This window comes from Streptomyces sp. NPDC004284, from assembly GCF_042874035.1.
Classification (GTDB): domain Bacteria; phylum Actinomycetota; class Actinomycetes; order Streptomycetales; family Streptomycetaceae; genus Streptomyces.
In genome coordinates this window covers 958,136-1,014,210 of sequence record NZ_JBIAMJ010000001.1, presented here as the reverse complement: position 1 = coordinate 1,014,210, position 56,075 = coordinate 958,136, and the positions used below count along the sequence as shown (strand labels likewise).

At 71.6% G+C, this 56,075-nt stretch carries 53 protein-coding genes and 5 tRNA genes (2 of these 58 running past the window's edge); 15 read left to right on the top strand and 43 right to left on the bottom strand.

The genetic code is table 11. From position 1 onward, the window contains the following. The 5 genes from trmD to ACFYUS_RS04665 form a co-directional block, all read right to left on the bottom strand. Positions 1-146 carry the start of a tRNA (guanosine(37)-N1)-methyltransferase TrmD gene (trmD, locus tag ACFYUS_RS04685; RefSeq protein WP_388845730.1) on the bottom strand. It extends 676 nt beyond the left edge of the window, so 146 of the gene's 822 nt are visible here — the first part of the coding sequence; the start codon lies at positions 144-146; its stop codon lies off the left edge, out of view. Then, positions 143-712, bottom strand: a complete 570-nt coding sequence (rimM, locus tag ACFYUS_RS04680) for a ribosome maturation factor RimM (protein WP_388845727.1) — start codon at positions 710-712, stop codon at positions 143-145. The genes trmD and rimM overlap by 4 nt, the downstream gene beginning before the upstream one ends. Positions 713-823: 111 nt before the next feature. Further along, positions 824-1,063 carry an RNA-binding protein gene (locus tag ACFYUS_RS04675; protein ID WP_020868149.1) on the bottom strand — a complete coding sequence of 80 codons (240 nt, stop codon included), beginning with the start codon at positions 1,061-1,063 and terminating at the stop codon, positions 824-826. 2 nt (positions 1,064-1,065) lie between these two features. Next, positions 1,066-1,509 (bottom strand): 30S ribosomal protein S16, encoded by a 444-nt coding sequence (gene rpsP, locus ACFYUS_RS04670; protein ID WP_030325634.1) that lies wholly within the window; start codon positions 1,507-1,509, stop codon positions 1,066-1,068. Positions 1,510-1,663: 154 nt separating this feature from the next. Then, positions 1,664-2,257 carry a hypothetical protein gene (locus ACFYUS_RS04665; RefSeq protein ID WP_388845724.1) on the bottom strand — a complete coding sequence of 198 codons (594 nt, stop codon included), beginning with the start codon at positions 2,255-2,257 and terminating at the stop codon, positions 1,664-1,666. Positions 2,258-2,633: 376 nt separating this feature from the next. On the opposite strand from ACFYUS_RS04665, the gene ACFYUS_RS04660 reads away from it, so the two are divergent. Continuing rightward, positions 2,634-3,359: a methyltransferase domain-containing protein gene (locus ACFYUS_RS04660; RefSeq protein ID WP_388845721.1), complete on the top strand. Its 726-nt coding sequence runs from the start codon at positions 2,634-2,636 to the stop codon at positions 3,357-3,359. 307 nt (positions 3,360-3,666) lie between these two features. Here ACFYUS_RS04660 and ftsH read toward each other — a convergent pair whose 3' ends face one another. The 6 genes from ftsH to ACFYUS_RS04630 form a co-directional block, all read right to left on the bottom strand. After that, positions 3,667-5,592 (bottom strand): ATP-dependent zinc metalloprotease FtsH, encoded by a 1,926-nt coding sequence (gene ftsH / locus ACFYUS_RS04655; RefSeq protein ID WP_388845718.1) that lies wholly within the window; start codon positions 5,590-5,592, stop codon positions 3,667-3,669. A 140-nt stretch (positions 5,593-5,732) separates the two neighbouring features. Beyond that, entirely contained in the window at positions 5,733-7,286 is a 1,554-nt protein-coding gene (gene ffh / locus ACFYUS_RS04650) for a signal recognition particle protein (RefSeq protein WP_388845715.1), read from the bottom strand. 106 nt (positions 7,287-7,392) lie between these two features. Continuing rightward, positions 7,393-9,837: a [protein-PII] uridylyltransferase gene (locus ACFYUS_RS04645; RefSeq protein ID WP_388845712.1), complete on the bottom strand. Its 2,445-nt coding sequence runs from the start codon at positions 9,835-9,837 to the stop codon at positions 7,393-7,395. 20 nt (positions 9,838-9,857) lie between these two features. Beyond that, a complete protein-coding gene (locus tag ACFYUS_RS04640; RefSeq protein WP_089098508.1) occupies positions 9,858-10,196 on the bottom strand; it encodes a P-II family nitrogen regulator in 339 nt (112 codons plus the stop codon). Beyond that, the gene (locus tag ACFYUS_RS04635) at positions 10,193-11,539 is read right to left on the bottom strand and encodes an ammonium transporter (protein ID WP_388845709.1); all 1,347 of its coding nucleotides are present in this window, start codon (positions 11,537-11,539) and stop codon (positions 10,193-10,195) included. Before ACFYUS_RS04635 ends, ACFYUS_RS04640 begins: the two co-directional genes overlap by 4 nt. Positions 11,540-11,862: 323 nt before the next feature. Further along, entirely contained in the window at positions 11,863-13,338 is a 1,476-nt protein-coding gene (locus ACFYUS_RS04630; protein ID WP_388845706.1) for a hypothetical protein, read from the bottom strand. Between the two features lie 428 nt (positions 13,339-13,766). Between ACFYUS_RS04630 and ACFYUS_RS04625 the strand changes: the two genes are divergently transcribed. After that, positions 13,767-14,420: a bifunctional DNA primase/polymerase gene (locus tag ACFYUS_RS04625; RefSeq protein ID WP_388845703.1), complete on the top strand. Its 654-nt coding sequence runs from the start codon at positions 13,767-13,769 to the stop codon at positions 14,418-14,420. 63 nt (positions 14,421-14,483) lie between these two features. On the opposite strand, the gene ftsY is transcribed toward ACFYUS_RS04625, so the two are convergent. Further along, positions 14,484-15,713, bottom strand: a complete 1,230-nt coding sequence (gene ftsY, locus ACFYUS_RS04620; protein ID WP_388845700.1) for a signal recognition particle-docking protein FtsY — start codon at positions 15,711-15,713, stop codon at positions 14,484-14,486. 168 nt (positions 15,714-15,881) lie between these two features. Here ftsY and ACFYUS_RS04615 point away from each other — a divergent pair, with 168 nt between their 5' ends. Both ACFYUS_RS04615 and ACFYUS_RS04610 read left to right on the top strand, forming a co-directional pair. Continuing rightward, positions 15,882-17,321 (top strand): cytosine permease, encoded by a 1,440-nt coding sequence (locus tag ACFYUS_RS04615; RefSeq protein ID WP_388845697.1) that lies wholly within the window; start codon positions 15,882-15,884, stop codon positions 17,319-17,321. Between the two features lie 52 nt (positions 17,322-17,373). After that, positions 17,374-18,345: an LLM class flavin-dependent oxidoreductase gene (locus tag ACFYUS_RS04610; protein ID WP_388845694.1), complete on the top strand. Its 972-nt coding sequence runs from the start codon at positions 17,374-17,376 to the stop codon at positions 18,343-18,345. A gap of 47 nt (positions 18,346-18,392) precedes the next feature. Here the strand turns inward: ACFYUS_RS04610 and ACFYUS_RS04605 are convergent, their stop codons facing one another. From ACFYUS_RS04605 to ACFYUS_RS04590, 4 genes are all read right to left on the bottom strand, one after another. After that, complete coding sequence (locus ACFYUS_RS04605) at positions 18,393-19,826, bottom strand: sugar porter family MFS transporter (RefSeq protein WP_388845691.1); 1,434 nt, start codon at positions 19,824-19,826, stop codon at positions 18,393-18,395. Positions 19,827-20,007: 181 nt separating this feature from the next. Beyond that, complete coding sequence (gene smc, locus ACFYUS_RS04600; protein ID WP_388845688.1) at positions 20,008-23,538, bottom strand: chromosome segregation protein SMC; 3,531 nt, start codon at positions 23,536-23,538, stop codon at positions 20,008-20,010. 234 nt (positions 23,539-23,772) lie between these two features. Then, a complete protein-coding gene (locus tag ACFYUS_RS04595; protein ID WP_030690660.1) occupies positions 23,773-23,991 on the bottom strand; it encodes a hypothetical protein in 219 nt (72 codons plus the stop codon). A 389-nt stretch (positions 23,992-24,380) separates the two neighbouring features. Beyond that, positions 24,381-24,662, bottom strand: coding sequence for an acylphosphatase (locus tag ACFYUS_RS04590; RefSeq protein ID WP_388845685.1), 282 nt, complete (start codon positions 24,660-24,662; stop codon positions 24,381-24,383). Positions 24,663-24,845: 183 nt separating this feature from the next. On the opposite strand from ACFYUS_RS04590, the gene ACFYUS_RS04585 reads away from it, so the two are divergent. After that, complete coding sequence (locus ACFYUS_RS04585; RefSeq protein ID WP_388845683.1) at positions 24,846-25,757, top strand: CAP domain-containing protein; 912 nt, start codon at positions 24,846-24,848, stop codon at positions 25,755-25,757. Between the two features lie 133 nt (positions 25,758-25,890). After that, positions 25,891-26,277, top strand: a complete 387-nt coding sequence (locus tag ACFYUS_RS04580; RefSeq protein WP_388845680.1) for a winged helix-turn-helix transcriptional regulator — start codon at positions 25,891-25,893, stop codon at positions 26,275-26,277. A 4-nt stretch (positions 26,278-26,281) separates the two neighbouring features. Here ACFYUS_RS04580 and mutM read toward each other — a convergent pair whose 3' ends face one another. From mutM to ACFYUS_RS04535, 9 genes are all read right to left on the bottom strand, one after another. After that, on the bottom strand, positions 26,282-27,142 hold the full coding sequence (gene mutM / locus ACFYUS_RS04575) for a bifunctional DNA-formamidopyrimidine glycosylase/DNA-(apurinic or apyrimidinic site) lyase (RefSeq protein ID WP_388845677.1): 861 nt from the start codon (positions 27,140-27,142) through the stop codon (positions 26,282-26,284). Positions 27,143-27,271: 129 nt separating this feature from the next. After that, complete coding sequence (gene rnc, locus ACFYUS_RS04570; protein WP_388845674.1) at positions 27,272-28,051, bottom strand: ribonuclease III; 780 nt, start codon at positions 28,049-28,051, stop codon at positions 27,272-27,274. 19 nt (positions 28,052-28,070) lie between these two features. Further along, positions 28,071-28,244 carry a 50S ribosomal protein L32 gene (rpmF, locus tag ACFYUS_RS04565; RefSeq protein WP_015036448.1) on the bottom strand — a complete coding sequence of 58 codons (174 nt, stop codon included), beginning with the start codon at positions 28,242-28,244 and terminating at the stop codon, positions 28,071-28,073. Between the two features lie 2 nt (positions 28,245-28,246). Continuing rightward, positions 28,247-28,900, bottom strand: a complete 654-nt coding sequence (locus ACFYUS_RS04560) for a YceD family protein (RefSeq protein ID WP_388845990.1) — start codon at positions 28,898-28,900, stop codon at positions 28,247-28,249. 138 nt (positions 28,901-29,038) lie between these two features. Then, positions 29,039-30,070, bottom strand: coding sequence for an ATP synthase F0 subunit B (locus ACFYUS_RS04555; protein ID WP_388845671.1), 1,032 nt, complete (start codon positions 30,068-30,070; stop codon positions 29,039-29,041). A 133-nt stretch (positions 30,071-30,203) separates the two neighbouring features. Next, entirely contained in the window at positions 30,204-30,683 is a 480-nt protein-coding gene (coaD, locus tag ACFYUS_RS04550) for a pantetheine-phosphate adenylyltransferase (protein WP_382661778.1), read from the bottom strand. A gap of 26 nt (positions 30,684-30,709) precedes the next feature. Further along, on the bottom strand, positions 30,710-31,291 hold the full coding sequence (gene rsmD / locus ACFYUS_RS04545) for a 16S rRNA (guanine(966)-N(2))-methyltransferase RsmD (RefSeq protein ID WP_388845668.1): 582 nt from the start codon (positions 31,289-31,291) through the stop codon (positions 30,710-30,712). A gap of 71 nt (positions 31,292-31,362) precedes the next feature. After that, positions 31,363-33,558, bottom strand: coding sequence for an ATP-dependent DNA helicase RecG (gene recG, locus ACFYUS_RS04540; protein WP_388845665.1), 2,196 nt, complete (start codon positions 33,556-33,558; stop codon positions 31,363-31,365). A gap of 59 nt (positions 33,559-33,617) precedes the next feature. Then, positions 33,618-35,492: a DAK2 domain-containing protein gene (locus ACFYUS_RS04535; RefSeq protein WP_388845662.1), complete on the bottom strand. Its 1,875-nt coding sequence runs from the start codon at positions 35,490-35,492 to the stop codon at positions 33,618-33,620. Between the two features lie 237 nt (positions 35,493-35,729). On the opposite strand from ACFYUS_RS04535, the gene rpmB reads away from it, so the two are divergent. Further along, positions 35,730-35,915 carry a 50S ribosomal protein L28 gene (rpmB, locus tag ACFYUS_RS04530; RefSeq protein WP_003957616.1) on the top strand — a complete coding sequence of 62 codons (186 nt, stop codon included), beginning with the start codon at positions 35,730-35,732 and terminating at the stop codon, positions 35,913-35,915. Positions 35,916-36,007: 92 nt separating this feature from the next. On the opposite strand, the gene thiD is transcribed toward rpmB, so the two are convergent. Further along, positions 36,008-36,805 (bottom strand): bifunctional hydroxymethylpyrimidine kinase/phosphomethylpyrimidine kinase, encoded by a 798-nt coding sequence (gene thiD / locus ACFYUS_RS04525; RefSeq protein WP_388845659.1) that lies wholly within the window; start codon positions 36,803-36,805, stop codon positions 36,008-36,010. After that, entirely contained in the window at positions 36,802-37,764 is a 963-nt protein-coding gene (locus ACFYUS_RS04520) for a thiamine-phosphate kinase (RefSeq protein ID WP_116158650.1), read from the bottom strand. Before ACFYUS_RS04520 ends, thiD begins: the two co-directional genes overlap by 4 nt. 233 nt (positions 37,765-37,997) lie before the next feature. On the opposite strand from ACFYUS_RS04520, the gene ACFYUS_RS04515 reads away from it, so the two are divergent. Continuing rightward, complete coding sequence (locus tag ACFYUS_RS04515) at positions 37,998-38,231, top strand: Lrp/AsnC family transcriptional regulator (protein ID WP_017947604.1); 234 nt, start codon at positions 37,998-38,000, stop codon at positions 38,229-38,231. A 20-nt stretch (positions 38,232-38,251) separates the two neighbouring features. After that, positions 38,252-38,734, top strand: a complete 483-nt coding sequence (locus ACFYUS_RS04510; RefSeq protein ID WP_388845656.1) for a DUF3515 domain-containing protein — start codon at positions 38,252-38,254, stop codon at positions 38,732-38,734. Positions 38,735-38,766: 32 nt separating this feature from the next. Here ACFYUS_RS04510 and ACFYUS_RS04505 read toward each other — a convergent pair whose 3' ends face one another. The 3 genes from ACFYUS_RS04505 to ACFYUS_RS04495 form a co-directional block, all read right to left on the bottom strand. Next, complete coding sequence (locus tag ACFYUS_RS04505) at positions 38,767-39,906, bottom strand: D-alanine--D-alanine ligase family protein (protein WP_388845653.1); 1,140 nt, start codon at positions 39,904-39,906, stop codon at positions 38,767-38,769. Between the two features lie 67 nt (positions 39,907-39,973). Beyond that, positions 39,974-40,975, bottom strand: a complete 1,002-nt coding sequence (locus ACFYUS_RS04500) for an NAD(P)H-dependent glycerol-3-phosphate dehydrogenase (RefSeq protein ID WP_388845650.1) — start codon at positions 40,973-40,975, stop codon at positions 39,974-39,976. Next, the gene (locus tag ACFYUS_RS04495) at positions 40,972-41,724 is read right to left on the bottom strand and encodes a lysophospholipid acyltransferase family protein (RefSeq protein WP_388845648.1); all 753 of its coding nucleotides are present in this window, start codon (positions 41,722-41,724) and stop codon (positions 40,972-40,974) included. Before ACFYUS_RS04495 ends, ACFYUS_RS04500 begins: the two co-directional genes overlap by 4 nt. Positions 41,725-41,852: 128 nt before the next feature. On the opposite strand from ACFYUS_RS04495, the gene cofC reads away from it, so the two are divergent. Next, positions 41,853-42,518: a 2-phospho-L-lactate guanylyltransferase gene (cofC, locus tag ACFYUS_RS04490; RefSeq protein ID WP_388845645.1), complete on the top strand. Its 666-nt coding sequence runs from the start codon at positions 41,853-41,855 to the stop codon at positions 42,516-42,518. A 10-nt stretch (positions 42,519-42,528) separates the two neighbouring features. Then, entirely contained in the window at positions 42,529-42,738 is a 210-nt protein-coding gene (locus ACFYUS_RS04485; RefSeq protein WP_388845643.1) for a hypothetical protein, read from the top strand. 72 nt (positions 42,739-42,810) lie between these two features. On the opposite strand, the gene ACFYUS_RS04480 is transcribed toward ACFYUS_RS04485, so the two are convergent. From ACFYUS_RS04480 to leuC, 4 genes are all read right to left on the bottom strand, one after another. After that, positions 42,811-43,509 carry an HU family DNA-binding protein gene (locus tag ACFYUS_RS04480; RefSeq protein WP_388845640.1) on the bottom strand — a complete coding sequence of 233 codons (699 nt, stop codon included), beginning with the start codon at positions 43,507-43,509 and terminating at the stop codon, positions 42,811-42,813. 143 nt (positions 43,510-43,652) lie between these two features. Beyond that, positions 43,653-43,880 carry a hypothetical protein gene (locus ACFYUS_RS04475; RefSeq protein WP_015036430.1) on the bottom strand — a complete coding sequence of 76 codons (228 nt, stop codon included), beginning with the start codon at positions 43,878-43,880 and terminating at the stop codon, positions 43,653-43,655. Between the two features lie 104 nt (positions 43,881-43,984). Then, the gene (gene leuD / locus ACFYUS_RS04470) at positions 43,985-44,578 is read right to left on the bottom strand and encodes a 3-isopropylmalate dehydratase small subunit (RefSeq protein WP_388845637.1); all 594 of its coding nucleotides are present in this window, start codon (positions 44,576-44,578) and stop codon (positions 43,985-43,987) included. Positions 44,579-44,584: 6 nt separating this feature from the next. After that, positions 44,585-46,009, bottom strand: coding sequence for a 3-isopropylmalate dehydratase large subunit (gene leuC / locus ACFYUS_RS04465; protein ID WP_388845634.1), 1,425 nt, complete (start codon positions 46,007-46,009; stop codon positions 44,585-44,587). A gap of 140 nt (positions 46,010-46,149) precedes the next feature. Here leuC and ndgR point away from each other — a divergent pair, with 140 nt between their 5' ends. Then, positions 46,150-46,866, top strand: coding sequence for an IclR family transcriptional regulator NdgR (gene ndgR, locus ACFYUS_RS04460; protein ID WP_005311436.1), 717 nt, complete (start codon positions 46,150-46,152; stop codon positions 46,864-46,866). 125 nt (positions 46,867-46,991) lie between these two features. On the opposite strand, the gene ACFYUS_RS04455 is transcribed toward ndgR, so the two are convergent. The 9 genes from ACFYUS_RS04455 to ACFYUS_RS04415 form a co-directional block, all read right to left on the bottom strand. Continuing rightward, positions 46,992-47,064: transfer RNA gene (locus ACFYUS_RS04455), tRNA-Glu, on the bottom strand. Between the two features lie 29 nt (positions 47,065-47,093). Beyond that, positions 47,094-47,165 (bottom strand) — tRNA-Gln (locus tag ACFYUS_RS04450). A gap of 22 nt (positions 47,166-47,187) precedes the next feature. Further along, positions 47,188-47,260: transfer RNA gene (locus ACFYUS_RS04445), tRNA-Glu, on the bottom strand. 61 nt (positions 47,261-47,321) lie between these two features. Continuing rightward, a tRNA-Glu gene (locus ACFYUS_RS04440) sits at positions 47,322-47,394 on the bottom strand. A gap of 41 nt (positions 47,395-47,435) precedes the next feature. Beyond that, a tRNA-Gln gene (locus tag ACFYUS_RS04435) sits at positions 47,436-47,507 on the bottom strand. A gap of 95 nt (positions 47,508-47,602) precedes the next feature. Continuing rightward, complete coding sequence (locus ACFYUS_RS04430; protein WP_388845631.1) at positions 47,603-48,325, bottom strand: HAD family hydrolase; 723 nt, start codon at positions 48,323-48,325, stop codon at positions 47,603-47,605. A gap of 60 nt (positions 48,326-48,385) precedes the next feature. Next, positions 48,386-49,861 carry a glutamate--tRNA ligase gene (gltX, locus tag ACFYUS_RS04425; protein ID WP_388845629.1) on the bottom strand — a complete coding sequence of 492 codons (1,476 nt, stop codon included), beginning with the start codon at positions 49,859-49,861 and terminating at the stop codon, positions 48,386-48,388. Beyond that, complete coding sequence (locus ACFYUS_RS04420; protein ID WP_024755926.1) at positions 49,854-50,639, bottom strand: fumarylacetoacetate hydrolase family protein; 786 nt, start codon at positions 50,637-50,639, stop codon at positions 49,854-49,856. The genes gltX and ACFYUS_RS04420 overlap by 8 nt, the downstream gene beginning before the upstream one ends. Positions 50,640-50,747: 108 nt before the next feature. Continuing rightward, positions 50,748-50,951 (bottom strand): hypothetical protein, encoded by a 204-nt coding sequence (locus ACFYUS_RS04415; protein ID WP_388845626.1) that lies wholly within the window; start codon positions 50,949-50,951, stop codon positions 50,748-50,750. Positions 50,952-51,519: 568 nt separating this feature from the next. On the opposite strand from ACFYUS_RS04415, the gene ACFYUS_RS04410 reads away from it, so the two are divergent. From ACFYUS_RS04410 to ACFYUS_RS04400, 3 genes are all read left to right on the top strand, one after another. Further along, positions 51,520-55,380, top strand: a complete 3,861-nt coding sequence (locus tag ACFYUS_RS04410) for a nitrate- and nitrite sensing domain-containing protein (RefSeq protein ID WP_388845623.1) — start codon at positions 51,520-51,522, stop codon at positions 55,378-55,380. A 9-nt stretch (positions 55,381-55,389) separates the two neighbouring features. Beyond that, the gene (locus ACFYUS_RS04405; RefSeq protein WP_015036421.1) at positions 55,390-55,803 is read left to right on the top strand and encodes a roadblock/LC7 domain-containing protein; all 414 of its coding nucleotides are present in this window, start codon (positions 55,390-55,392) and stop codon (positions 55,801-55,803) included. 158 nt (positions 55,804-55,961) lie between these two features. After that, positions 55,962-56,075 carry the 5' end (the start) of a DUF742 domain-containing protein gene (locus tag ACFYUS_RS04400; protein ID WP_017235980.1) on the top strand. The gene runs 291 nt beyond the window's last position, so the window shows 114 of its 405 coding nt (coding positions 1-114); its start codon is at positions 55,962-55,964; its stop codon lies off the right edge, out of view.

The following is a 56,075-nucleotide window of genomic DNA, read 5'->3' as shown; positions in this document are numbered from 1 at the left end:
TCGACCGTGTTGTGCCGGTCGTAGGTCCAGTCGCGCAGGTGGTGCACATGGACGTCCAGCTGTCCGCGCGCGCGTGCCTTGCCGACGAGGGAGACGTTCAGCGGTTCCAGGTACTCGGGGAAGATCGTGACGACGTCGAGCCTCATGCCGTCTCCTCGCCGGACTCCGCGGGGCCGTCGTCCCGGCTGGAGACGATCTCGGCGCGGTCGTCGATCAGGCCGGGCGGCGGGTCGATCACGGCCCGCTGCTCCTTCAGGTCGATCTCGGTGACGATCTCGGAGACGAAGGGGATCATCAGCTCGGTGCCGTCGGGGCGCTCGACGATGAAGAGGTCCTGGGACGGCAGGTGGGAGATCTCGGTGATCCGGCCGATCTCGGTGCCGTCGACGAGGACGACGTCGAGGTCCATGAGCTGGTGGTCGTAGTACTCGTCCTCCTCCTCCGGCAGCTCATCGGGGTCGATCTCGGCGATGAGGAGGATGTTGCGCAGGGCCTCGGCGGCGTTGCGGTCGCGGACGCCCTCGAAGCGCAGCAACAGCCGGCCGCTGTGGACGCGGCCGCTCTCGATGGTCAGCGGCCCGGCGGAGGCCGGGTCGGTGAGCAGTACGGCACCGGGGCCGAGCCTCAGCTCGGGCTCGTCCGTCCGCACCTCGACGGTGACCTCGCCCTTGATGCCGTGGGCGCGGCCGATCCGCGCGACTACCAACTGCACTGCTCCACACTCTCCTGTCACACAGCTCGTACGTACGACAACGGGCCGGGGTGGGCTCTTCAGCCCTCCCCGGCCCGTGCCGGCACAACTAAGGTGATGCTGCCGACCTGCTCAGCGGACCTGGTCCACGTCGACGAGGTCGACGCGGATCCCCCGGCCGCCGATGGCACCCACGACGGTGCGCAGCGCACGCGCGGTGCGGCCGTTGCGGCCGATCACCTTGCCGAGGTCGTCGGGGTGGACCCGGACCTCCAGCACGCGGCCCCGGCGCAGGTTGCGCGAGGCGACCTGCACCTCGTCGGGGTTGTCGACGATGCCCTTCACGAGGTGCTCGAGAGCCTCCTCGAGCATGATCAGGCCTCGGTCGACTCGGTGGACGCGGCCTCGGCCTCGTCCGCCTTCTTGTCGGCCTTCTTGGCCTTCGGGGTGATGGCCTCACCCTTGTCGTCGCCGCCCTCGAGGGCCTTCGCGAACTCGTCGAACGAGGCGCGCTTGGCTTCCTTGGTGGCGGGGACGAGCAGAGCCTTCTCGGGGGCCGGCAGACCCTTGTGCTTCTGCCAGTCGCCGGTGAGCTTCAGGATGGCGAGAACCGGCTCGGTCGGCTGGGCGCCGACAGACAGCCAGTACTGCGCACGCTCGGAGTCGACCTCGATACGCGACGGGTTGTACGTCGGGTGGTAGAGGCCGATCTCCTCGATCGCGCGACCGTCACGACGGGTGCGCGAGTCGGCGACGACGATGCGGTAGTGCGGCTGGCGGATCTTACCGAGGCGCTTGAGCTTGATCTTGACTGCCACTGGAGTGGTGTCTCCTGGTCTTGACGTGGTTGGGCACTTGAGATGCCACGTGGGGTTGCGGTACTCGGATGCCCGATGGACGCGTCAGCCGGAGGAGAGAGGGGTCCTATGCGACTGTCGAGTACAGCTAGCCATTGTGCCACACGCCGCCGACTCAGTGGGCGGCGCCCACTGCCTCGGGGATGCGGAAGGGCTTGCCGCAGCCGCCGCAGACGATCGGGGCCTGGGCGAGCACCGACGGGACCACGCGCACGTTGCGCCCGCAGTCGCAGACGGCCTTGACGCGGACGCCGCCGCCCGAGGAGCCGTGCCGGGCGGCCGGTCCGCGGAAGGAGCGCTTGGTGTCGGCGGCCGTGGCGACCGTGTGCGCCTTGAGGGCGCGCTGGAGCCGCTCGATGGTGGGCCGGTAGCGGCGCCTGGCCTCGGGGTTGAGCGTGACCAGGGAGAAGCCGCTGCTGGCGTGCGGCTCCTCGGGATGGTCGAGGCCCATCTCCTCGGCGATCGCGAGGAATCTGCGGTTGTGATAGCGGCCGGCGCGGGAGGTGTCGCGGACACCTCGGGCGGCTGCGATGCCGTGGACTGCCTCGTGGAGCAGTCGTTCGAAGGAGAGCTCGGCGCCACAGGCGGACGAGGACTCTCCGATCAGGGACTCGGGCGCGGCAAGATCGGGCAGCTCGGGGTGGTGCCGCTGAATGTCGGCCCACGCCTGTGCCAGCTCTGCGGCGAGAACAGGGGGTGTCGTGCTCACGTCGCGTACAACGAGCCGGAGTGCCCCCGGGTTCCATTCCGGGGCATCCCAAATAATTTGCACGTACCAGTCAGTTGCCCTTGATGTGTCCCGACGCGGGCCAGAGCCCCGATCTGCGGAGAAAGCCACGCAGGGGGCGTCAAGCCGGGGTGTAGTGGCGCATACGCCCCGGCGCGTGGCCGCGGTGCGCGCGCCCCCGAGGCGGCCGGAGCGGCCCGGGGATCGTTGCGAGGACATTACCGGGTCCGCGCGCAAGGCGGCGCACCGCCCCTCCCCCGGGCGAATCGGTCCGGCGCGAGCACTGGACGCGGCCCGGGATGCGCAGTTCCCTGGCTACGGGGGGCTGTCGTCCGAGCACGGATTGGGGCGCTTTTCCATGACACCTACGCTCGTCCCGCACCACCCCGCGCGTGACTGGGCCGAGATCCAGGAACGCATGCTGGTCCCGCTGTACGAGGCGGTGTACGACCGCCTGGGCGTGGGCGCGGGTTCCCGGCTGCTCGGCCTGGGCTGCGGCTCGGGCCTGGCCCTCCTGATGGCGGCGGCGCGGGGCGCGCGGGTGGCCGGCGCTGACCGGGACCACGCGCGCGTGGAGCTGGCCAGGGAGCGGCTGCCGGAGGGCGTCGCGGTCACCGAGGAGCCGCCGGAGTCCGTCACGTACGACGTGATCACGGCCTTCCACGCGACGGACGGGATCCTCCCCGAGCTCCGGACGCTCACCCGTACGGCCCAACCGGGCACGGCGGTCGTGCTCGCCGGCTGGGGGCCGCCGGAGCGCTGCGCCACGGAACCGGTGCTCCGGATCGCCGCCCGGCTCGCGGACCGCGGGCCCGCGCCGGGGCCCGACCTGGACGCGCTGGTGGCCGCGGCGGGGCTGCGGCCGGCCGGTTCGGGCCGGGTGGCCTGCCCCTTCGGGTACGCGGACGAGGCCAGCGCCGTGCGCGGGCTGCTCTCCACGGGCGTCTTCGACGAGGCGGTCCGCGCGACGGACCCCTCCCAGGTGGAGAAGGAGATCGAGGAGGCCCTCGCCCCGTACGTCCGCCCGGACGGGACGGTGTGGATGCCGAACGTCTTCCGGTACGTCGTCGCCCGGGTGCGCTAGCCCTCCCGGGAAGGGCCTGCCGGGTAAGGGCCCGCCTGGGCGCCGCAGCCCCTTCGGGACGAGGCCTGGCCGGGTCCCCTCGGGGCGGGTCCCGCCCGGGTGCGATGAGCCGCCGGGCGCCGCGGCCCCTTCGGGACGGGGCCTGGCCGGGTGCGGCCATCTGCTCGGGACGGGGCCTGGCCGGGTACGGTCACCCGCTCGGGGCGGCGCCCCTCCAGGACGGCGCCCGCCCGGGTGCGACGCCCGCCCGGGTGCGACGCCCGCTCAGGCGCGGTGAGTCGTCCGGTGCGGTGAGTCGCTCAGCTCCTCAGGACTCGGGCTCCTTCCGTAGGCGCGGGATGCCCGCCGCGCGGTAGGCCGCGTCCTCTTCCAGGGTCTCGTTGGCGAGGAGGGCCTCGGCCAGGGCGTCCAGTTTGTCGCGGTGTTCGCGGAGCTGTCGTACCGCGCTCTCGTAGCACTCGTCGACGATGCGGCGCATCTCCTCGTCGACGGTGTCGAGGGTCGCGGGGGCGGCCGAGAGCCCGTACGCCTGCTGGGCGTCGCTCGGGATGGCGGTGAGGCGGCCGACGCGCTCGCTCATGCCCCAGCGGCCCGCCATGCCCCGGGCGATGTTGGTGACCTGCTCCAGGTCGCTCTCGGCGCCGGTGGTGATGACGCCGAAGACGACCTGTTCGGCGGCCATCCCGCCGAGGGCGCCGATGATCCGGCCGCGCAGGTAGTCCTCGGTGTAGGCGTACTTGTCGGCGTCGGGGGTCGAGAGGGTGACGCCGAGGGCCCGGCCGCGCGGCACGATGGTGATCTTGCGGACCGGGTCGGCGCCGGGCTGGAGCATGCCGAGCAGGGCGTGCCCGCTCTCGTGGTACGCGGTCCGGCGCCGCTCCTCCAGGGGCATCACGAGCGGCCGTTCGGCGCCGAGCTGGACCTTCTCCAGGGCGTCGGACAGATCGGACTGGGTGACGGCCCGCTGCTGGCGCTTGACGGCGAGGAGGGCGGCCTCGTTGGCGAGGTTGGCGAGTTCGGCGCCGGTCATGCCGGGGGTCGTCCGGGCCACGTGTTCCAGGTCGACGTCCTGGGCGAGCGGGATCTCCCGGGTGTGGATCTTGAGGATGGCCTCGCGGCCGCCCCGGTCGGGCGGGTTGACGTGGACGATCCGGTCGAAGCGGCCCGGCCGGGTGAGGGCCGGGTCGAGGACGTCGGCGCGGTTGGTGGCGGCGAGGACGATGACGCCCTCGGAGCCGGTGAAGCCGTCCATCTCGGTGAGGATCTGATTGAGGGTCTGCTCGCGCTCGTCGTGCCCGCCCATCCCGGATCCGCCGCCCCGGGCCCGGCCGATGGTGTCGATCTCGTCGATGAAGATGATCGCGGGGGCGACCTTGCGGGCCTCGGCGAACAGCTCGCGGACCCGGGAGGCGCCGACGCCGACGATCATCTCGATGAACTCGGAGGCGGAGGCCGAGAAGAACGGCACCCCCGCCTCCCCCGCGACGGCCCGGGCGAGGAGGGTCTTGCCGGTGCCGGGCGGGCCCGCGAGGAGCACGCCGCGGGGCATCTTGGCGCCCATCTCCCGGTAGGCCTGCGGGTTCTTCAGGAAGTCGACGACGTCGTTCAGCTCGCCCTCGACCTCGTCGATGCCGGCGACGTCCTGGAAGGTGGTGCGCTTGCCGCCCTCCAGCTCGACCGGTTTCGGCGGCTGCTTGCGCCCGAGCATGCCGCCCGCGCCGCCCATGCCCGCGCTCATCCGGCGGGCGATGAACACCCACAGCACGATGAGCAGCAGCATCGGCGCCAGCGAGATCAGGAGGTTGGCGAGGAAGCTGCGCTCCTGGACGACGGGCTGGGCGGTGACGGTGACGTTCTGCTTGGTCAGCTGCGCCCACAGGTCGTCGTCGGCGAAGGCGGGCCGCTGGGTCCGGAACTTGGTGTAGTCGCCCTTGCCGTCGGGGACGGGCTGCTTGTTCTTCAGCTGCCCCTGGATCGCGTCGCCCTTGGAGTAGATCTTGGTGACGTTCCCGGCGGCGACCTGCTTGTCGAACTCGGTGTACGAGATCGTCGGCCCCTCGCCCTCGTTGAAGAACGACAGCACGATGTTGGCGATCAGGTACACGACGAGCGCGGTGAGGATCAGGCCGCCCCAGCCGCCCGGCATCCTCTTCTTCGGTGACGGGGGCGGCGGAGCCCCTTCCGAGCGCCAGGGCTGGTCGGTCCGGTCGCGCGGGGGTACGGGGTTGGCCACGTGGCTCTCCTCGGGGCGGCAGTGGCCCCAGTATCGAAGAGCGGGATCGGTCCGGCATTACGGGCGCCGCCGGAAAGGCGAAGGGGCCCCGGGCGGTCTCGCACCGCCCGGGGCCCCTCACATGAGTCGCACGAGCCCGATCAGCCCATGAACTTCTTGAACTCCTCCGGGAGCTCGAAGTCCTTCGGGGTCTGCCCCGCCGCCGGCAGACCGAAGGCGCCGCCCGCCTGCGCCTGCTCGCGGCGCTCGGCCGCGGCCTGCTCCTCGGCCTTCCGCTTCATCGGGTTGCCGCTCTTGCGCTTGCCCTTGGCCTGCTTGACCTGCTTCTTCTGCCGGCCGGGGCCGCCGCCCATGCCCGGGATGCCCGGCATCCCCGGCATGCCGCCGCCCTGCGCCATGCGGGACATCATCTTGCGGGCGTCGAAGAACCGCTCGACCAGGCCCTTGACCGCGCTGACCTCGACACCGGAACCCTTGGCGATACGGGCGCGGCGGGAGCCGTTGATGATGGTCGGGTCCTGGCGCTCGGCCGGGGTCATCGACTTGATGATGGCGCCGACGCGGTCGACCTCGCGCTCGTCGATGTTGGCGATCTGCTCCCGCATCTGGCCCATGCCGGGCAGCATCCCGAGCAGCTTGGAGATGGAGCCCATCTTGCGGACCTGCTCCATCTGCGCCAGGAAGTCGTCGAGCGTGAAGCCCTCGCCCTTCTTCGAGGCGAGCTTCGAGGCCATCTTGGCGGCCTCTTCCTCGTCGAAGGTCTGCTGCGCCTTCTCGATGAGGGAGAGCATGTCGCCCATGCCGAGGATGCGGGACGCCATGCGGTCCGGGTGGAACGCGTCGAAGTCGTCCAGCTTCTCGCCGTTGGAGGCGAACATGATCTGCTTGCCGGTGACGTGCGCGATGGAGAGCGCGGCACCACCGCGGGCGTCGCCGTCGAGCTTGGAGAGCACGACGCCGTCGAAGCCGACGCCGTCGCGGAAGGCCTCGGCGGTGTTGACCGCGTCCTGACCGATCATGGCGTCGACGACGAAGAGGACCTCGTCGGGGCTGACGGCGTCGCGGATGTCCGCGGCCTGCTGCATCAGCTCCTGGTCGATGCCGAGGCGGCCGGCGGTGTCGACGATGACGACGTCGTACAGCTTGGTCCGCGCGTACTCGATCGAGTCCTTCGCGACCTGGACCGGGTCACCGACGCCGTTGCCCGGCTGCGGGCCGTAGAAGGCCACGCCCGCGCGGTCGGCGACGACGGAGAGCTGGTTGACGGCGTTGGGGCGCTGGAGGTCACAGGCGACGAGCAGCGGGGAGTGGCCCTGGGACTTCAGCCAGACGCCCAGCTTTCCGGCGAGGGTGGTCTTACCGGCACCCTGGAGACCGGCGAGCATGATCACGGTCGGCGCGGTCTTGGCGAACCGCAGACGGCGGGTCTCGCCGCCCAGGATGGCGATCAGCTCGTCGTTGACGATCTTGATGACCTGCTGGGCGGGGTTGAGGGCCTGGGAGACCTCCGCGCCCAGCGAGCGCTCCTTGACCTGCTTGATGAAGGCGCGGACGACCGGCAGGGCGACATCCGCTTCGAGCAGCGCGATGCGGATCTCGCGTGCGGTGGCGTCGATGTCCGCCTCGGACAGACGGCCCTTGCCGCGGAGGTTCTTGAAGGTCGCTGCAAGGCGGTCGGAGAGGGTATCGAACACGGCGGTCGCGGATCCTCGGTGTCGGGGGCGGTCGGATTGCCCTCCAGGGTATCGGGCCGCTCGAAGTGTGTGCTCCCGCCCGCCGAATCCCCCTGGATTCCAGTGATCATCGCAACGCCTCCTCCAGGGCCCGGGCCAGGTCGATCGCCTCCTCGTCGGGGAGGAGGGAGCCGTCCGGACGGGTCACGTAGAGGGTGTCGACGGCGTTGGCGCCCAGGGTGGAGACGTGGGCGCTGCGCACCCGTACGGCCGCTCCCTCCAGGGCGCGGCCGATGCGGTGGAGGAGGCCGGGGGCGTCCTGGGCGCGGACCTCGATGACGGTGGCGAGGCGGGAGTCGGCTGCGGCGACGGTGACGCGGGGCGGCGGGGCGGTGAGGCCCCGGCGGCGCGGGTAGGCCGCCTCGCGTTCGGCGAGGCGGGCGGGGATGTCCAGGGAGCCGTCCAGGGCGCGGACGAGGTCGGCACGGAGCCGGGCGGCCTCGGGCAGGGATCCGTACTCGGCGGCGACGCGCCAGTCGAGGACGAGGACGGAGCCGGAGCCGAGGCCGCTGGGGAGTTCGACGGCGCGGAGATCGGCGGCGCGGACGGTGAGCCGGTGGAGGGCGAGGACGCCGGCGACGGCGGGGAGGACGCCGGGCTGCTCGGGCAGGGCGATGAGGAGCTCGACGCCGACGGGCTCGGGTTCCTCGGGTGCCGCGACGACGGGCTCGGTGCGCAGGGCGAGGACGGGTTCGCCGGTGCGCAGGGCCTCGATCGCGAGCCGTTCCTGTTCGGCGCTGGGCGCGGCGGCCTCGGGGTCGGGCAGGGGGGCGCCCGCGAGGACGCCGGCGACCCGTTTGACCAGGTCGGCGACGAGTGAGGCGCGCCAGGAGGACCAGGCGGCGGGGCCGGTGGCGAGGGCGTCGGCCTCGGTGAGGGCGTGCAGGAGCTCCAGGGTGCCGAGGGTGCCGACGGCGGAGGCGACGGACTGGACGGTGGCGGGGTCGTCGAGGTCGCGCCGGGTGGCGGTCTCGACGAGGAGCAGGTGGTGGCGGACGACGGTGGCGATGACGGCGGTGTCGGTGCGGTCGAAGCCGATGCGGGCGGCGAGGTCGCGGGCGATGGTCTCGCCGACGACGGAGTGGTCGCCGGGCCAGCCCTTGCCGATGTCGTGGAGGAGGGCGGCGACGAGGAGGAGGTCGGGGCGGCCGACGCGGCGGGTGAGCGAGGAGGCCCGTACGGCGGTCTCGACGAGGTGCCGGTCGACGGTCCAGGTGTGGACGGGGTTGCGCTGGGGCCGGCAGCGGACGCGCTCCCAGTCGGGGAGGAGGAGCGTGACGAGCCCTTCGGCCTCCAGGGCCTCCCAGACGGGGACGGTGGCCTCGCCCGCGCCGAGGAGGGTGACGAGTTCCTCGCGGGCCTCGGCGGGCCAGGGGGTCGGCAGGGGCTTGGCGGCGGCCGCGAGGCGGCGTACGGCGTGCGGGGAGATCGGCAGGGCGGACTGGGCGGCCGCTGCGGCGGCCCGCAGGGGCAGGACGGGGTCGCGTTCCGGCCGGGCGGTGCGGGCGAGGACGGCCTCGCCGTCCATCTCGACGACGCCCTCGGCGAGCGGGGTCCGCTCGACGGGGGGCTTCGCGCCGCCGTTGCGGCTCAGGAGGGCGCGGAGCCGGGGGCGGGCGGAGCGGGCCTTGAGGACGCGGTGGACCTCGCGCCAGGTGACGTCGGTGGCGTACGAGATGGTCCGGGCGGCCTCGTACACCTCGCGGAGCAGGGTGTCGGCGTCGAGGAGGCCGAGTTCGGCGGCGACGGCGTCCTGTTCCTGGAGGGCGAGCCGGTCGGTGGCGCGGCCGGTGGCGAGGTGGAGGGCGTCGCGGGCGTCGAGGAGGCGGCGGCGGGCGGTGTCGAGGCCTTCGCGGGGGGCGTCGGCGAGCCAGGAGGCGGCGACGGCGCGCAGGACCTGGGCGTCGCGGAGGCCGCCCCTGGCCTCCTTGAGGTCGGGTTCGAGGAGGTACTGCAGCTCCCCCGCGCGTTCGGCGCGCTCCCGGCAGAGCGCGTCGAGTTCGGGGAGGCGCCGGGGGGCCTGGTTGCGCCAGTCGGCGAGGACGGTGGTGCGCAGGGCGGCGACGAGTCCGGCGTCTCCGGCGAGGGGCCGGGCGTCGAGGAGGCCGAGGTGGGCCTTGAGGTCGTCGGCGGCGGTGGCGCGGGCTTCGGCGGGGGTGCGGACGGAGTGGTCGAGGGCGAGGCCGAGGTCCCAGACGGGGTACCAGATCCGGTCGGCGAGGGCGGCGACGGCGGCCTTGTCGGCGGTGCCGTCGTGGAGCAGGAGGAGGTCGAGGTCGCTGCGCGGGGAGAGTTCGGCGCGCCCGTAGCCGCCGACGGCGACGAGGGCGGTCCCGCGGGGCGGCGCGGCGGCGGCGAAGAGGCCGGCCAGCCAGTCGTCGGTGAGCCGGGCGAGGGCGGCACGGCGCGGCGGCCCGGGCCGCTCCTTCTCCTGGAGGAGGAGCAGCCGGGCCGCCGCGTAACCGCCGGGTCCCGGTTCTTCGGTCTCTTCGCTGACTTCGAGGCTGGTCACCCGGCGGCTCCTTCGTGTGCTTACAGTGCGTCCGGACCGCGCTCGCCGGTGCGGACCCGTACGGCGGTCTCGACCGGGACGCTCCACACCTTGCCGTCTCCGATCTTGCCGGTCCGGGCGGCCTTCACGACGACGTCGATGAGCTGTTCGGCGTCCTCGTCCTCGGCGAGGACCTCGATGCGGATCTTGGGGACGAGGTCGACGGTGTACTCGGCGCCCCGGTAGACCTCGGTGTGGCCGCGCTGGCGTCCGTATCCGCTGGCCTCGGTGACGGTGAGGCCGTGGACCCCGAAGGCCTGGAGGGCCTCCTTGATCTCGTCGAGCCGGTGCGGCTTCACGACCGCGGTGATGAGCTTCATGCGTCCACCTTCTTGTTCTCGCTCAGGACGGGCGTGGCGGCGGAGGCGCCGCGTCCCGTGATGCCGCCGCCGGCTCCGCTGAAGTCGTACGCGGTCTCGGCGTGCTCGACCTGGTCGATGCCGGAGACCTCGTCGTCCTCGCTGACCCGCATCCCCATCGTCCTGTCGATGATCAGGGCGAGGACGGCGGAGACGAGCAGGGAGTAGGCGAGGACGGAGAAGACGCCGACGGCCTGCTTGCCGAGCTGCTCCAGGCCGCCGCCGTAGAAGAGGCCCTTGGCGTCGGACTGGACGCCGCCGGTGGCGAAGAGGCCGACGAGGAGGGAGCCGACGACACCGCCGACGAGGTGGACGCCGACGACGTCGAGGGAGTCGTCGTAGCCGAACCTGTACTTGAGGCCGACGGCCATGGCGCACAGCAGGCCGGCGACGGCGCCGATGGCGATCGCGCCGAGCGGGGAGCAGGAGCCGCCGGAGGGGGTGATGGCGACGAGGCCGGCGACCGCGCCGGAGGCGGCGCCGAGGGTGGTGAAGGAGCCGTGGCGGATCTTCTCGTACGCGAGCCAGGCGAGCATGGCGGCGGCGGTGGCGACCTGGGTGTTGACGAACATCACGGCGCCGACGCCGTCGTCGTTGCCGAGCCAGGAGCCGGCGTTGAAGCCGAACCAGCCGAACCAGAGGAGACCGGCGCCGAGCATGACCAGCGGGAGGCTGTGCGGGCGCATCGGGTCCTTCTTGAAGCCGACGCGCTTGCCGATGACGAGGATGACTCCGAGGGCCGCCGCACCGGCGTTGATGTGGACGGCGGTGCCGCCGGCGAAGTCGATGACGCCCATGTCGAAGAGCCAGCCGCCCGTGCCCCAGACCCAGTGGGCGACGGGGAAGTAGACGAGGGTGACCCAGAGGGTGATGAAGAGGGCCCAGGCGGTGAACTTGACGCGGTCGGCGAGGGCGCCGCTGATGAGCGCGGGCGTGATGATCGCGAACATCAGCTGGAAGACGGCGAAGACGTACACCGGGATGGTGTAGCCGTCCCAGAGTTCGGTGATGCCGATGCCGCTGAGGCCGACGTAGTCGGAGGACCAGCCGATGAGGGAGCCGGAGTCGGTGCCGAAGGCGAGGCTGAAACCGAAGAGCACCCAGAGGACCGTGACGATCCCGAGGCTGATGAAGCTCATCATCAGCATGTTGAGGGTGGACTTGACGCGGACCATGCCTCCGTAGAAGAAGGCGAGCGCCGGGGTCATCAGCATGACCAGGGCGGAGCAGATGAGCATGAACCCGGTGTTGGCGGCGGACAGCGCGGGGGCGTCTGCGGCCAGGGTCGTGATGGCTGGTGCCATCGGCGTCTCCTCGTCGTCGAATGCGGCCTGTGCGGGGCGGGGCCGGGGAGCGTCCGGCCGCGAGAGGGAGTGGCCGGTTATGGGCCAGAGATTCGCGCAGCGCGGTTTCCGCCGATGCCGCTCGTTGTTTCGGCGCAGTGACGAAGGGGTGGGGCGTGTTACGCGACCGTGAACGGCCGTGTCGGTACGAGACGGCGTCCGGGTGAACAAGCCGACCGCCCCGGGCGTCCGTGTGACCTTGCGGCGGGGGAGCCGAGTCGGGCTTTACGGGACGGCCGGGGCGGCCGGGGTCGGTGCGGGCCCCGCGGCGGGGCCCGGAGGGGTCAGACCGCTTCGGCGGCCTCGGGCAGGAGCTGGGTGAGCCGGTCGGTGAGCTGGACGACCTCGGCGACGTCGCTGTAGTTGCGGGCGGCGTGGTCGACGGTCTTGCGGAGCCGGGTGTTGACCCGCTCGGAGCGGATGCTGCGGGCGACCCCGAGGGCCTTCTCGGCGAGGACGACGGACTGCTCGGGCTCGCGCTTGAGGAGGTGGACGGTGGCCATGCCGATGAGGTTGAGGGCGTACGACCGCTGGTGGTCGGGGTCCTTCTCGAAGAGCGCGACGGCCCGCTCCATGACGGGCTCGGCGAGCGAGGCGTACGTCGGGGAGCGGCCGGCGACGTAGGCGAGGTCGCGGTAGGAGTGGGAGTTCTCGCCGTTGAGCTCGGCCTCGGAGAAGAAGCCGATCCAGTCGGGCTCGGGCTCGCCGTCGAGGCCGGCGTCGGCGAAGGTGTCCTCGGCCATCCGGACGGCCCGCTTGCACTTGGAGGGCTGTCCCATGTTGGCGTAGGCGCGGGCCTCCATCGCATACAGCATGGCCTGGGTGCGGGCGGTGGCGCAGTCCCGACTGCCGTACTGGGCGAGGTGGATGAGTTCGAGGGCGTCGTCGGGCCGGCCGAGGTGGATCATCTGGCGGCTCATCGAGGACAGGATGTACGAGCCGAGGGGCTTGTCGCCGGCCTCCTTCGCGGCGTGCAGGGCGAGCACGAAGTACTTCTGGGCGGTGGGCTGGAGGCCCACGTCGTAGCTCATCCAGCCAGCGAGTTCGGCGAGTTCGGCGGCGCAGGTGAAGAGGCGCTTGGCGGTGGCGGCGGGCTGGGACTCCTGGAGGAGGTCGGTGACCTCGTGGAGCTGGCCGACGACGGCCTTGCGGCGCAGTCCGCCGCCGCACTGGGCGTCCCACTTGCGGAACATGGCGGTGGTGGACTCCAGGAGGTCGAGCTCGATCTCGGAGAGCCGGTTGGGGCGGCGGGCGTCGACGAGGGACTCGGGGCGCTCGATGTCGGGGGCCGGGGTGGGGACGAGCCAGCGCTGCATCGGTTCGATGAGCGCGGGTCCCGCGGCGAGCTGGAGGGAGGAGCCGAGGAAGCCCCGGCGGGCCAGCATGAGGTCGCTGCGGGAGAACTCGCTGAGCAGGGCGACGGTCTGCGGTCCGGCCCAGGGCAGGTCCACTCCGGAGACGGAGGGCGACTGGTGGGCGGTGCGCAGTCCGAGGTCCTCGATGGCGACGACCGAGCCGAAGCGCTCGGAGAACAGCTCGGAGAGGATCCGCGGGATGGGCTCGCGGGGCTGCTCGCCGTCGAGCCAGCGGCGCACCCGCGAGGTGTCGGTGGAGATGTGGTGCGCGCCCATCTGGCGTGCCCTGCGGTTCACCTGGCGTGCCAGTTCGCCCTTCGACCAGCCGCTGCGCACGAACCACGAGCCCAGCTGCTCGTTCGGGCGCTTGCCGGCAGTCGTACCGTCTGCGCCGTTGCCGCTCACTGGAACGCCCCCATCCACCTGAACTACTTGTCGTCCGAACCCCTATCAGAATGCCGCCTCTCACGGCATCCGTCCGACGTTCGTACTCCTTCGAACTGGAAACCGGGTTGCCTCCGGCATACCCACGCGTGCGAGAAACCCCTGGGGTTCGAGTACCGAAAGTAATCCTACGATCACCCCTCCACGAGGGGGATTCAAGAAACGCCACCATTCGCCACCCCTTCGGGGGAACTCGCCACGCGTGGAACGCGATTCACTTGACATGCGACGAGCCGGAGTCGGCGGACGGAAGCACGGAGAGGCGCGTGTCGAGGTCCGCACCACCCCTCACGCGACAGTGCGCCATCATCGGCGCCCAGAGCGTGACGAAGGGTGACGACCGTACTCCGGGTCGTAACCACCGGCGCGCTCGACCCGTTGGAGGGGGCATGGGTTTCACGATCGGCGGCATTCGTGAGATGCGGTCCGGCGCACGCCGCCGCGTACGCACCACGGAGTGCACAGCGGTGGCCGAGTACACGGGACTTTGGGGCTGGGACGTCGTCCCCGGCACGCGGGCCGTCTCCGGCCAGTGCTCCTGCGGGGATCCGGCGTGCGCGGCCCCCGGCGCGCACCCCCTCCCCTTCGCGGAACCGGTCCCGGCGGGCGCCGGCCTCGACGACGCCGTGAAGGCCTGGTCCGAGTACCCGGGCGCGGCCATGCTCCTGCCGGTCGGCCGGGCCTTCGACGTGATCGAGGTCGCCGAGGCGGCGGGGCGGCGGGCGCTGGTGCGCCTGGAGCGCATGGGGCTGCCGCTCGGCCCGGTGTGCGCGACCCCGACCAGCCGGGCGCGGTTCTTCGTGGCCCCGGGCGCGGCGGCCGAGCTGCCGCAGCTGCTGTACCGGATGGGCTGGGACGACGCCGATCTGGACCTGCACTGTCTGGGCCCCGGCTCGTACATCACCGCTCCCCCCTCGGACCTGGGCGGGCTCGGGCCGGTGCGCTGGCTGCGGCCCCCGACCCTGGACACGGCGGGCGCGCCGCCGCAGGCCCGGCTGCTCCTCGGCACGCTGGCGTACATCTGCCACCGGACGCACTTCTAGCCCGGCACGCGGAAGGGCCCTCGCCGCAGATGGCGAGGGCCCTTCCGTGTGCCGTACGAGGTGTCAGTCGCCGATCAGGGCGTCGACGAAGGCGCCCGGCTCGAAGGGCGCCAGGTCGTCCGGGCCCTCGCCGAGGCCGACCAGCTTGACCGGGACGCCCAGCTCGCGCTGGACGGCGACGACGATGCCGCCCTTGGCGGTGCCGTCGAGCTTGGTCAGCACGATGCCGGTGATGTCGACGACCTCGGCGAAGACGCGGGCCTGGATGAGGCCGTTCTGGCCGGTGGTGGCGTCGAGGACGAGGAGGATCTCGTCGAGCGGGCCGTGCTTCTCGACGACGCGCTTGACCTTGCCGAGCTCGTCCATGAGGCCGGTCTTGGTGTGGAGGCGGCCGGCGGTGTCGATGAGGACGACGTCGGCCTTCTCGGCGATGCCCTCCTTGACCGCGTCGAAGGCGATCGAGGCCGGGTCGCCGCCCTCGGGGCCGCGCACGGTGCGGGCGCCGACGCGCTCGCCCCAGGTCTGGAGCTGGTCGGCGGCGGCGGCGCGGAAGGTGTCGGCGGCGCCGAGGACGACGGACTTGCCGTCGGCGACGAGGACGCGGGCCAGCTTGCCGGTGGTGGTGGTCTTGCCGGTGCCGTTGACGCCGACGACCATGACCACGCCCGGGGTGTCCTCGGGGCTCTCGGTCTTCACCGAGCGGTCGAAGTCGCCGAGCAGGGCGACGAGCTCCTCGCGGAGCAGGCCGCGCAGCTCGTCGGGGGTGCGGGTGCCGAGCACCTTGACGCGCTCGCGCAGCCGGTCGACGAGCTCCTGGGTGGGGGCGACGCCGACGTCGGCCGTGAGGAGGGTCTCCTCGATCTCCTCCCAGGTGTCCTCGTCGAGGTGCTCGCGGGACAGGAGCGTGAGCAGCCCCTTGCCGAGCGAGTTCTGGGAGCGGGCGAGCCGGGCCCGGAGCCGTACGAGACGGCCGGCGGTGGGCTCGGGGACCTCGATCTCGGGAGCGACGGGAGCCTCGGGCTCCTCGGTGACGGGCTCCTCGGCCGTGACCGGGGCCTCGGGGGCCGCCTCGGTGGGGAGCTCGACCTCCTCGACGGTACGGCGCGGTTCTTCCCGCAGCGTCTCCGCCTCGTCGCCGACGTGCGGCTCGGCAGGCGGAGCGGTGATGGTCGGCGTGGTGGACGGCGGCTCGGCCGGCGGCAGCTGCTTCTTCTTGCGACCGCTGATCACGAGCCCGCTCGTCACGGCGACCGCGACGACCAGAGCGATGACTACAGCAAGGATGAGTTCCATAACCGGTCCAGTATCGGCCACGAGGCCCCCGAACCGCGCTCCTGAATGATCCCCCAAGGATCAAATCCTCATTTTGGATCTTTCGGGGTGAACGTACGATGAAGGACATCAGGCGCGCGCCATGCCCGCGCCCTTCCGAGCACCCCCACCTCTGCCTGGAGTTTCCGCATGTCCTCTGACAGCGCGATCGAGAGTCGTGGCCTCGAACCGGTACCCGACGCCGAGCGGACCGGCCGGGTCCGCGAGCTCTTCCCGACCTGGGTCGCGGCCAACATCAGTGTGCTGCTGCTCACGATGGGCGCCGGTCTGATCGTCTTCAACGGCCTGAACTTCTGGCAGGTCCTGGTGGTGGCGGTCGTCGCGCCGGTCCTCTCGTACGGGATCGTCGGCCTGATCTCGATCGCGGGGAAGCGCGGCGGGGCGCCGGGCATGGCGCTGTCGCGGGCCGTGTTCGGTCCGCGCGGAAACCTTTTTCCCGGTGCGCTGATCTGGGTGGCCCGCTGGGGCTGGGAGACGATCAACGCGGTCGCGGGCGCGTACGCGGTGCTGACCGTCCTCGACCTGCTCTTCGGCGTGAAGTCGAACACGCTCCTCATCGTGGTGACCCTGCTGCTGTTCGTGACCTGCACGTTCCTTGTCTCGGGTCTCGGGATCAACGCGCTGCGGGTGTGCAGCAAGTGGTCGACGTACCTCTTCGGCGCCTTCTCGGTGCTCGTCCTGGTCTACCTGGTGGCGAACACCGACTGGTCGGCCGTCTTCGACAAGCCGGCCGGGTCGACGGCGATGATGGTCGCGGGCATCGGCACGATCGCGGCCGGCGGCATCAGCTGGGTCCCCTCGGGCCCCGACTTCACCCGCTATCTGCCCCGGACGGCCTCCTCGCGCGCGATGGTCGGCTCGACGATCGGCGGCGCCGGGATCGTGGTGCTCCCGATGGTGCTGATGGGCGCGGTGATGGCGGTGTCCACGCCGGACCTGGCCTCGGCGCAGGACCCGGTCTCCTTCATCGGTGAGCTGCTGCCGATGTGGATCTCGGTGCCGTATCTGGTGATCGCCCTGATCGGGATGCTGCTGATCAACTCGATGTCGATGTACTCGGCCGGGTTCACCGCGCAGACCCTCGGCATCAAGGTGCCGCGTGCGGCGGCGGTGAGCGTGAACGCCGTGATCAGCCTGGTCTTCGGTTTCCTTCTGATGGTGGTGGCGACCAGCTTCATCGGCTCCTTCATCTCGTTCCTGACGCTGCTCGCGGTGGCGTTCTCGGCGTGGATCGGAGTCTTCGGCGTGGACATGCTGCGCCGGAGGTCGTACGACGCGGTGGCACTGATGGACACCACGAGGACCAGCGCCTACTGGTACCGGGGCGGTTTCGCCTGGCAGGCGATGACGGCGTGGGCCGTGGCGCTGGTCGCGGGTCTGCTGTTCACCAAGGTCGACTGGTTCTCCGGGCCGCTCGCCTCGTCCTGGATCGGCGAGAACGGCCTGGGCTGGGCGGCGACGATCGTGGTCGCCGGCCTGCTGTACGCGGTGCTGCCGCGGACCGCGGAGAAGGCGCCGGCGGCCGAGCCGGTGGCGCCCGCCGAAGTGCGCGAGACCGTTTCCATCTGACACGCCGTCAGATAATGTCCCCCTTCCGCGCACCAGCGAAGGGGGACCTCCCATGCCGTTCAGCGTCGTACGGTTCAACCTCGTCGATCCCCGCGCGACCCCGGAGTCCCTCTCGGAGCGCTACCGGGCCGCGCTCGCCATGGCCGCGTACGCCGACGAGCACGGGGTCGACACCGTGCAGACCGAGGAGCACCACGGCGTCGGGAACAACTGGCTGCCCTCCCCCTTCGCCTTCGCGGGCGCGGTCTTCGGGGCGACGAGACGGATGGCCGTGACCGTCTCGGCGATCATCGGGCCGCTGCACGATCCGCTGCGGCTCGCCGAGGACATCGCGGTCCTGGACCTGCTGAGCGGGGGCCGGCTCGTGACGGTGGCCGGGATCGGCTACCGGCCGGAGGAGTACGAGGAGCGCGGGGTCGACTGGGGGCGGCGCGGCAAGCTCCAGGACCTGCTCCTGGAGACCCTGCTCGCGGCCTGGACCGGGGAGCCGTTCACGTATCAGGGCCGTACGGTACGGGTCACCCCGCGGCCGTTCACCCGGCCGCATCCGCTGCTCCTGGTCGGGGGGTCCTCGCGGGCGGCGGCGCGGCGGGCGGCCCGGCTCGGGCTGCCGTTCTTCCCGAGCGCGCACCTGCCGGAGCTCGACGCGTACTACAAGGAGCGGTGCGCGGAGTACGGCACGGAGGGCTGGACGATGATGCCGGCCGAGGAGACCCCGCTGCTGCACCTGTCGGAGGACCCGGACCGGACCTGGGCGGAGTACGGGGAGCACTTCCTGCACGAGGCGCGGACCTACGCCTCCTGGCAGTCGAAGGACATCACCTCGGCGGTGCGGTCGACGGCGACGACGGTGGCGGAGCTGCGGGCGGAGGGGGTGTACCGGGTCGTGACGCCGGAGGAGTGCCTGGCGCTCGGCCTGGAGAGCCTCGTCCTGCATCCGCTGTGCGGCGGGATGCCGGTCGAGGAGGGGTGGCGGAGCCTGCGGCTGTACTGCGACGACGTGCTGCCCCGGCTCGGGGCGTAGCGCCTCGGGCCGGGGCAGTCCGTGGGTGAGGAGAGGGGCAGCGGGGTTTAGCCCATCTCCTCCAACGCCTTGCCCTTCGTCTCCTTGACGTACCGCAGCACGAAGGGGATCGAGAGCACGGCGAAGACCGTGTAGATGATGTAGGTGCCGGAGAGGTTCCAGTCCGCGAGGGACGGGAAGCTGGCGGTGATGGCCCAGTTGGCGATCCACTGGGCGGAGGCGGCGACGCCGAGGGCGGCGGCGCGGATCCGGTTGGGGAACATCTCGCCGAGGAAGACCCAGACCACGACGCCCCACGAGAGGGCGAAGAAGAGCACGAAGACGTGGGCGGCGACCAGGGCCACGACGCCCTGGGTGTTGGGCAGCTTGCCGTCGACGAGGTCGGCGGAGAAGGCCCAGGCCTCGAAGGCCAGGGCGATCGCCATGCCGACGGAGCCGACGAGGGCGAGCGGCTTGCGGCCGACGCGGTCGACCAGGACCATCGCGATCACGGTGCCGATGATGTTGATGATCGACGTGGTGAACGAGTAGAAGAACGAGCTGGACGGGTCGATGCCGACGGACTGCCAGAGCGTCGCGGAGTAGTAGAAGGCGACGTTGATGCCGACGAGCTGCTGGAAGACCGAGAGTCCGATGCCGACCCAGACGATCGGCAGGAGCTTGAACCTGCTGCCGGCCACGAGCAGGTCCTTGAAGGTGGACTTGTGCTCGCTGCGCATGGCCGCGTCGATCTCGGCGACGCGGTGGTCGAGGTCGACGCCGTGACCCTCGACCTCGGCGAGGACCTCCTTGGCCCGGTCGGTCTTCCCGACGGAGATGAGGAAGCGGGGGGACTCGGGGATCGCGAAGGACAGCATGCCGTAGAGGAGCGCGGGGACGACCATCACGCCGAGCATCCACTGCCAGGCCTCGAGGCCGCCGATCTCGCCGCGCTGGTCGCCGCCGGCGAGCTGGAGGATGCCGTAGTTGACCAGCTGGGAGATGGCGATGCCGATGACGATCGCGGCCTGCTGGAAGGAGCCGAGGCGGCCGCGGTAGGCGGCGGGGGCGACCTCGGCGATGTACGCGGGGCCGATGACGGAGGCCATGCCGATGGCGAAGCCGCCGATGATCCGCCAGAGGGCGAGGTCCCAGAGGGCGAAGGGCAGCGCGGAGCCGACGGCGCTGACGGCGAAGAGCACCGCGGAGATCCGCATGCAGCGGATGCGGCCGATGCGGTCGGCGATCCGGCCCGCGGTGGCGGCGCCGATGGCGCAGCCGATCAGGGCGATGGCGATGACCTGGGCGAGGGTGCCGGAGCCGATGTCGTAGCGGTCGCGGATGGCCTCGACGGCGCCGTTGATGACGGAGCTGTCGTAACCGAAGAGGAAGCCGCCCATCGCGGCGGAGGCCGTGATGAAGATGACGTGGCCGAGGTGGTCCGGGTGAGCGGCTCGGCCTTCGGAAGGCGGCGGCGTCGGCGCCTGCGCGGTGCTGGTCACATGGACTCCTCGGTGGGGGGCGAGCCCTTCCAGTGGCGCACAACTTCACGCCGCTCACCACGTGAAGGTAAAAGCAACGTTGCAGAGACTATGCCTTCAAGTTTCGAAGTCAATAGTCGATGTCATGTGACTTTTCAGCGAGGAGATGGGGTCATACATTCAGGACTTGAAGGATCAATGATCAGCGCAACCGCTGACTGATCACCTTCGAGACACCGTCGCCCTGCATGGACACGCCGTACAGCGCGTCCGCGACCTCCATCGTCCGCTTCTGGTGCGTGATCACGATCAGCTGCGAGGACTCCTGGAGCTCCCGCATGATCCCGATCAGCCGCTGGAGGTTGGTGTCGTCGAGCGCCGCCTCGACCTCGTCCATCACGTAGAACGGGCTGGGCCTGGCCTTGAAGATCGAGACGAGCAGCGCCACGGCGGTGAGCGAGCGCTCGCCGCCGGAGAGCAGCGAGAGGCGCTTGACCTTCTTGCCCGGCGGGCGGGCCTCCACCTCGACACCGGTGGTCAGCATGTCGTCCGGGTCGGTGAGGACCAGCCGGCCCTCACCGCCCGGGAAGAGCCGCGAGAAGACGCCCTCGAACTCGCGGGCGGTGTCCCGGTAGGCCTCGGTGAAGACCTGCTCGACGCGCAGGTCGACCTCCTTCACGACCTGAAGCAGATCGGTACGGGTCTTCTTGAGGTCCTCCAGCTGCTCCGAGAGGAACTTGTGCCGCTCCTCCAGGGCGGCGAACTCCTCCAGGGCCAGCGGATTGACCTTGCCGAGCTGATGATGGGCCCGTTCGGCGGCCTTCAGGCGCTTCTCCTGCTCCGAACGGACGAACGGCCTGCCCTCCTCGTCCCCGGGGAGCGGCTCGCCGTCGGCGGCCGGCGACGGGGGCACCGGCTGGTCCGGGCCGTACTCGGCGACCAGGGCGGTCGCCTCCACGCCGAACTCCTCCAGCGCCTTCGCCTCCAGCTGCTCGATCCGCAGCCGCTTCTCGGCACCGAGCACCTCGCCCCGGTGCACGGAGTCGGTCAGCTTGTCGAGTTCGGCCTTGAGGTCCCGGCCCCGGGCCCGAGCGGCCGTCAGGCCCTGCTCCCGGTCGGTCCTCGCCGCCTCGGCCACCGCCCGCTCCCGCTCGGCGCGGACGAGGGAGACCTCGGCATGGGCCAGGAGGGTGCGGGCACCCGCGGCGACCGCGCCCGCGACGCGCTCCTCGTGGCGCAGCCGGGCCCGGCGCTGCTCGGCACGCGCGCGTGCCTCCCGTTCCGCGCGGGCGGCCCGGTCGAGCGAGTCGGCCCGTCCGGCGAGTCCCTTCACCCGCTCCTCGTGGGTACGGACCTGGAGCCGCGCCTCCATCTCGCTCTGGCGCGCGTGGGAGCCTTCGAGTGCGAGCCGGTCGCGGGTGGAGGTGTCGGGCTCGTCCTCGGCCGGCATCTCCTCGGCCACCAGGAGCCGTTCGGCCAGTTCCTCGGCTTCGGCCGTGGCCTTCTCCAGGGCCTCCTGGGCGCGGGCGGCGGCCGCCGCGGTCCGCTCGGCCTCCCCCGCCGCTCCCCTGGCCTGCCCGGCGAGCCGCCCGAGCCGCTGCGCGACGGACGACTTCTCCCGGTCGGTCTCGCGGCGCCGCGCGTCGAGCTCCTCGACGCGCGCGCCGGCGGTACGGCGCCGTTCGGCGGCCGCGTGCTCGGCGGCGGCCGACTCCTCGCACCGGACGGCCAGTTCGTCGAGCTCGGCGGCGGCCTCGTCGACCGAGGAACGGACTTCGAGGAGGCTGGGCGCGCCGGCGGAGCCGCCTCGTGCGACGTGTGCCCCGAGCAGGTCCCCTTCGGCGGTGACGGCGGTCAGCTCGGGCCGGGTCCTGACCAGTTCGCCGGCCTCGTCGAGGTCGTCGACGACCACGATCCCGGCGAGCAACCGGCGTACGGAGCCGAGGAGTTCGGCGGGTCCGCGGACCAGGTCGGCGGCGTACGGACGCCCGCCGGCCGGCGCCGGGGGCTGCGGCTCGGGGGCTCCGGCCAGGATCAGGGTGGCGCGACCGGCGTCCTGCTTGCGCAGCAGGCGCAGGGCTTCGGCGGCCGTGGAGGGACCGTCGGCGGCGAGCGCGTCGGCGGCCGCGCCGAGGGCGGCGGCGACGGGGATCTCGTATCCCGGGGTGACGGTGAGGAGTTCGGCCGCCGGGCCGAGGAGTCCGGTGAGCCCCGCGGCGAGCAGGGAGTCCGTGCCGTCCTTGCGGCGCAGTCCGAGGGCGAGGGTGTCGTGCCGGGCGCGGGTCGCGGCGCGGCGGCGTTCGACGGTGGCGGTGGCCTCACGGGCGGCGCTCAGCGCGGCCTCCGCGTCGGCGAGTTCGCGGCGGGCGGCCTCGTACCGCTCGCTCCGCTCGCCGTCCTCCGCGTCGAGGCCGTCGACCTCCGCCTTGAGCTGCTCGTACTCCTCCTGGGCGGCGGCCGCGCGCTCCGCGGCCTCGTCGCGGGCGGCGGCGAGCCGGTCGATCTCGGCCTGGGCGGAGGCGGCGCGCGAGCGGGCGGCGTCGGCCTGGCCGTGGAGCCGGGCGAGGCCCTCGCGCCGGTCGGCGATGGCGCGGGTCAGGTCCTTGAGGCGGCGCTCCTCGGCCGCGAGGGTCCGCTCCAGGTCGGCGCGGTGGACGACGGTGTCCTCCAGGGCGCTCCCGGCGGCATCCAGGGCGGCTTCGAGCTCGGCCTCCTGTTCGCGGACGCGCGCGGCCTCCCGCTCCAGGTCCTCCGGGTCGCGGCCGCGGCGCTCCTCGGCGGGCGCGGTGGTGGCGCTCTTCACGCGCGCGTCGGCCAGGGAGACGGTGCCGCGGACGCGCTCGGCGAGCTGGGAGAGGTCGTACCAGTTCTGCTGGGCGCGCTCCAGACGGGGCACGAGGGCGCGGGCCTCCGCTTCGAGCCCGGCCTCCTCCGCGAGGGCGGCGCGCAGCCGGCCCTCGGTGGCCTCCTTGCGGGAGAGCAGGGCCGCCTCGTCGGCGACTTCGGCCGTCAGCGCCTCCTGGAGGCGGACGAGGTCGTCGGCGAGGAGGCGGAGCCGGGCGTCGCGCAGGTCGGCCTGGATGACGACGGCGCGGCGGGCGACGGCGGCCTGCCGGCCCAACGGCTTGAGCTGGCGGCGGAGTTCGTCGGCGAGGTCCTGCACGCGCGCGAGGTTGGCCTGCATCGCGTCCAGCTTCCGCAGCGCCTTCTCCTTGCGCTTGCGGTGTTTGAGGACGCCGGCGGCCTCCTCGATGAAGGCGCGGCGGCCCATGGGGTCGGCGTGCAGCACGGAGTCGAGCTGCCCCTGGCCGACGATGACGTGCATCTCGCGTCCGATGCCGGAGTCGGAGAGCAGGTCCTGGAAGTCGAGCAGGCGGCAGGTGTCGCCGTTGATCTGGTACTCGCTGCTTCCGCCCCGGAACATGATCCGGGTGAGGGTGACCTCGGCGTAGTCGATGGGCAGGGCGCCGTCGGAGTTGTCGATGGTCAGCGAGACCTCGGCGCGGCCGAGCGGGGGGCGCCCGGTCGTGCCGGCGAAGATGACGTCCTCCATCTTGCCGCCGCGCAGCGACTTGGCGCCCTGCTCGCCCATGACCCAGGACAGGGCGTCCACGACATTGGACTTGCCCGATCCGTTGGGGCCCACGACGCAGGTGATTCCGGGTTCGAACCGCAGCGTGGTCGCCGAGGCGAACGATTTGAATCCACGGAGCGTCAAGGCCTTGAGGTGCACTCCGGGGACTCTACCGGGGTCCGTGCGTTTCACCCGCGATGACGTGGGGCAGATCCTCGGATGAGGAGGGGTGGTACACGGGGGAAACGACGGGTGAAAGAAAGAAGGGACGCCGAGGCGCCCCTTGCGTGTCCAGCTGTCGCGCACGTGCGTCGTTCCGCACGATCAGCTGGGTGTGGGTGTCCGGCTGCGCCGACGAGAATGCTTTCCACCTGGCCCCTGGGGGCTGGGTTGTCAGGTGAGCGCAGGCTCTGCCTGGGGTACGTCGAGGTCGATGCTGTTCAGCAGCGACTCTCCCTGGTGCTGAGCGGCGGCAGCGGCGAGCGTGTCGTTCTCGGACTGGATCCGTACCAGCTCGGATTCGAGGTCCTGGACGCGCTGCTGAAGCCGTCGCATCTCGGCGAGGAGTCGCGGGTCGGAGCCGCCGACGTAACCGAGAAGCGCCTTTGCCATGATGGATGGTCCTCCACAATGAGTGACCGACCGAAGCGGTGTGGGTCGTGAGGGATTCGCACCCGCGGTGCTCGGCAGTACTGCTTGTCGTGCCGGTTCCACTGCCAAACAGCTAAGGTGCGCGGGGCTTCCAGAGTCTCACCAAAAAGTTTGACGGTCAACACGATCACGCCCCGTTTGAAGGGCTACCGAGGAGTCCACGGCCGCTCAACGGGCGGCGGGGCCTTCGAACTCGGTGCCTCGGGGGCGTCGCGATCATCCTTACCGGGCAGCCTTGCACGCCCGACCTGACTTGACAACCATCAAACGGTTCGCTGGTCACACCCCTGTTACCGCGCGTCCGCCCGGTGCCGCTCTCGGTCACCGGGCGGGGTCGCGGAGCGTGATCGTCAGCGGATGGCGAAGCCGTCGTAGCCGCCGCGTGGGGTGTCCCAGATCTCAGTGACGCCGTCCACTCGTCCGGGTGTGTCGGCGGACCGGAGCCAGTCGAGCAGACGGTGGCAATTCTCACGCGGTCCCTCGGCCACCACCTGCACCCGGCCGTCGTCGAGGTTCAGGGCGAAGCCCACCAGGCTGCCGATCTCCAAGGCGTTTGCCCTGGTGAACCAGCGGAAGCCCACTCCCTGTACCCGGCCGCGCACCCAGGCGGTCATCCGTACGTCGTCACTCATGGCTGCACGCTAGCGGGCGGATTGCCAGATGAGCACATCGCCCCTGCTTCTCATGGCGTAAGGTCCCGACCGAACAGGCCTCACCCGTTCGGGCGCGCGCCGTTCGACTGCCGATCCCGGAACGACACCGGCAGCAAAGATCAGCAAAGGCCTGCAAAGAGCCAGCAGAGGAAGGCAGAGCAGATGGGACGCCACCGTCGCTCCGGCGCCGCACCCGCCGCAGAAGACTACGCGGCCGGTGCGGGCAGCCCGCACCGGGGTGCCCGCCGCCGGCGGCCCGTGCGCACCGGCCTGCTCGGCGCCTCCGCGGCGGTCGCGGTCGGCGCCGTCGCCGTCGCCTCGGGCCTGCTCCCCGGCGGGGACACCTTCACCGTCGGCAGCAGCGCCGCCACGAGCGAGCGCCAGGTCCAGACCCGACAGGCCCCGGAGCTGACGACGCAGGGCGGCGCCACGCAGACCCCGGCCGGCACCGCGACGGGCACGGGCAGGACCGGCGCCTCCCCCGCCCGCTCGGCGACCCCGTCCACGAAGCCGAGCCCGAAGGCCACCCCGAAGCCGAAGCCGAAGCCGACCCCCACGAAGACGGCCACGCCCACGGCGAAGCCCGTACCGACCGCGACCACGGCCGCACCCACCACCGAGGCACCCGCCCCGAAGCCGGCCCCCACCACGGCGGCGCCGACCACGCGGGCCCCCGTCACCTCCACCGCCGACCGCGGCGAAGCCGCCGAGGCCGAGGTCCTCCGCCTGGTCAACACCGAACGCGCCAAGGTCGGCTGCACCCCGGTCCGCCCGAGCACCCAGCTCGCGGCCCTCGCCGGCGCCTTCAGCGCCGACATGGCCACCCGCGGCTTCTTCGACCACACGGACCCCGACGGCGACACTCCCTGGGTCCGGGCCCAGCAGGCGGGCATCACCGGCATGGGCGGCGAGAACATCGCCCGCGGCCAGGTCGACGCGGCCGCGGTGATGGCCTCCTGGATGAACAGCGACGGCCACCGCGCCAACATCCTGAACTGCGACTTCACGACGATGGGCGTCGGCGTGGTCTTCGGCGACGGCGGCCCCTGGTGGACCCAGGACTTCGGTTACTGAGATTCCCGCGGGTCAGAGCCCTGCACATGCCTGCGGGCCGCCCGGACCGCCCCGGCCACCCCGGCCGCCCGACAGGAACTTACTTTTCGACAGCGCAAGCCGGAGGGAAGCGTCCGCGCGGTACCGTGGGGACATGACTGACGACCTCGCCTACGACGTGTTCGCGCGGGCCTGTCCTTCGCGCGGGACGCTGGAGCATGTGACGGGCCGGTGGGGCAGCCTGACGATGGGGGCCCTGTACGAGGGGACGCTCCGGTTCAACGAGTTGCGGCGGCGGGTCGACGGGGTGAGCGAGAAGATGCTGTCGCAGACCCTGCACGCGCTGGAGCGTGACGGCCTCGTCCACCGGGAGGCCCGGCCCACGAATCCGCCGCGGGTCGATTACCGGCTCACTCCGCTCGGCCGTGAGGTCGCGGAGCGGTTGATCGGGCTGATCGAACTGGTGGAGGGGCGGATGCCGCAGGTGGAGGCGGCGCGCGAGAGGTACGACGCGGAGCGCGCGGCCCCCGCCACCGCCTGAGCGGTCAGACGGTGGAGCGCGGCGGGCGCTGACAGCGGGGGCAGAAGTAGCTGGACCGGTTCATCCAGGCCCGCCGCCGCATCGGGGTGCCGCAGCGGCGGCAGGGCTCGTCCTCGCGGCCGTACGCGTCGAGCGAGCGGTCGAAGTAGCCGGATTCGCCGTTGACGTTCACGTAGAGGCTGTCGAAGCTGGTGCCGCCGGCGTCGAGCGCCGCGTTCATCACGTCCCGGACGTGGCCGAGCAGTTCGGCCGAGCGCGGGCGGGTCAGGGTGGCCGTCGGGCGGTCGTAGTGCAGCTTCGACCGCCAGAGCGCCTCGTCCGCGTAGATGTTCCCGACGCCGCTGATCAGCGACTGGTCGAGCAGCGCCCGCTTGATCGTCGTACGGCGCAGTCGCAGCGCGCTCTGGAAGGCGCCGTCGTCGAACTCCGGGTCCAGCGGGTCGCGGGCGATGTGCGCGATGACGTCCGGGAGCCCGTCGGGGGTCTGGTCGTGGAGCGAGAGGCCGCCGAAGGTGCGCTGGTCGACGAAGCGGAGCTCGGTGCCGGCGGAGTCGTCGAAGCGGACGCGGATGCGCAGGTGCTTCTCGTCCGGGGCGTCCTCCGGCTGGACGAGGAGCTGACCGCTCATGCCGAGGTGGCCCAGGACGGAGGTCCCGGTCTCCGCGAGCGGCAGCCACAGGTACTTCCCGCGCCGTCGCGCGACCTCGAAGCGCTGCCCCTTCAGCCGGGCCGCGAAGTCCTCGCCGCCCGCCGGGTGGCGTCGTACGGCCCTCGGGTGCAGCACCTCGACCTCGGCCACGGTCCGTCCGGCGACCCAGCGCTCCAGACCGCGCCGTACGACCTCGACCTCGGGCAGCTCGGGCACGGGACTCCTCCGAAGGGGCTCAGGGGTGGTCCGGCCAGCCTACCGCCCGGGGGTTCCCCGGAAACGGCTCCGCCCGCCCCTGGAGGGGGCGGGCGGGGAGACTCCGCTCGAAGGAGCGCGGGGTCGCGGTCAGGCGGTGGCCGGAGCGGCCCCGTCCTTCCCGGCCGGCTCGTCGGCGTCGGCCTTGGCCTTCGCCGCGCGCTCGTCGGCGGCCGCGCGGATCGCGCGCCACGCGGACTCCGCCGCCTGCTGTTCCGCTTCCTTCTTGCTGCGGCCGGTGCCGGTGCCGTACGAGACACCACCGACGCGGGCGGCAGCAGTAAAGGTCTTCTCGTGGTCCGGACCCTCTTCGGAGACGAGGTACTCCGGGACACCCAGACCCTCGGCCGCGGTGAGCTCCTGGAGGCTGGTCTTCCAGTCCAGGCCGGCACCGAGGTTCGAGGACTTCTCGATCAGCGGGTCGAAGAGCCGGTGCACCAGCTCGGACGCCGCGTCGAGGCCCTGGTCGAGATAGACCGCGCCGATCACCGCTTCAAGGGTGTCGGCGAGGATGGACGCCTTGTCCCGGCCGCCCGTGCCCTCTTCGCCCCGGCCGAGCCGGATGAAGGAGCCGAGTTCGAGGCCGCGGCCGACCTCCGCCAGCGCACGCGAGTTGACCACCGCGGCCCGGAGCTTGGCCAGCTGGCCCTCCGGCAGGTCGGGGTGGGTGCGGTACAGCGTGTCCGTGACCACCAGACCGAGCACGGAGTCCCCGAGGAACTCCAGACGCTCGTTGGTGGGCAGACCGCCGTTCTCGTACGCGTACGAGCGGTGGGTCAGCGCACGCACCAGAAGGGCGGACTCGAGCTGATACCCGAGCCGCCCTTCCAGAAGCGTGTGGGACGAGGCTGCGCTGATGTTCTCAGACATCGTGCCTCTCACCAGCCACTCAGACCGAGAGGACCTGGCGCTTGTTGTAGGTGCCGCAGCTCGGGCACGCGATGTGCTGCAGCTTCGGCTCCTGGCAACGCTCACACGAAACCAGGGTGGGGACCGCAGCCTTCCACTGCGACCGGCGGTGGCGCGTGTTGCTGCGCGACATCTTCCGCTTCGGAACAGCCACGGCTACTTCTCCTGCTTCTCGGCGGCGCTTCGGACGTCCCCGTCAGAGGCTTTGCCGCTCATGTTGTCCTTCTCATCGGTTCCCAGCGAACCGGCGAGTCCCTGCAGTGCCGCCCAACGGATGTCGACGGCGTCATGGTGGTGGTCCGGGTTCTCGTTCAGGTTGACTCCGCACTCGGAGCACAGACCCTCACAGTCCTCCCGGCACACCGGCTGCATCGGCAGTGCGAGCACCACCGCATCACGCAGCAAGGGTTCGAGGTCGAACATGCCGTCCTCGAGGGGGATCATGTCCTCGTCGTCCTCGGCCTCGTCGTCCGCGGCCGCCTTGGAGCGGCCCCGGTCGTCGGAGTCGGGGTACGAGAACATCTCCTGGAAGTCCACGTCGAGCTCGAGCTCGACGGGCTCCAGACACCTTACGCACTCCCCCTCGGCCGATGCACGGGCGGTGCCTGTGACAAGCACCCCTTCCATGACCGACTCAAGACGGAGATCGATGTCCACCGGAGAGCCCTGGGGCACTCCGATGACTCCTTCGACGCCGAGCGCACCGGGCGCCTCGACCGAACGCGAGAGCCGCTGGAGGGCACCAGGACGCCGCCCCAGCTCGTGTGTGTCGAACACGAGGGGATTGCGGTGGTCGAGGCGCGTGCTCAGGGCTCTTCCTGCTTTCGGATCGTTCTGCGGCGTAGAGGAGGCTGCCAGACGTGGGCAGCAAGGATCGCGGACATAGCGCGACCGAAGAGCCAGGATACTGGACGCTTCGCTCAGGGCCCAATCCGGGCCCCGTGCCCCTTACTGTCCCTGTTCGTACCTGCGCAGCTGCTCCAGGTCGATCATGCTCGTGTCGAAGAAGCTGGTCTCGTCGAGCGCGGCGGCCTGCTGCGGCTGGGCGTGCACCGGGGCCTGGGGGTCGTACTGCTGCTGCTCGTAGCCGTACTGCTGCCCCTGGTACGCGTAGGGGTCCTGCTGCTGGTACGCATAGGCGTCCTGCTGCTGGTAGCCGTAGGCGGGGTCCTGCTGGGGCTGCTGCGGGTAGCCGTACGGGTCGGGCTGCTGCGCGGGGACCTGCGGGGCCTGGGGCTGGGCCGGCTCGGGGTCGGAGAGCTCCGCGAGCCCGGCCAGGTAGTCCGCGTCGCTGGTGTGCACCGCGCCGCCGAGGCCGTCCTGCGCGGCCATGTGCTCGCCGAGCGCGTCCGTGGCGATCCGGCCGTGCAGCTTCTGCCGGCCCCGCCCGACGGCCTCCAGGGTCTTGCTGAGGACGGCCTCGAAGGCGCCCAGCTTGGCGTCCACGTACTCGTCGGCCCGCTGGATCAGGGTCTGCGGGTCGGCGCTGTACTCGGGGGCGTCCGCGTCGGCGTAGCCGTCCTGGTCGAGGCCCGGGCCGCGGCCGAGGAGCTTCTCGCGCCCGCGGTCGACGGAGCCGATGGTCTTGTTGAGGACGACCTCGAAGTTGGCGAGCTTGGAGTCGACGTAGTCGTCGGCCTCGGCCTTGACCTCCTCGGCCTCGCGGCGGGCCTCGGCGAGGATCCGGTCGGCCTCCTCCTGCGACTCGCGGGCGACCTGGGTGTCGGAGACGATCGAGCCCCGCTCGGCGTGGGCGGCCTCGATGATCCGCTCGGCCTCCTGGCGGGCCTGCTCGACCATCTGCTCGCGGCCGCCGATCAGTTCCCGGGCCTGGGCGAGGGAGTCGGGCAGGGCCTGACGTACCTCTTCGAGCAGGGAGAGCAGCTCGGCGCGGTTGACCACGCAGGATGCCGACATGGGCATGGAGCGGGCGCCCTGCACGGTCGCGACGATCTCGTCGAGCTTCTTCTGCACGTCCACCTGGTGCTCGCCACTCTCTACAGCTGGATGGAGACGGACGGGACGACTGTAAGGGCAGTCGGCGCCCGTCCGACACCAGGTGACGGAGCGTCAGCGGTGGTGGCCGCGTGTCACTTCGCGCCCGCTTCCGCGTCTACTTCTGCGCGAGCCGTTCGGTCAGCCGGGGAAGGACCGTCGGCGGGACCAGGTGCGAGACGTCGCCGCCCCAGGCCGCGACCTCCTTGACCAGGGAGGAGGAGAGGAAGCTGTAGGTCGGGTTGGTGGGGACGAACAGGGTCTCCACGCCCGAGAGGCCGATGTTCATCTGGGCCATCTGCAGCTCGTAGTCGAAGTCGCTGACCGCCCGCAGACCCTTGACGATCGCGGGGATGTCTCGCTGCTTGCAGAAGTCGACGAGCAGTCCGTGGAAGGACTCCACCTCGACGTTGCCGAAGTCGGCGGTGACCTCGCGGATCAGCTCGATCCGCTCGTCGACCGTGAAGAGGCCCTTCTTCGACTGGTTGATCATCACCGCGACGTGCACGACGTCGTACAGCTTGGAGGCTCGGGCGATGATGTCGAGGTGTCCGTTGGTGATGGGGTCGAATGACCCCGGACAGACGGCGCGGCGCAACTTGGGTCCCTCGCTCTCCGGTCCGGTCATCGTGCGTCGTCGCACGTAGAGGCGGCGCGACCGTACCAAAACGTTCCCTCGCCGTAGCGACGGGACCGCAGGGCCTCGAATCCGGCCGGCCAGCCGAACTCCCCGCCTCGGGTGCTGCGCTCCACGGTGACGAGGGCATCCTCGCTCAGCCAGCCCCCCGAGCGCAGTGTGAGGAGAATCTCGCGAAGATCGTCGTCCGTGACCGCGTACGGCGGGTCGAGGAAGACCAGGTCGTACGGGTCGGCCGGGGCCGGTCCCGTCACGATCTGCTCGGCCTTGCCGGTGCGGAGCTCGGCTCCGGGCAGGCCGATCGACCGGATGTTGTCCCGGATCGTCTTCGCGGCGCGGGGCTCGGCCTCGACGAGGAGGGCGTGGTCGGCGCCCCGGGAGAGGGCTTCGAGGCCGACGGCGCCGGAGCCCGCGTACAGGTCGGCGACCCGGGCCCCCTCCAGGCCGTGGAACGACTCCCAGGTGGAGAAGAGGCCTTCCCGTGCCCGGTCGGAGGTGGGGCGGGTGCCGTTGCCGGGGGGCACGGCCAGGCGCCGTCCGCCGGCGGTACCGGCGATCACGCGGGTCATCGGTGTCCTCGTCCTGCGTCGTCCAATGCGTACGTCCCAGGATATGGCCGATGAGGGGAGCCCATCCCTTCTCAGCCCTTGTCGAGGTACTCCTCCCGCTCCTCGCTCAGGAGGGCGTCGAGCGCGGTGCGCAGGCCCGGGTGGGATTCGAGGTCGGGATCGGCGAGGACGAGGGCGGTGGCCTCCTCGCGGGCGGCGGCGATGACCTCCTCGTCGTCGATGACGGTGAGCACCCGCAGGGAGGAGCGGACGCCGGACTGGGCCTGGCCGAGGACGTCGCCCTCGCGCCGCTGTTCGAGGTCGATGCGGGAGAGCTCGAAGCCGTCGAGGGTGGTGGCGACGGCGTTGAGCCGCTGCCGGGCGGGGCTGGCCTCGGGCATCTCGCTGACGAGGAGGCAGAGGCCGGGGGCGGAGCCCCGGCCGACGCGGCCGCGGAGCTGGTGGAGCTGGGAGACGCCGAAGCGGTCGGCGTCCATGATCACCATCGCGGTGGCGTTGGGCACGTTGACGCCGACCTCGATGACGGTGGTGGCGACGAGGACGTCGAGCTCGCCGGCGGCGAAGCGGCGCATGACGTCGTCCTTGTCGTCGGGGTGCATGCGGCCGTGGAGGACGGCGATCCGCAGGCCCGCGAGGGGGCCGGCGCCGAGCTTCTCGGCGACGTCGAGGACGGCGAGCGGCGGGCGCTTCTCGGCCTCGTCCTCGGGGGACGCCTTGGACTTCTTCTTCTGGTCCTCCTCGTCGCCGATGCGGGGGCAGACGACGTACGCCTGGTGGCCGTTCCCGACCTCCTCGCGGACCCGCTCCCAGGCCCGCGCGAGGAAGTGCGGCTTGTCGGCGGCGGGGACGACGTGGCTGGCGATCGGCGAGCGGCCGGCGGGCAGCTGGTCGAGGACGGAGGTCTCCAGGTCGCCGAAGACGGTCATGGCGACCGTGCGCGGGATGGGGGTGGCGGTCATGACGAGGAGGTGCGGGGGCTGCTTCCCCTTGCCCCTGAGGGCGTCGCGCTGCTCGACGCCGAAGCGGTGCTGCTCGTCGACGACGACCAGGCCGAGGTCGTGGAACTGGACCTTGTCCTCGATCAGCGCGTGCGTGCCGATGACGACGCCGGCCTCGCCGGTGACCAGGTCGAGCAGGGCCTGACGGCGGGCGGCGGCGCCCATGGAGCCGGTGAGCAGGACGACCTTGGTGGCGCGCTCGGCCGCGCCGAGCATGCCGCCCTCGGCGAGCTCGCCCATCATCTCGGTGATGGACCGGTGGTGCTGCTGGGCGAGGACCTCGGTGGGGGCGAGCATCGCGGCCTGGCCGCCGGAGTCGACGACGGCGAGCATGGCGCGCAGGGCCACCATCGTCTTGCCCGAACCGACCTCGCCCTGGAGGAGGCGGTGCATGGGGTGCTCGGTGGCGAGGTCGTCGAAGATCTCCGCCGAGACCTTCGTCTGGCCCTCGGTGAGGGTGAAGGGCAGCTTGGCGTCGAAGGCGTCGAGGATGCCGCCGGGTGCCGGTCTCCGGGCGACGGCGGGCAGTTGGGTGTCGGCGTGCCGGCGGCGGGCCAGGGCGACCTGGAGGACGAAGGCCTCGTCCCACTTGAGCCGCTCGCGGGCGGCGGCGATGTCCGCCTTGGTACGGGGGCGGTGGATGCGGTTCAGGGCGTCGGGGAGGTCGATGAGGCCGCGGCCCTCGCGCAGGGCGGGCGGCAGCGGGTCGACGGCGTCGACGGCGCCGGGCAGGACGGTGTCGACCGCCTTGGCGATCTTCCAGGACTCCATCTTGGTGGTGGCCGGGTAGATCGGGATGAGGGCGCCCGCCCAGGTGCCGACCGCCTCGTCGCCGTCGCCGCGGAGGAGTTCGTACGAGGGGTGGGCGAGCTGGAGGCGCCGGTTGAAGAGCGAGACCTTGCCGGCGAACATCGCGCGCGTGCCGGGCAGCAGGTCGTGGTGCGGCTTGTGCACGCCCTTGCCGAAGAAGACCAGCTGGAGGCGGCCGCTGCCGTCGGTGATGGTCACTTCGAGGCGCTGGCCGCGTCCCTTGGAGCCGTTGAAGGTGAGCACCCGGGCGTCGGCGACCTGGGCGACCACCGTGACGTGCTCGTCGAGCGGCAGGTCGGCGAGGGTGGTCAGCTCCCCGCGCTCGGCGTACCGGCGGGGGTAGTGGTGGAGCAGGTCGCCGACCGTGTGCAGGTCGAGCGCCTCGGCCAGGACCTTGCAGGTGGCGGGGCCGAGGGACTGCTTGCTGAGTGGTTCGTCGAGCGCGGGCACGCCTTCCATTGAAGACCACGGGACCGACAGTCGTGCCGAAGCCTGTGGACAACCGCCGGTACCGGCTCCTATTCCACCCCGATGAGCAGGGGCGGGGCCCCCGCGCCCGCGTGGTACGTGGTGGTGTCGACGGCCAGGTAGCCGCGCCGGACGTGGCGTTCGAGGTCGGGGGCGAGGCCGGGCGGGGTGTCGTCGGCGACGACGAGGGTGACGAGTTCGCCGCCCGCCGAGAGCATGCGGTCCAGGACGGTGCGGGCGGTCTCGGTCAGGTCCTTGCCGATGACGGCGACGTCTCCCTCGATGAGGCCGAGGACGTCGCCGGCCTGGCAGACGCCGGCCGAGGTGAAGGACTGGCGTTCGGCGACGGCGAGTTCGGCGTAGCGGGTGGCTCCGGCGGCGGCGGTCATGGCGACGACGTCCTCGTCGAAGCGCCGGTCGGGTTCGTGGACGGCGAGGGCGGCGATGCCCTGGACGGCGGCCCGGGTCGGGATGAGGGCGACGCGGATGCCCTCGGCCCTGGCGCGTTCGGCGGCGGCGGCCGCGGTCTGGCGCAGCTCGGTGTCGTTGGGCAGGAGGACCACCTCGCGCGCGTGCGCCCGCCGGATCGCCTCGACGAGTTCCTCGCCGGCGGGCGGTTCGCCGGGCCTGGCGCGGACCGTGGTCGCGCCGGCCTCGGCGCAGAGTCCGGCGAGGCCCTCGCCGGGGACGACGGCGACGACGGCCCGCTGGGCGCGTTCCCCGCGCGCGGTGGCGGCGGCCGCGTCGGCCGCGAAGTGGGTGATGCGGATGCGGTGGGGCCGGCCGGCCTCGATGCCCGCCTCGACGGCGGCGCCCGCGTCGTCGACGTGGACGTGGACGTTCCACAGCCCGTCGCCGCCGACGACGACGAGGGAGTCGCCGAGGGCGTCGAGCCGGGCCCGCAGCAGGTCCACGGCCGCGTCCTCGGCCTCCAGGAGGTAGATCACCTCGTAGGCGGGCCCGGCCTCGGTGTCGCAGGGCCCCTCGGAGGCGGCGGGGACGACCCGGGGGTCGCCGAGGAGCCGCACCCCTCCCGGGGCGGTCTCCGCGCCGTCCTGCACCCGCCCGGCCGAGGTCCCGACGCGGTCCTGCACCCGCCCGTTCGTGGTCCCGATGCCGTCCTGCGTCCGACCGCCCGTGGTCCCGGCACCGTCCCGTGCCCGACCGGCCGCGGTACCGAGGCCGTCCTGCGCCTGCCCGGCCGTGGTCCCGACGCGGTCCCGTGCCCTGCCGCTCCCGGTCCACTCGCGGTCCGGCACCCACCCGCTCGTGGTCCACTCGCGGTCCGGCGCCCGGCCCGTCACCGTCTCCAGGAGTGCCCCGAGGACGGCGACCAGGCCGCGTCCGCCGGCGTCCACGACCCCGGCACGGCCGAGCACGTCCAGCTGGCCGGGGGTCGCCGCCAGGGCGGCCCTGGCCCCGTCGTGGGCCCGGGCGGCCACGTCCGCGAGGGTGCCGCCGCCCGCGCAGCCGTCCGCGGCGGCGGCGGCGACGGTGAGGACGGTGCCCTCCACGGGGTGGGCGACGGCCCGCCGCGCGGCGTCGGAGGCCTCGGCGAGGGCGCGGGCGAGGTGATCACCGTCACGTCCTTCGGCGAGGACGGCGGCCATGCCGCGCAGGAGCTGGGCGAGGATGGTGCCGGAGTTGCCCCGGGCGCCGAGGAGGGCGCCGTGGGCCATGGCTCGTACGGTCTCGGCGGTGTCGGGCGCGGAGGCGGCGAAGACGGCTTCGACGGCCTGGTGGGCGGCCTCGGCGGTCAGGTACAGGTTGGTGCCGGTGTCCCCGTCCGCGACCGGGTAGACGTTGATCGCGTCGATCGCCTCGCGCTCCTGCCCGAGGGCGTCGAGGGTCCGCGCGCACCAGGTCCGGACCGCTGCGGCGTCGAGCTCGACGAGCTCCTCGTCAGGCTGAAGGGCTCGCGACAACGGGGGGTCCTCCTTCGGCGGTGAGCTCACCGCAGGGTAGACCGGGGGTCCCCCGCCCGTGACCAGGGCCCGGGGCGAGGTCCGCGGAGACCATGGTAGTTTCGTTCCACGGAAGCAGGCGTTGTATGCTGCTTCGGTTGCCCGGTTCAAACCGGGCCGTTCCCCGGCAAGCCACTTCAGACTCCTGATTCCGGTGCGCCGGATTTCACTGTAATTCTGAAGTCTTTGGAGTGACCCGTGGCTGCCAACTGCGACGTCTGCGGCAAGGGGCCGGGCTTCGGCAACAACATTTCGCACTCGCACCGCCGTACGTCCCGTCGCTGGAACCCGAACATCCAGCGCGTGCGTGCCGTGGTCGGTCGGACGCCGAAGCGGCTCAACGTCTGCACCTCGTGCATCAAGGCCGGCAAGGTCTCGCGCTAATCGCGACGTTCTGTCGTAGCGCAGCCCCTGCGGTTGCCTTGAAAGGCCGGTTCACCTCGGTGAACCGGCCTTTTGCCATGCCCTGAAGAAGATCAGGCGCCGAACCGCCAGCCGTGGTCGACCGGGCCGATGCCCGCGCCCAGGGCGAATCCGGCGGCGATGGCCCCCGTCACGTACTCCTTCGCCTGCCCTACGGCCTCCGGCACCGGCAGGCCCTTGGCGAGCCCGGAGGCGACCGCCGAGGCGAGCGTGCAGCCCGTCCCGTGGGTGTGCCGGTTGTCGTGGCGCGGGGCGCGCAGCCAGTGCTCCTCGGTGCCGTCCGTGAGCAGGTCCACGGCCTCGGTGAGGCCTCCGGGAAGGTGGCCGCCCTTGATCAGCGCCCAGCGCGGCCCGTACGCGAGGATCGCCTCGGCCGCCCGCCGCATTCCGCTCTCGTCCTCGACGACCACGCCCGTGAGCTGCGTCACCTCGTCCAGGTTGGGCGTGGCGACGGTCGCGACCGGCAGCAGCCTCGTACGGACGGATTCGAGCGCGGCCTCCGCGAGCAGCGGGTCGCCGTGCTTGGAGACCCCGACCGGGTCGACGACCACGGGGGCCTCCACGGAGGCGAGGAGCTCGGCCACGGTCTCCACGAGGGCGGCCGTGGCCAGCATGCCGGTCTTCACGGCCTGGACGCCGATGTCGTCGACGACGGCCCGGTACTGGGCGCGCACGGCCTCCACGGGGAGCTCCCAGACACCCTGGACGCCCCGCGAGTTCTGGGCGGTGACGGCGGTGAGCACGCTCATGCCGTGGACGCCGAGCGCGAGCATCGTCTTCAGGTCGGCCTGGATGCCGGCGCCGCCGCCGGAGTCGGATCCGGCGACGGTGAGCACGAGGGGCGGATTCACTCCGTCTCTCCGAAGTGGTCCCAGCCGCCCACGCTGTGCCAGGGCGCGCCGTCCACGGTGACCTGCGGCAGCGCCGAGGGGTGGAGGACCTCTCCGATGACCTTCCAGCGGGCGGGGAGCTTCACGTCCGGCGGGAAGGTGGCCACGATGGCGTGGTCCTCTCCCCCGGTGAGCACCCACTGCATGGGGTCGACGCCGACGGCCTGGCCGATGTCGTTCATCTGGGTGGGGATGTCGATGAGGCCGGAGCGCAGGTCGATGCGGACCTTGCTGGCCTCGGCGATGTGCCCGAGGTCGGCGATGAGGCCGTCGCTGACGTCGCACATGGCGGTGGCGCCGAGTCCCGCGGCGGCCGGGCCCGCGTGGTAGGGCGGCTCGGGGCGGCGGTGGGCCTCGACGAAGGCGCGCGGGGAGCGGAAGCCGCGGGAGAGGACCGCGTATCCGGCGGCGGACCAGCCGAGCCAGCCGGTGTAGGCGACGACGTCGCCGGGCTGGGCGCCGCCGCGGGTGACCGGGTCGTGGTTGCGCAGATCGCCGAGGGCGGTGATGGAGACCATGATCGTGTCGCCGCGGACGACGTCGCCGCCGACCACCGCGGCGCCCGCGACCTGACATTCATCGCGCAGGCCGTCCATCAGTTCCGTGGGCCATGTCACAGGCAATTCGGCGGGTACGACGAGGCCGAGGAGGAGCGCGGTGGGGACCGCGCCCATCGCGGCGATGTCGGCGAGGTTCTGCGCGGCGGCCTTGCGGCCGACGTCGTACGCCGTCGACCAGTCCCGGCGGAAGTGACGTCCTTCGAGGAGGATGTCCGTGCTGGCCACCACGCGCCGGTCGGGGGCGGAGACGACCGCGGCGTCGTCACCTGGGCCGATCCGTACCGCCGGGGTGGAGGTGAGCCGGGACGTGAGCTCTCTGATGAGCCCGAACTCGCCCAGCTCTCCGACTGTGCCCTTCACCGCGTCTCACCTCGTGTCTTCGTGCCGGCGAGCGGGCGGGGGCGCGTCTGGGCGCGCCGCGGGTCGCGGGCCGTCACCGTGCTGGGTACCGTCAAGTAGACCGTCAACTTCTGTCCTGCGTACGCCACACCCCGAGCGCCTCCGGACGCGCGGGTCTCCCCGTGGCCCGCGGCGACGCGGTACCGTGGCGTCCCTTTCTCCCACAAGATCCTCGTGGTCGCCCTGGAGGTTCCGTGGTTCAGGCGTACATCCTCATCCAGACCGAGGTGGGCAAGGCGTCGACCGTCGCCGACACCATCTCCAAGATCCCGGGGGTCATCCAGGCCGAAGACGTGACCGGTCCGTACGACGTGATCGTGCGCGCGCAGGCGGACACCGTCGATGAGCTGGGCCGCATGGTGGTCGCCAAGGTCCAGCAAGTGGACGGCATCACGCGCACCCTCACCTGCCCGGTCGTTCATCTGTAGCCCCCGTCTACGCTTGGCCGGTGACGTCTTCCCACCGGCCCTTCGGCCTGCCCGCCGCCGTCGCGGCCGCCGTCCTGATGTCGGCCGCCGCCGGCTGCTCCTCGCCGGACGCCTCGGCGTCCGTCGTGGTGCCAAGTCCGCCGCCGGCGGAGGCGTCCTTCTGCCAGGCCCTGGCGAAGGAGCTGCCCGACACCGTGGCGGGTCTTGAGCGGAGTGACCCGGAGCCCGGCTCCGATCTGACCGCCGGGTGGGGTGACGGTGCGATCGTACTGCGCTGCGGGGTCCCCCGGCCCGAAAAGATGAGCGACCCGAAGGCGCAGGCCATCGAGGCGAACGGCGTCAACTGGATGCTGGAGCGCCCGGAGGGCGGCGGGCCCCGTTTCACCACGACGTACCGGAAGGCGTACGTCGAGGTGACGCTGGACGCGCGGTACGCGCACGACGCCACGCCGCTCGCGGATCTCGCCGCCCCGGTGCGCAAGGCCGTGCCGCCGAGCCTCTGAGAGGCTCGGCGGCACCTGGCCGTGCTGCTCGGTCAGCGCAGGCCCGTGGAGCGGGTCAGCGCGGCCTGGATGAGCCGGTCGACGAGCTCGGGGTAGCTGACGCCGCTCTCCTGCCACATGCGCGGGTACATGGAGATGGGCGTGAAGCCCGGCATGGTGTTGATCTCGTTGATGACGAAGTCGCCGTCCTCGGTGAGGAAGAAGTCGGCGCGGACCAGGCCCTCGCAGGACACGGCCTCGTAGGCGGCGACGGCGAGGCGCTGGATCTCGGCGGTGGCCTCCTCCCCGATGGGGGCGGGCACGATGCCGGAGGCCGAGTCGATGTACTTGGCCTCGAAGTCGTAGAAGTCGTGGTTCGTGACCGGCGGGATCTCGGCCGGGACGCTGGCGCGCGGGCCGTCCTCGAACTCCAGGACGCCGCACTCGATCTCGCGGCCGCGCAGCAGCGACTCGACGAGGATCTTGGGGTCGTGGCGGCGGGCCTCCTCGATGGCCTCGTCCAGGCCCGAGAGGTCGTCGACCTTGGTGATGCCCATGGAGGAGCCGCCGCGGGCCGGCTTCACGAAGAGCGGCCAGCCGTGGTCGGCGGCGAACTCGACGATCTTCTTGCGGGCGGCGGCGGGGTTCTGCTCCCACTCGCGCGGCCGGATGACCTCGTACGGGCCGACGGGCAGGCCGTAGGAGACGAAGATCCGCTTCATGTACTCCTTGTCCTGGCCGACGGCGGAGGCGAGGACGCCCGCGCCGACGTAGGGGACGCCGGAGAGCTCCAGGAGGCCCTGGAGGGTGCCGTCCTCGCCGTACGGGCCGTGGAGCATGGGGAAGACCACGTCGACCTCGCCGAGGGCCGTGGGGACCTGCCCCGGCTCGGTGAGGACGACCTCGCGGCTGGACGGGTCGACGGGGAGGACGACGCCGCCCCGCTCGGACTCGGCCAGTTCGGCGACGTTGGGCAGCTTCCGGTCCGTGATGGCCATCCGCTCGGGGGCGTCGGCGGTGAGCGCCCAGCGCCCGTCCGTCGTGATGCCGATGGGCAGCACGTCGTACTTGTCCCGGTCGATGGCGCTCAGGACGGCGCCCGCCGTGACGACGGAGATGGCGTGCTCGGAGCTGCGGCCGCCGAAGACGACGGCCACGCGCGGCTTGCGGGGGCTCTGGGTGTTCTCGCTCATATCGCGATGAGAGTACCTTGCGACTCCCGAACTCCTGAGCGCCCCGCACTCCCTCCGCGCGGATGGCTCAGCGGCGCTCGGGCTTGGCCGAGCGCGACATCAGTTCCTTGAGCGCGACGACGGGCGGCTTGCCGTCGTGGACGATCGAGACGACGGTCTCGGTGATGGGCATGTCGACGCCGTGGCGGCGGGCCAGATCGAGCACGGACTCGCAGGACTTGACGCCCTCGGCGGTCTGCTTGGTGGCCGCGATGGTCTCCTGGAGGGTCATCCCGCGGCCGAGGTTGGTGCCGAAGGTGTTGTTCCGGGAGAGCGGCGAGGAGCAGGTGGCGACGAGGTCGCCGAGGCCCGCGAGGCCGGAGAAGGTGAGCGGGTCGGCGCCCATGGCGAGGCCGAGGCGGGTGGTCTCGGCGAGGCCGCGGGTGATGAGCGTGGCCTTGGAGTTGTCGCCGAGGCCCATGCCGTTGGCGATGCCGACGGCGAGGCCGATGACGTTCTTCACGGCGCCGCCGAGCTCGCAGCCCACCACGTCGGTGTTGGTGTACGGGCGGAAGTACGGGGTCATGCAGGCGGCCTGGAGCCGCTGGGCGACCGTCTCGTCGGAGCAGGCGGCGACGGCGGCGGCGGGCTGCCGGGCGGCGATCTCCTTGGCCAGGTTGGGGCCGGTGAGGACGGCGACGCGGTCGGCGGGGACGTCGGCGACCTCGGTGATGACCTCGCTCATCCGCTTGGCGGTGCCGAGTTCGACGCCCTTCATGAGGGAGACGAGGACGGTGTCCCGGGCGAGCAGCGGCTTCCAGGCGGCGAGGTTGCCGCGCAGGGTCTGCGAGGGGATGACGAGGACGGTGAAGTCGGCGTCCGCGGCGGCCTCGGCGGGATCCGCGGTGGCCGTGATCCCCTTCGGGAGCTCGATGCCCGGCAGGTAGTCGGGGTTGGTCCGGGTGGCGTTGATCTCCTCGGCGAGTGCGGCCCGGCGGCCCCAGAGGCTCACCTCGCAGCCCGCGTCGGCGAGCACCATCGCGAAGGCGGTGCCCCAGGATCCGTTGCCGAAGACGGCTGCCCTGGTCACTTGGTGCCCTCCTCGGCGGCCTTGCGCCGCTGCTCCAGGCGGGCCTTGCGGTGGTCGTACGGCTCGGCGGGCGCCTTCTCGCCGCGGACCTCCTCCAGGAGGGCGGTGATGGCGGCCATGATGACCTCGGTGGCCTCGCGGAGCACCTCGGGCGTCGGCTCCAGGCCCTCGAAGCGGGAGAGGTCGACGGGCGGGCCGGCCTGCACGATCAGCGTCTTGCGGGGGAACAGCCGGAACTTGTTCTCCTTCGCGTACGGCGGCATCGCGAGGTTGGCGCCCCACTGGGCCACCGGGATGACGGGGACCTTGGTGAGCAGCGCGACGCGCGCGGCTCCGGTCTTGCCCGCCATGGGCCACATCTCGGGGTCGCGGGTGAGGGTGCCCTCGGGGTAGAAGGCGACGCACTCGCCGCGCTCGATGGCGTCGACGGCGGCGCGGAAGGCGTTCATCGCGTCGGTCGTCTCGCGGTACACGGGGATCTGGCCCGTGTTGCGGAGCATGGTGCCGACGAAGCCGCTCTTGAAGAGGCCCGCCTTGGCGAGGAAGCGCGGGACGCGACCGGTGTTGTACTGGTAGTGCGCGTAGGACAGCGGGTCCAGGTAGGAGTTGTGGTTGACCGCGGTGATGAATCCGCCGTCGGCCGGCATGTGCTCCGTACCGCGCCAGTCCCGCTTGAACAGAACCACCAGGGGGGGTTTGGCGATGACCGCCGCGAGGCGGTACCAGAAGCCGATTCTGCGGCGGGGCACTCGGACACCTTTCTCCGGGGACTGGCTGGCAGGGGGTCAAGTGTCGCCCCATGCTCCTGGTCTGTCGAGTGACACCGTACGCCCCGGAACCTCCGGCGGACCGCGTGGGCGGGACAGAATGGGCCCCGATGAAGCCGCCGCAGCCGATGCACACCGACGCCGACGACCACTGGTCCCTGGTCGTCCCCCTGAAGCCCCTCGCCCTGGCGAAGAGCAGGCTCGCCGCGGCGGCGGGGGCGCTGCTGCGCCCCCGGCTCGCGCTCGCGTTCGCCGAGGACACCGTGGCGGCGGTGCTGAACTGCGCGCGCGTACGGGATGTGGCGGTCGTCACGGACGACCCCGCGGCCGGCGCGGCGCTCGCGGCCCTGGGTGCGCGGATCGTGCCGGACTCCCCGGCGGCGGGGCTCAACGCGGCGCTCGCGCACGGGGTCCGTGCCGTACGGGCCGGGCGGCCGCACGCGCGCGTGGCGGCGCTCAACGCGGACCTTCCGGCACTGCGGCCGGCGGAGCTGACCCGGGTCCTGGACGCGGCCGGGAAATTTCCGAGAGCATTTCTCGCGGATGCCGCCGAAATAGGTACGACATTCCTCTCGGCGGGTCCGGGGGTGGAATTGGAACCGGCATTCGGGGGTGCGTCGAGGCTGCGGCATTTGTCTTCGGGAGCGGTGGAAATCCTGCTCGCCGGGGTGGATTCCGTACGCCGGGACGTGGACACCGGGGAGGATCTGGCGGAGGCCCTGGCGCTGGGGCTCGGTCCGCGGACGGCCGCCCGGTGGCTGACGGCGGCCGGATAGGCTGCGGTCCATGCAGGCGACCGCGTTCACGTACGACCCCGAGACCCGCAGCGGCAGTGTGCTGCTCGACGACGGCACCCCCGTGGAGTTCGGGGCGGAGGCCTTCGAGGCGGGCGGGCTCCGGCTGCTGCGGCCGGGGCAGCGGGTGCGGATCGAGACCGAGCCGGGCACGTCGGGCTCGGGGCTCCGGATCACCCTGGTGACGCTGCAGACGTTCTGATCCGGGAAGGGACACGCCGCGGGCCGGGCTCCCCCGAGGGGAGCCCGGCCCGGCGGGTCGGTACCGCGCGTCCTACTTCTTGGCGGCGGTCTTCTTGGCGGTGGTCTTGCGCGCCGTCGTCTTCTTGGCGGGCGCCTTCGTCGCCGTGGCCTTCTTCGCGGCCGGCGCGGTCTTCTTCGCCGCGGCCTTGGTGACCTTCTTGGCGGCGGCCGTGGTGGCCTTCTTCGCCGGGGTCGCCTTCTTGGCGGCCGCCGTCGTGGCCTTCTTCGCCGGGGTCGCCTTCTTGGCGGCCGCCGTCGTGGCCTTCTTCGCCGGGGTCGCCTTCTTGGCGGCGGCGGCCGTGACCTTCTTCGCCGGGGTCGCCTTCTTCGCGGCGGCCTTCTTGGCGGTGGTGGCCTTCTTCGCGGCGGCCTTCTTCACGGTCGCGGAGGCGCCACCGGTGAGGCTGCCCTTGGGGGCCTTCTTGACGGAGACCTCGCCGCCCTTGGGGAGCTTCTTCGAGCCGCTGACCAGGTCCTTGAAGCCCTGACCCGCACGGAAGCGCGGGACGGAGGTCTTCTTGACCCGGACCCGCTCACCCGTCTGCGGGTTGCGGGCGTAGCGGGCCGGGCGGTCGACCTTCTCGAACGAGCCGAAACCCGTGACCGAGACCCGGTCGCCCGCGACCACGGCACGCACGATGGCGTCGAGCACGTGGTCGACGGCATCGGCGGCCTGCTGGCGACCGCCCATCTTGTCGGCAATCGCTTCTACGAGCTGCGCCTTGTTCACGTCTTCCCCTTCGGAGACATTGCCGGAACGAAAGTGTTCAAGCTTTTTCGCACGTTAGGCATGTATATACCGCAAATCAAACACGAAACGGTCTAATCACCCTAGTGCCGCAACGCAGAAGTTCCGTTGCGGAGTTCCTGGTGTCAGTCGTCCTCTGGGAATCGGCCCTCGTCGAGGTCCTTCATCAACCGGTCCAGACGCGTCGCCGCGTCCTTGAGATCGTGCTTCGCCGCGGCCGTGACGACCAGCAGCTTCCGGGACAGCGCCATCCTTACGCCCTCCGGGACTTGCAGTGAGCGCACCCTTGTGTGCGCTTCCTTCAATCGGGCGGCGACTGCCTCGTAGAGCTCGAGTTGGCTGTCGCGTTCCATGCACCGATTGTGCCATCTAGGGCGAGTTGTCGCCCGACAGGGTCTCAACAAGCGACTGCGCCCCCCACCGACCGGTGGGGGGCGCAGTCTTGGAAAAGCGCTGCTCAGACCGTAATTGTACGGGGCTTGAAGGACGGCCGAGCCGCCTCGTAGGCCGCGATGTCGGCTTCGTTCTGAAGGGTGAGGCTGATGTCGTCGAGTCCGTTCAGCAGACGCCAGCGGGCGTTCTCGTCGAGCTCGAAGTCGGCGTCGATCCCGGCGGCCAGGACCTTGCGGGCCTCCAGGTCGACGGTGATCTCGGCGGTCGGGTCGGCCTCGGTCAGCTCCCAGAGGGCGTCCACCGTCTCCTGCGGGAGGACGACGGTCAGCAGGCCGTTCTTCAGCGAGTTGCCGCGGAAGATGTCGGCGAAGCGGGAGGAGATGACGGCCTGGAAGCCGTAGTTCTGGAGCGCCCAGACGGCGTGCTCGCGGGAGGAGCCGGTGCCGAAGTCGGGGCCGGCGACCAGGACCGTGGCGCCCTGCCGCTCCGGGCGGTTGAGGACGAACTCGGAGTCCTTGCGCCAGGCCTCGAAGAGGCCGTCCTCGAAGCCGTCGCGGGTGACCTTCTTGAGCCAGTGCGCCGGGATGATCTGGTCGGTGTCGACGTTGCTGCGGCGCAGCGGGACGGCCCGGCCGGTGTGCGTGGTGAAAGCTTCCATGGTTCCTCAGACCCCCGCGGTGGTGGCGACGTCGGACAGATCGGCCGGGGAGGCCAGGTGGCCCAGGACGGCGGTGGCGGCGGCGACCTGGGGGGAGACCAGGTGCGTCCGGCCGCCCTTGCCCTGCCGGCCCTCGAAGTTGCGGTTGGAGGTGGACGCGGAGCGCTCACCGGGAGCCAGTTGGTCGGGGTTCATGCCCAGGCACATCGAGCAGCCCGCGTGCCGCCATTCGGCGCCGGCCTCCTTGAAGACCTTGTCCAGGCCCTCTTCGACGGCCTGCAGGGCGACCCGGACCGAGCCGGGGACGACCAGCATGCGGACGCCGTCGGCGACCTTGCGACCCTCCAGCAGCGAGGCGGCGTTGCGCAGGTCCTCGATGCGGCCGTTGGTGCAGGAGCCTACGAAGACGGTGTCGACCTTGATCTCGCGCAGCGGCTGCCCGGCGGTCAACCCCATGTACTCCAGGGCCTTTTCGGCGGCCAGGCGCTCCGAAGCGTCTTCGTACGAAGCCGGGTCGGGGACGTTCGCCGAAAGCGGCGCGCCCTGGCCGGGGTTGGTGCCCCAGGTGACGAACGGCGCCAGCGAGGCGGCGTCGATGACGACCTCGGCGTCGAAGACGGCGTCCTCGTCGGACTTCAGGGTCTTCCAGTACGCGACGGCGGCGTCCCAGTCCTCGCCCTCGGGGGCGTGGGCACGGCCCTCCAGATAGGCGAAGGTGGTCTCGTCGGGGGCGATCATGCCCGCGCGGGCGCCGGCCTCGATCGACATGTTGCAGATGGTCATCCGGGCCTCCATCGAGAGCTTCTCGATGGCGGAGCCGCGGTACTCCAGGATGTAGCCCTGGCCGCCGCCGGTGCCGATCTTCGCGATGATCGCGAGGATCAGGTCCTTGGCGGTGACGTCCTCGGGCAGCTCGCCGTCGATCGTGATCGCCATGGTCTTGGGGCGGGCCAGCGGCAGCGTCTGGGTGGCGAGCACGTGCTCGACCTGGCTGGTGCCGATGCCGAAGGCCAGCGCGCCGAAGGCGCCGTGCGTGGAGGTGTGCGAGTCGCCGCAGACCACGGTGGTGCCGGGCTGGGTCAGGCCCAGCTGCGGTCCCACGACGTGGACGACGCCCTGCTCGACGTCGCCCAGCGGGTGCAGCCGGACGCCGAACTCGGCGCAGTTCTTGCGGAGGGTCTCCAGCTGGGCGCGGGAGACCGGGTCGGCGATCGGCTTGTCGATGTCGAGGGTCGGGGTGTTGTGGTCCTCGGTGGCGATGGTGAGGTCCAGCCGCCGTACCTGCCGGCCGTTCTGCCGCAGGCCGTCGAAGGCCTGGGGGCTGGTGACCTCGTGCAGCAGGTGCAGATCGATGAAGAGGAGGTCGGGCTCGCCCTCGGCGCGCCGGACGACGTGGTCGTCCCAGACCTTCTCCGCGAGTGTCCTACCCATCGCTTTCCCTCCGGCCGACGTCTACGCCGGCACAACTAGAGACCCGTTTCGCGGGCCGTTGTGCGGCCGCATCACCAGAGTCACAGGTTCCGAGAAAAATTGAACTTGCGTTTCACAGAGTGAGACGCGAATATCGTTGCATGGACAACTCTAGCGGCGTAGGCGTTCTCGACAAGGCAGCCCTTGTCCTGAGCGCCCTGGAGTCCGGTCCGGCCACCCTCGCAGGACTGGTCGCGGCGACGGGACTCGCACGACCCACGGCACATCGTCTCGCCGTGGCACTGGAACACCACCGGATGGTGGCCCGCGACATGCAGGGCCGGTTCATCCTCGGACCGCGCCTGGCGGAGCTCGCCGCCGCGGCCGGCGAGGACCGCCTGCTCGCGACCGCGGGCCCGGTTCTGACGCATCTGCGCGATGTCACCGGCGAGAGCGCCCAGCTCTACCGGCGCCAGGGCGACATGCGCATCTGCGTGGCGGCGGCCGAGCGGCTCTCGGGTCTGCGGGACACGGTCCCGGTCGGTTCGACGCTGACCATGAAGGCCGGTTCGTCGGCGCAGATCCTGATGGCCTGGGAGGAGCCCGAGCGGCTGCACCGCGGTCTCCAGGGCGCCCGCTTCACGGCGACGGCCCTGTCGGGCGTACGGCGCCGCGGCTGGGCCCAGTCGATCGGCGAGCGGGAGCCCGGCGTGGCGTCCGTCTCCGCGCCCGTGCGCGGCCCCTCGAACCGCGTGGTGGCCGCCGTGTCGGTCTCGGGTCCGATCGAGCGTCTGACGCGCCACCCTGGCCGCATGCACGCCCAGGCGGTCATCGACGCCGCCGCCCGTCTCTCCGAGGCGCTCCGCCGCAACGGCTGATCGCCTCCGCCCCTCCTGTTCGTACCGGCCCACCGCTCCAACGCCGCAGCGGTGGGCCGGAGTTGTGTGCCAGGACGCGAACAGCGAAGAAGCCCTCCCCCGAAGGGAAGGGCTTCTTCGTCGAGTACCCCCGACCGGATTCGAACCGGCGCTACCGCCTTGAGAGGGCGGCGTGCTAGGCCGCTACACAACGGGGGCTTCGGATCTTACGTTTCCGCAGATCCCAGCTGGTCTACCAGGACTCGAACCTAGACTAACTGAACCAGAATCAGTCGTGCTGCCAATTACACCATAGACCAATACGTGGTTAGACCAGCGTCGTACCCCCGACCGGATTCGAACCGGCGCTACCGCCTTGAGAGGGCGGCGTGCTAGGCCGCTACACAACGGGGGCCCTAGCGATCCTGCATCGGCATCATCGGGAGCTACCCAGATGATCCCGCGGGAAGGATCTGTACCCCCGACCGGATTCGAACCGGCGCTACCGCCTTGAGAGGGCGGCGTGCTAGGCCGCTACACAACGGGGGCTTTGTGGATGCCAATCCACGGTTGCAGATGAGCTCTGCGAGCTGGCCTACCAGGACTCGAACCTAGACTAACTGAACCAGAATCAGTCGTGCTGCCAATTACACCATAGGCCACCGGAACTTGATCACTTCGAGAAGGGATCCTGCTCGGCTTGCGCTTCCGGGGCTTTCCGGCCTTTCGGCCCGTTCCCCTCGGCGCAGAAAGAACATTACCCGAAGGTGGACGGTGCTCCAAAACGCGTATCCGCACGCAGCAGCGCGGGCAGCTCCCGGAGGTCGGTGATCCGGGTCAGTTCGGGCCGTCCGCCGGTCCCCGCGCGGTCCAGCCAGATGCCCCACAGGCCCGCCTCCACGGCGCCCCGGGCGTCGATGTCCGGCTGGTCCCCGACGTACGCGACCTGGTGGGGGCGCAGGCCCAGGGCCGTACAGGCGGCATGGAAGGCCTCCGGGGCCGGCTTGGCCACTCCGAGCTCGGCGGCGCACAGCACGGCCTCGAAGCGGTCCCGTACGCCCAGCGCGCGGAGCTTGTGGTCCTGGTTGCGGATGCTGGAGTTGGACAGCACCCCGTGACGGTAGTCACGGGCGAGGAGGTCGAGGACGGGCACGGTGTCGGGGAACAGCTCCCAGGCGGCCTCGTAATGGACCACGTACCGGTCGAACCAGTCGTCGGCCTCGGCGGCGGTCAGCTCCGGCCGTCCGAGGAAGTCCCGCACGCGCCCGCGCCGCTGCTCCCGGAAGTCCCCGCCCTCGGCCTCGTAACGGCGCCAGTGCAGCTCCGTGAGCTCCTTCCAGCGCCCCAGGGCCTCCTCGACCGATCTCCAGCCGCCGAGCAGTCCCTCGGCCGCGAGGTGGGCCCGCATCCCGGTCCGGTCGGCGCTCGCGTAGTCGAAGATCGTGTCGTCGATGTCCCAGAGCACCGCGCGGATGGCCATGAAGACGACGGTACCCCCGTCCCGGGCGCGGGACGGGGGTACCGACGGGTACGGCGCGGATCAGCCGGCGAGCTTCGCCAGGGTCGCGTCGATGCGGGCCAGGGTCTTCTCCTTGCCCAGGATCTCCAGGGACTCGAAGAGCGGCAGGCCGACCGTGCGGCCGGTGACGGCGACGCGGACCGGGGCCTGGGCCTTGCCGAGCTTGAGGCCGTGGGCCTCGCCGGCGGCCAGGACGGCGTTCTTGAGGGACTCGGGGTCGCTCCAGTCGGCCGACTCCAGCTTCTCGCGGGCGGTGGTCAGGAGGGCCGCGGGCTCGCCCTTCATGGCCTTGTCCCACGAAGCCTGGTCGAAGACCGGCTCCTTCAGGAAGAGGAAGTCCACGTTCGCCGTGATGTCCGAGAGGACGGTCAGGCGGGTCTGGGCGTGCGGGGCGATCCGCTCCCAGGCGGCCCGGTCGAAGTCCTCGGGCGCCCAGTCGGCGTGCGGGGCGCGGAGCCAGGGCTCGCAGGCCTCGGTGAAGGCCTTCACGTCCAGCATGCGGATGTGGTCGGCGTTGATCGACTCGGCCTTCTTGAGGTCGAAGCGCGCCGGGTTGGCGTTGACGTCGGCGATGTCGAACTTCGACACCATCTCGGGGATGGTGAAGATGTCCTGGTCGGCCGAGAAGGACCAGCCGAGGAGCGACAGGTAGTTCAGGAGGCCCTCGGGGAGGAAGCCGCGCTCCCGGTAGAGGTTGAGGGAGGCCTGCGGGTCGCGCTTGGAGAGCTTCTTGTTGCCCTCGCCCATCACGTACGGCAGGTGGCCGAAGGAGGGGATCTCCTTGGCGACGCCGAGCTCGATCAGCGCCTTGTAGAGCGCGATCTGGCGGGGGGTGGAGGAGAGCAGGTCCTCGCCGCGCAGGACGTGGGTGATCTCCATGAGGGCGTCGTCGACCGGGTTGACGAGCGTGTAGAGCGGGGCGCCGTTGGCCCGGAGGATGCCGTAGTCCGGCACGTTCTCCGGGGTGAAGGTCAGCTCGCCGCGGACCAGGTCGGTGAAGGTGATCGTCTCGTCGGGCATCCGGAAGCGGACGATCGACGCGCGGCCCTCGGCCTCGTACGCCGCCTTCTGCTCGGCGGTGAGGTCGCGGCAGTGGCCGTCGTAGCCGGAGGGGCGGCCGGCGGCGCGGGCGGCCTCGCGGCGCTCGTCGAGCTCCTCGGTGGTGCAGTAGCAGGGGTACGCGTACCCGCCGGCGAGCAGCTTGTCGGCGACGTCCTTGTAGATGTCCATCCGCTGCGACTGGCGGTACGGGGCGTGGGGGCCGCCGACCTCCGGGCCCTCGTCCCAGTCGAGGCCGAGCCACTTGAGGGAGTCGAGCAGCTGGTTGTACGACTCCTCGGAGTCGCGGGCCGCGTCGGTGTCCTCGATGCGGAAGACCATGGTGGCCTGGTTGTGCCGGGCGAAGGCCCAGTTGAAGAGGGCCGTGCGGACCAGGCCCACGTGGGGGTTGCCGGTCGGGGAGGGACAGAAACGGACGCGGATGTTCGCGTTAGCCACGCTTGATCACCTTGTTGGTGAGAGTGCCGATGCCTTCGATGGTGACGGCGACCTCGTCGCCGACGTTGAGGGGGCCGACCCCGGCGGGGGTGCCGGTGAGGATGACGTCGCCGGGGAGCAGCGTCATGGCCTCGGTGATGTGGACGACCAGGTCCTCGATGGAGCGGATCATGTCGCTCGTCCGACCCAGCTGGCGTTGTTCGCCGTTGACCGTGGCCTGGATGGTCAGGTCGCTCGGGTCGAGGTCGGTCTCCACCCAGGGCCCCAGGGGGCAGGAGGTGTCGAAGCCCTTGGCGCGGGCCCACTGCTTCTCGCGCTGCTGGGCGTCGCGGGCGGTGACGTCATTGGCGCAGGTGTAGCCGAAGATGACGTCCTTCACGCGCTCGCGGGGCACCTCGCGGCACATGCGGCCGATGACCACGGCCAGTTCGGCCTCGTGGTGCAGCTCGTTGGAGAAGGAGGGGTACTCGATGGCGTCGCCGGAGCCGATCACCGAGGTGGTGGGCTTGAAGAAGGCGACGGGGACGTCGGGGACCTCGTTGCCGAGTTCGGCGGCGTGCTCGGCGTAGTTGCGGCCGATGGCCACGACCTTGTTGGGGAGCACGGGCGGCAGGAGCCGTACCTTGCTCAGCGGGACCTTGGTGCCGCTGAGCTCGAAGTCGGTGTACGGGATGCCCTTGATGATGTCGAGGACGAGGCCGCCGGACTCGACGGTTCCCTCGCCCTCGACCGCGCCGAAGGCCACATTGCCGTCGATGGAGAATCTGGCGATGCGCACGAGTGCTGTCGCCCCTCACTTGGTACTGGCTGGAGTCTGACGCTCCAGGCTAACGCGACGAGGGGCGGCCGACCGGCGATATCACCGGCGCTGATGCGGCCGGAGGGACTAGCGCGTGGCGGTGGCGTACGGCTGGGGCTCGTACGGGGCGGGGGCCTGCATCAGGATGGTGCGGCGCGGGTTGGCCGTGTTGCCCGGCAGCTCGACCGCGTACTCCGGCTGGGCGCCCCGGCCGAGCTCTGCGGCGTCCGAGAGGTGCACGAGGGTGGAACGGCGGGGGTTGGCCGTCTTGCGGAGCGTCGTCGTCTTCATCGCGGTGATCAGACCTTGTTCCGGTACGGGCGCCCGAACGGGCGCGAAGGGGTGTAAAGCGTCAGGCTAAACATGCGATTCCCTTCGAATGCATGGCTGAGACACCGATTCGGGTGTGAGTTTGCTCACCACGCGCATCACATTACGGGCATTACGGACTGCCACCAGTGGTCACCGAAAGGGACATTCCCTCACTGAACGAGCTATTCCGCTCCTGATCATGGCGACTGGGACACACGGGGATGCCCGGCCATTGGGCCGGATAAGTCCGAATCCTCCGTGATCATCTTCTACATGGGGTGACACGTCGTGCACGCTTTGTCATACCCCTCTCGCCACGACACGCGGCCCTTGTTGGAGATCCGGCACTGTGCTGGAATTCCACGCACCGCCGCGGGTTTCAAGCCGGCGCGCAGGGGGCGCAACGCAGCGCCGGCCGAGTGGCGGGGAAGGGGGAACTGCGCCGGTCACCGACGACCACCTGGGGTGCTCCACGCACCCTGATCGACACCGACACCGTCCTCTCCGTTCACCCGGAAGGACGCCTGGTCCAGAGGTTGCGACGCTAGTGCAGGGACGTTTCAAGAGGGATGGCTCGGGGTCTTCCCAGGCCCGCCAGGGCCGAGCGGATGCTCCGGCGGAGCAGGAACCGCGTGCCGGGACCGACCGCGGTCCCTCGGCCTCGCACACCCCGAACCAGGGTCAGGGACCGTCCGGCGAGGGCGGTGACGGCGGCAGGCGCGCGAGCGCCGCGGCCAAGTCCGCCGAGCCGACCGCCGCTGCCCCCAAGGCCCGGCCCGAGAACGAGGTCGGCCCGCGAATAGCCCTGCGCAACTGGCGCATCTCCACGCGCCTCGTCGCGCTCCTCACCCTCCCCGTGGTCGCGGCGACCACCCTGGGCGGCATCCGCATCAGCGACTCGCTCCAGGACATGGAGCAGCTCGACCACATGCAGCTGCTCACCAAGCTGACCCGAGAGGCCACCGGTCTCGCGCAGGCCCTCCAGGCCGAGCGCGACCTGTCCGCCGGCCCGCTGGCCAACGGCCGCCCGGTCAGCGACTACCAGGTCGCCAACCCGCGCCGCAAGACGGACCGCGAGTACAAGGCCTTCCTCGACGCCACCAACGAGATCCCGACCACCGACGGCGACGAGGCGCTGCGCAGCATCCGCCAGAACGTCAGCCAGATCGCCTCGCAGGTCACCGAGCTCCACGCCATCCGGAGCAGCGCCTACGAGAAGGGCGTGTCCCACTCGGTGACGGTCGAGGCGTACAGCCGCCTCGTCCGCTCGCTCCTCAGCCTGTCCCAGGACATGGCGCAGGCGACCAGCAACCCCGAGATGATCAAGCGGACCCGCGCGCTCGCCGCGTTCTCGTCCGCCAAGGAGTACGCCTCCATCCAGCAGGCGATCATCGCGGCCGCACTCCCCCAGAGCGACCGGACCGCCGGCCACCTCCAGCAGGGTGACCGCCTCTACGGCGAGGCCGCCCTCAACAGTGAGGGCGTCGAGCTCAAGTCGTTCCAGGCGATCTACGAGTCGACCGGCGGCGACGCCGCCGAGAAGACCGAGACCCTGAACAGCGGCGACCCGTCGATCAACGCCGCCAACAAGTACGCCGAGCGCGTGCTGAACTCGGACGACGCGATGGCCACGGGCGTGCGCCGCGGCCACCTGAACTTCACCGACGAGTACAACACCAAGATCGCCGCCATGAACCGCATCGAGCTCGGTCTGCTCGGTGACATGGAGACGATGGCCCGTGAGCTGAAGCAGGAGTCGCAGCGCGACGCCATCATCAACGGTGCCCTGATCCTCCTCGTCCTCGGCGTCTCGCTCATCGGCGCGTTCGTCGTGGCCCGGTCCATGATCCGGTCGCTGCGGCGACTCCAGGACACCGCGACCAAGGTCGCCCAGGACCGCCTGCCCGAGCTCGTCAAGCAGCTCTCCGAGTCCGACCCGCAGGACGTCGACACCTCCGTCGAGTCCGTCGGTGTGCACTCCCGGGACGAGATCGGCCAGGTGGCCGCGGCCTTCGACGACGTGCACCGCGAGGCCGTCCGCCTCGCCGCCGAGCAGGCCCTCCTCCGGGGCAACGTCAACGCGATGTTCACCAACCTCTCGCGCCGTTCCCAGGGCCTCATCCAGCGTCAGCTCTCGCTCATCTCCGAGCTGGAGTCCCGCGAGGCCGACCCCGACCAGCTCTCCTCCCTCTTCAAGCTCGACCACCTCGCGACGCGCATGCGCCGTAACGGTGAGAACCTCCTCGTCCTCGCGGGCGAGGAGCCCGGCCGCCGCTGGACCCGCCCGGTCCCGCTGGTCGACGTCCTCCGTGCCGCCGCCTCCGAGGTGGAGCAGTACGAGCGCATCGAACTGGCCGCGGTCCCGGCGACCGAGGTCGCCGGCCGGGTCGTCAACGACCTCGTGCACCTCCTCGCCGAGCTGCTGGAGAACGCCACCTCGTTCTCCTCCCCGCAGACCAAGGTCCGGGTCACCGGTCACGCGCTGCCCGACGGCCGCGTGCTCGTCGAGATCCACGACACCGGCATCGGCCTCTCCCCCGAGGACCTCGCCGCGATCAACGAGCGGCTCGCCTCGCCGCCCACCGTGGACGTCTCGGTCTCCCGCCGCATGGGTCTGTTCGTGGTCGGCCGCCTGTCCCTGCGACACGGCATCCGGATCCAGCTGCGCCCGTCCGACTCGGGCGGCACCACCGCGCTCGTCATGCTCCCCGTCGACGTCGCCCAGGGCGGCAAGAAGCCCATGCCCAAGCCGGGCCAGGGCGGCCAGGGCGCGATGCCGCAGGGTGCCTCCGCCCCCGGCGGCCGTCTCCCCGGCGGTCCCGGCGCGGCCGGTGGCCCCGGCGGACGTCCGGGCCAGGGCGGTGCCCCGTCCTCGGCGGCCGGCCGTCTCGCCGCCGGTGCCGGTGCGGCGCGCGGTCAGGTCGGCGCGAGCGGTCCCCGGGCCGCGCTGCCCGCCCGTGACGGTGCCCCGCTCGCCGGCGGCCCGCAGGGCGCGCCGCAGCCCCGCACCCCGCAGCCGCAGAACGCCCAGCTGGAGCAGACCGGCCAGCTGCCGCAGGTCCCCCAGGCCCCGCAGGCGCCCGAGGCGCTGCGTCCGGGCCCCGGCGGGAGCGGCCTCATCGGCGGCGCCGCGAGCGCCATCCCGTCCCGCACGGACGTGTGGGGCAACCAGTCCGGGCCCGCCGCGCCGCAGCAGCAGCCGCAGCAGCAGGCCCCGCAGGGCGGTTACGACTTCCCGCGCGCCGAGCTGCCCGGGGGCGCCCCCCAGCAGCAGCGCCCGCAGGCCGCGAGCTGGGGCAACGACCCGCAGCAGCAGCCGGTCCGGCGCCCGCAGCAGGAGATGTCCCCGCTGGACGCCCCGCGCGGTCACGAGGAGCCGGAGTCGGCGGGCCTGTTCGGTGGGCCGGCGGCCCCGCAGGGTCCCGGTTCCACGGGCCAGTTCCCGCGCCCGGACTTCGGTGCCCCGCAGCAGCAGCCGCAGCACCAGGGCATGCCCCAGCAGCACCAGGCCCCGCAGGGGTACCAGGGCGGCATGCAGGACCCGACGTCGACGGCGCAGTTCCCGCGCCCCGACTTCGGTGCCCCGCAGGGTCCCGGTTCCACGGGCCAGTTCCCGCGCCCGGACTTCGGCGCCCCGCAGCAGCCGCAGCACCAGGGCATGCCCCAGCAGCAGGCCCCGCAGCCCCAGGCCCCGCAGGCGTACCAGGGCGGTCAGCAGCAGCAGTTCGGCCGCCAGCCCTTCGTACCGCAGGCTCAGCAGCAGGCCCCGCAGGCCCAGCCGCCGGCGCCGCGTCAGCGGACCAACGACGACTTCGGCGCCCCGCGTCCGGCCGAGCCGGTCCGCCGGCAGCCGCAGCAGCCGCAGCCGCAGCCGCAGCTCCAGCAGCCGCGCCGTCCGGAGGCGCTGCCGCCGGCCGGTGGCGCGGGTGAGGCCCGTACCCCGCTGTACGACAACCTGGAGACCAACTGGTACCCGCAGGAGCAGGCGCAGCAGGCTCCGCAGCAGGTGGACCTGACGCAGACGATGCCGACCCCGGTCGTGTCGCAGCCGTCCGCTCCGGCGCCCCGTCCGGCCGGTGACCCGGCCGCCGACGGCCGCCAGAACAACGGGGCCGCCTGGCGGACCTCGCCCAACGACGAGCTGGTGCGCCAGGCGGAGCGGGTGCGCAAGCCCGCGGCCGGCGGCGTCACCACCTCCGGTCTTCCGCGCCGTGTGCCGAAGGCCAACCTCGTACCCGGGACCGCACAGGAGCAGGCCCACACGGCCGGCCCCCAGGTCTCGCGTGCACCCGACGACGTCCGCGGCCGGCTCACCAATCTGCGCCGCGGCATTCAGCAGGGCCGTCAGGCCGGCAACTCGACCACGGGTAGCCACCGCCTCGGTCCGAACCATCAGCAGGAGCGTTAGTTGAACGCGATGAGCCAGGCGGCGCAGAATCTGAACTGGTTGATCACCAACTTCGTGGACAACACCCCCGGGGTGTCCCACACGGTGGTGGTCTCCGCCGACGGACTCCTGCTGGCCATGTCCGAAGGATTCCCCCGCGACCGCGCCGACCAGCTGGCGGCGGTCGCATCCGGACTGACCTCGCTGACCGCGGGCGCGTCCCGGATCTTCGAGGGCGGACCCGTCGCGCAGACCGTGGTGGAGATGGAGCGCGGCTTCCTCTTCCTCATGCAGGTCTCCGACGGTTCCTCGCTGGCCGTGCTCGCCCACCCCGAGTGCGACATCGGCCTCGTGGGCTACGAGATGGCGCTGCTGGTCGACCGGGCCGGCAGCGTCCTCACCCCGGATCTCCGTGCGGAGCTCCAGGGCAGCCTGCTCCACTAGCGGTCACGTTCACCGGACATCCCACCGCATCGACCGACCGACAGGGCGGTACGCCCCTCCGTACCGCCCTGGGTACCGTTCACCGTCCGGCCGCCCCACCCGGCCCCCCACCGGCCCCATCAGACGGCAGAAGTCTTGCTGTCACGCCCGGAGGATTCATGACCCCGCCCCCCGCCTCTCACGATCCGTACGGCGCCTCAGTCGACGAATACGGACATGAGGGCGACCAGCCGCTGGTTCGTCCGTACGCGATGACCGGCGGCCGGACCCGG

Excerpts from the sequence above, each read along its gene's own strand:
- ACFYUS_RS04675 (WP_020868149.1), bottom strand. The coding sequence starts at position 1,063 with ATGCTCGAGGAGGCTCTCGAGCACCTCGTGAAGGGCATCGTCGACAAC.
- ACFYUS_RS04660 (WP_388845721.1), top strand. The coding sequence starts at position 2,634 with ATGACACCTACGCTCGTCCCGCACCACCCCGCGCGTGACTGGGCCGAG.
- ACFYUS_RS04640 (WP_089098508.1), bottom strand. The coding sequence starts at position 10,196 with ATGAAGCTCATCACCGCGGTCGTGAAGCCGCACCGGCTCGACGAGATC.
- ACFYUS_RS04635 (WP_388845709.1), bottom strand. The coding sequence starts at position 11,539 with ATGGCACCAGCCATCACGACCCTGGCCGCAGACGCCCCCGCGCTGTCC.
- ACFYUS_RS04625 (WP_388845703.1), top strand. The coding sequence starts at position 13,767 with ATGGGTTTCACGATCGGCGGCATTCGTGAGATGCGGTCCGGCGCACGC.
- ftsY (WP_388845700.1), bottom strand. The coding sequence starts at position 15,713 with ATGGAACTCATCCTTGCTGTAGTCATCGCTCTGGTCGTCGCGGTCGCC.
- ACFYUS_RS04615 (WP_388845697.1), top strand. The coding sequence starts at position 15,882 with ATGTCCTCTGACAGCGCGATCGAGAGTCGTGGCCTCGAACCGGTACCC.
- ACFYUS_RS04610 (WP_388845694.1), top strand. The coding sequence starts at position 17,374 with ATGCCGTTCAGCGTCGTACGGTTCAACCTCGTCGATCCCCGCGCGACC.
- ACFYUS_RS04595 (WP_030690660.1), bottom strand. The coding sequence starts at position 23,991 with ATGGCAAAGGCGCTTCTCGGTTACGTCGGCGGCTCCGACCCGCGACTC.
- ACFYUS_RS04590 (WP_388845685.1), bottom strand. The coding sequence starts at position 24,662 with ATGAGTGACGACGTACGGATGACCGCCTGGGTGCGCGGCCGGGTACAG.
- ACFYUS_RS04585 (WP_388845683.1), top strand. The coding sequence starts at position 24,846 with ATGGGACGCCACCGTCGCTCCGGCGCCGCACCCGCCGCAGAAGACTAC.
- ACFYUS_RS04580 (WP_388845680.1), top strand. The coding sequence starts at position 25,891 with ATGACTGACGACCTCGCCTACGACGTGTTCGCGCGGGCCTGTCCTTCG.
- rnc (WP_388845674.1), bottom strand. The coding sequence starts at position 28,051 with ATGTCTGAGAACATCAGCGCAGCCTCGTCCCACACGCTTCTGGAAGGG.
- rsmD (WP_388845668.1), bottom strand. The coding sequence starts at position 31,291 with ATGACCCGCGTGATCGCCGGTACCGCCGGCGGACGGCGCCTGGCCGTG.
- recG (WP_388845665.1), bottom strand. The coding sequence starts at position 33,558 with ATGGAAGGCGTGCCCGCGCTCGACGAACCACTCAGCAAGCAGTCCCTC.
- ACFYUS_RS04505 (WP_388845653.1), bottom strand. The coding sequence starts at position 39,906 with ATGAGCGAGAACACCCAGAGCCCCCGCAAGCCGCGCGTGGCCGTCGTC.
- cofC (WP_388845645.1), top strand. The coding sequence starts at position 41,853 with ATGAAGCCGCCGCAGCCGATGCACACCGACGCCGACGACCACTGGTCC.
- ACFYUS_RS04485 (WP_388845643.1), top strand. The coding sequence starts at position 42,529 with ATGCAGGCGACCGCGTTCACGTACGACCCCGAGACCCGCAGCGGCAGT.
- ACFYUS_RS04475 (WP_015036430.1), bottom strand. The coding sequence starts at position 43,880 with ATGGAACGCGACAGCCAACTCGAGCTCTACGAGGCAGTCGCCGCCCGA.
- leuD (WP_388845637.1), bottom strand. The coding sequence starts at position 44,578 with ATGGAAGCTTTCACCACGCACACCGGCCGGGCCGTCCCGCTGCGCCGC.
- leuC (WP_388845634.1), bottom strand. The coding sequence starts at position 46,009 with ATGGGTAGGACACTCGCGGAGAAGGTCTGGGACGACCACGTCGTCCGG.
- ndgR (WP_005311436.1), top strand. The coding sequence starts at position 46,150 with ATGGACAACTCTAGCGGCGTAGGCGTTCTCGACAAGGCAGCCCTTGTC.
- ACFYUS_RS04430 (WP_388845631.1), bottom strand. The coding sequence starts at position 48,325 with ATGGCCATCCGCGCGGTGCTCTGGGACATCGACGACACGATCTTCGAC.
- ACFYUS_RS04415 (WP_388845626.1), bottom strand. The coding sequence starts at position 50,951 with ATGAAGACGACGACGCTCCGCAAGACGGCCAACCCCCGCCGTTCCACC.
- ACFYUS_RS04405 (WP_015036421.1), top strand. The coding sequence starts at position 55,390 with ATGAGCCAGGCGGCGCAGAATCTGAACTGGTTGATCACCAACTTCGTG.